51 protein-coding genes (1 of these 51 running past the window's edge) are annotated in these 57,449 nt (G+C 60.4%); 19 read left to right on the top strand and 32 right to left on the bottom strand.

The features are described 5' to 3' along the window. Positions 1-632, bottom strand: partial view of an MFS transporter gene (locus K0H48_RS05555; protein ID WP_219266743.1) — the 5' portion only. 553 nt of this gene lie to the left of the window's left edge; only the first 632 of its 1,185 coding nucleotides appear in the window; the start codon lies at positions 630-632; its stop codon lies off the left edge, out of view. A gap of 111 nt (positions 633-743) precedes the next feature. Here K0H48_RS05555 and K0H48_RS05550 point away from each other — a divergent pair, with 111 nt between their 5' ends. Beyond that, on the top strand, positions 744-1,601 hold the full coding sequence (locus K0H48_RS05550) for a LysR family transcriptional regulator (protein ID WP_219266742.1): 858 nt from the start codon (positions 744-746) through the stop codon (positions 1,599-1,601). On the opposite strand, the gene K0H48_RS05545 is transcribed toward K0H48_RS05550, so the two are convergent. From K0H48_RS05545 to yaaA, 16 genes are all read right to left on the bottom strand, one after another. Next, positions 1,598-2,410: an SDR family oxidoreductase gene (locus tag K0H48_RS05545; RefSeq protein ID WP_219266741.1), complete on the bottom strand. Its 813-nt coding sequence runs from the start codon at positions 2,408-2,410 to the stop codon at positions 1,598-1,600. The two genes, K0H48_RS05550 and K0H48_RS05545, sit on opposite strands and share 4 nt — an antisense overlap. A gap of 14 nt (positions 2,411-2,424) precedes the next feature. Beyond that, on the bottom strand, positions 2,425-2,889 hold the full coding sequence (locus K0H48_RS05540) for a multidrug transporter (protein WP_069786112.1): 465 nt from the start codon (positions 2,887-2,889) through the stop codon (positions 2,425-2,427). A gap of 161 nt (positions 2,890-3,050) precedes the next feature. Continuing rightward, the gene (locus tag K0H48_RS05535; RefSeq protein ID WP_219266740.1) at positions 3,051-3,326 is read right to left on the bottom strand and encodes a DUF3077 domain-containing protein; all 276 of its coding nucleotides are present in this window, start codon (positions 3,324-3,326) and stop codon (positions 3,051-3,053) included. Between the two features lie 320 nt (positions 3,327-3,646). Then, positions 3,647-5,098, bottom strand: a complete 1,452-nt coding sequence (locus K0H48_RS05530) for a mannose-1-phosphate guanylyltransferase/mannose-6-phosphate isomerase (protein WP_219266739.1) — start codon at positions 5,096-5,098, stop codon at positions 3,647-3,649. A gap of 149 nt (positions 5,099-5,247) precedes the next feature. After that, positions 5,248-5,904: an alginate O-acetyltransferase AlgF gene (locus K0H48_RS05525; protein ID WP_219266738.1), complete on the bottom strand. Its 657-nt coding sequence runs from the start codon at positions 5,902-5,904 to the stop codon at positions 5,248-5,250. A 16-nt stretch (positions 5,905-5,920) separates the two neighbouring features. Beyond that, the gene (locus tag K0H48_RS05520) at positions 5,921-7,096 is read right to left on the bottom strand and encodes an alginate O-acetyltransferase (RefSeq protein WP_219266737.1); all 1,176 of its coding nucleotides are present in this window, start codon (positions 7,094-7,096) and stop codon (positions 5,921-5,923) included. Positions 7,097-7,107: 11 nt separating this feature from the next. Further along, positions 7,108-8,640 (bottom strand): MBOAT family protein, encoded by a 1,533-nt coding sequence (locus tag K0H48_RS05515; RefSeq protein WP_219266736.1) that lies wholly within the window; start codon positions 8,638-8,640, stop codon positions 7,108-7,110. Between the two features lie 193 nt (positions 8,641-8,833). Continuing rightward, positions 8,834-9,943 (bottom strand): mannuronate-specific alginate lyase, encoded by a 1,110-nt coding sequence (locus tag K0H48_RS05510; RefSeq protein WP_219266735.1) that lies wholly within the window; start codon positions 9,941-9,943, stop codon positions 8,834-8,836. Between the two features lie 8 nt (positions 9,944-9,951). Next, a complete protein-coding gene (locus K0H48_RS05505) occupies positions 9,952-11,400 on the bottom strand; it encodes an alginate O-acetyltransferase (protein WP_219266734.1) in 1,449 nt (482 codons plus the stop codon). A gap of 11 nt (positions 11,401-11,411) precedes the next feature. After that, on the bottom strand, positions 11,412-12,980 hold the full coding sequence (gene algG / locus K0H48_RS05500) for a mannuronan 5-epimerase AlgG (RefSeq protein WP_219266733.1): 1,569 nt from the start codon (positions 12,978-12,980) through the stop codon (positions 11,412-11,414). Beyond that, the gene (locus K0H48_RS05495; RefSeq protein ID WP_219266732.1) at positions 12,980-14,467 is read right to left on the bottom strand and encodes an alginate export family protein; all 1,488 of its coding nucleotides are present in this window, start codon (positions 14,465-14,467) and stop codon (positions 12,980-12,982) included. The genes algG and K0H48_RS05495 overlap by 1 nt, the downstream gene beginning before the upstream one ends. Continuing rightward, on the bottom strand, positions 14,464-16,002 hold the full coding sequence (gene algK / locus K0H48_RS05490; RefSeq protein ID WP_257626851.1) for an alginate biosynthesis TPR repeat lipoprotein AlgK: 1,539 nt from the start codon (positions 16,000-16,002) through the stop codon (positions 14,464-14,466). The genes K0H48_RS05495 and algK overlap by 4 nt, the downstream gene beginning before the upstream one ends. A 9-nt stretch (positions 16,003-16,011) precedes the next feature. Continuing rightward, the gene (locus K0H48_RS05485; protein WP_065912574.1) at positions 16,012-17,178 is read right to left on the bottom strand and encodes an alginate biosynthesis protein Alg44; all 1,167 of its coding nucleotides are present in this window, start codon (positions 17,176-17,178) and stop codon (positions 16,012-16,014) included. Positions 17,179-17,214: 36 nt separating this feature from the next. Next, positions 17,215-18,696 carry a mannuronan synthase gene (alg8, locus tag K0H48_RS05480; RefSeq protein WP_219266731.1) on the bottom strand — a complete coding sequence of 494 codons (1,482 nt, stop codon included), beginning with the start codon at positions 18,694-18,696 and terminating at the stop codon, positions 17,215-17,217. A gap of 83 nt (positions 18,697-18,779) precedes the next feature. After that, positions 18,780-20,096 (bottom strand): nucleotide sugar dehydrogenase, encoded by a 1,317-nt coding sequence (locus K0H48_RS05475; RefSeq protein WP_219266730.1) that lies wholly within the window; start codon positions 20,094-20,096, stop codon positions 18,780-18,782. 889 nt (positions 20,097-20,985) lie between these two features. After that, positions 20,986-21,765 carry a peroxide stress protein YaaA gene (yaaA, locus tag K0H48_RS05470; protein ID WP_219266729.1) on the bottom strand — a complete coding sequence of 260 codons (780 nt, stop codon included), beginning with the start codon at positions 21,763-21,765 and terminating at the stop codon, positions 20,986-20,988. Between the two features lie 120 nt (positions 21,766-21,885). On the opposite strand from yaaA, the gene K0H48_RS05465 reads away from it, so the two are divergent. From K0H48_RS05465 to moaE, 6 genes are all read left to right on the top strand, one after another. Then, positions 21,886-23,010 carry a polysaccharide deacetylase family protein gene (locus K0H48_RS05465; protein ID WP_219266728.1) on the top strand — a complete coding sequence of 375 codons (1,125 nt, stop codon included), beginning with the start codon at positions 21,886-21,888 and terminating at the stop codon, positions 23,008-23,010. A gap of 339 nt (positions 23,011-23,349) precedes the next feature. Then, positions 23,350-24,744: a PhoH family protein gene (locus K0H48_RS05460; RefSeq protein ID WP_012722339.1), complete on the top strand. Its 1,395-nt coding sequence runs from the start codon at positions 23,350-23,352 to the stop codon at positions 24,742-24,744. 309 nt (positions 24,745-25,053) lie between these two features. Beyond that, positions 25,054-28,788, top strand: a complete 3,735-nt coding sequence (locus K0H48_RS05455) for an autotransporter domain-containing protein (RefSeq protein WP_219266727.1) — start codon at positions 25,054-25,056, stop codon at positions 28,786-28,788. Between the two features lie 115 nt (positions 28,789-28,903). Beyond that, a complete protein-coding gene (gene moaC / locus K0H48_RS05450; RefSeq protein ID WP_219266726.1) occupies positions 28,904-29,377 on the top strand; it encodes a cyclic pyranopterin monophosphate synthase MoaC in 474 nt (157 codons plus the stop codon). Further along, a complete protein-coding gene (moaD, locus tag K0H48_RS05445; RefSeq protein WP_219266725.1) occupies positions 29,374-29,616 on the top strand; it encodes a molybdopterin converting factor subunit 1 in 243 nt (80 codons plus the stop codon). The genes moaC and moaD overlap by 4 nt, the downstream gene beginning before the upstream one ends. A gap of 2 nt (positions 29,617-29,618) precedes the next feature. Further along, positions 29,619-30,068 (top strand): molybdopterin synthase catalytic subunit MoaE, encoded by a 450-nt coding sequence (moaE, locus tag K0H48_RS05440; protein WP_123714677.1) that lies wholly within the window; start codon positions 29,619-29,621, stop codon positions 30,066-30,068. Between the two features lie 170 nt (positions 30,069-30,238). Here the strand turns inward: moaE and rhlB are convergent, their stop codons facing one another. Further along, the gene (gene rhlB / locus K0H48_RS05435) at positions 30,239-31,708 is read right to left on the bottom strand and encodes an ATP-dependent RNA helicase RhlB (protein WP_178076240.1); all 1,470 of its coding nucleotides are present in this window, start codon (positions 31,706-31,708) and stop codon (positions 30,239-30,241) included. A gap of 96 nt (positions 31,709-31,804) precedes the next feature. Continuing rightward, positions 31,805-32,461, bottom strand: a complete 657-nt coding sequence (locus K0H48_RS05430) for an alpha/beta hydrolase (RefSeq protein WP_219266724.1) — start codon at positions 32,459-32,461, stop codon at positions 31,805-31,807. Between the two features lie 345 nt (positions 32,462-32,806). Between K0H48_RS05430 and K0H48_RS05425 the strand changes: the two genes are divergently transcribed. The 4 genes from K0H48_RS05425 to K0H48_RS05410 all read left to right on the top strand — a co-directional run bounded on the left by K0H48_RS05425 (position 32,807) and on the right by K0H48_RS05410 (position 36,976). After that, on the top strand, positions 32,807-33,838 hold the full coding sequence (locus K0H48_RS05425; protein WP_017135202.1) for an amino acid ABC transporter substrate-binding protein: 1,032 nt from the start codon (positions 32,807-32,809) through the stop codon (positions 33,836-33,838). A gap of 72 nt (positions 33,839-33,910) precedes the next feature. Beyond that, the gene (locus K0H48_RS05420) at positions 33,911-35,092 is read left to right on the top strand and encodes an amino acid ABC transporter permease (protein WP_056858937.1); all 1,182 of its coding nucleotides are present in this window, start codon (positions 33,911-33,913) and stop codon (positions 35,090-35,092) included. Positions 35,093-35,102: 10 nt separating this feature from the next. Then, positions 35,103-36,200, top strand: a complete 1,098-nt coding sequence (locus K0H48_RS05415; RefSeq protein WP_138816747.1) for an amino acid ABC transporter permease — start codon at positions 35,103-35,105, stop codon at positions 36,198-36,200. A gap of 11 nt (positions 36,201-36,211) precedes the next feature. Further along, positions 36,212-36,976 carry an amino acid ABC transporter ATP-binding protein gene (locus K0H48_RS05410; protein WP_003171943.1) on the top strand — a complete coding sequence of 255 codons (765 nt, stop codon included), beginning with the start codon at positions 36,212-36,214 and terminating at the stop codon, positions 36,974-36,976. Between the two features lie 44 nt (positions 36,977-37,020). On the opposite strand, the gene K0H48_RS05405 is transcribed toward K0H48_RS05410, so the two are convergent. From K0H48_RS05405 to K0H48_RS05395, 3 genes are all read right to left on the bottom strand, one after another. After that, positions 37,021-38,409 (bottom strand): S8 family serine peptidase, encoded by a 1,389-nt coding sequence (locus tag K0H48_RS05405; protein WP_219266723.1) that lies wholly within the window; start codon positions 38,407-38,409, stop codon positions 37,021-37,023. Between the two features lie 503 nt (positions 38,410-38,912). Then, positions 38,913-39,401 (bottom strand): type II toxin-antitoxin system MqsA family antitoxin, encoded by a 489-nt coding sequence (locus tag K0H48_RS05400; protein WP_219266722.1) that lies wholly within the window; start codon positions 39,399-39,401, stop codon positions 38,913-38,915. Then, positions 39,398-39,709, bottom strand: coding sequence for a type II toxin-antitoxin system MqsR family toxin (locus tag K0H48_RS05395; RefSeq protein WP_058419372.1), 312 nt, complete (start codon positions 39,707-39,709; stop codon positions 39,398-39,400). Before K0H48_RS05395 ends, K0H48_RS05400 begins: the two co-directional genes overlap by 4 nt. Positions 39,710-39,868: 159 nt before the next feature. Between K0H48_RS05395 and K0H48_RS05390 the strand changes: the two genes are divergently transcribed. Next, complete coding sequence (locus K0H48_RS05390; RefSeq protein ID WP_219266721.1) at positions 39,869-40,528, top strand: FadR/GntR family transcriptional regulator; 660 nt, start codon at positions 39,869-39,871, stop codon at positions 40,526-40,528. Further along, positions 40,518-41,783: a CynX/NimT family MFS transporter gene (locus K0H48_RS05385; protein WP_219266720.1), complete on the top strand. Its 1,266-nt coding sequence runs from the start codon at positions 40,518-40,520 to the stop codon at positions 41,781-41,783. Before K0H48_RS05390 ends, K0H48_RS05385 begins: the two co-directional genes overlap by 11 nt. Here the strand turns inward: K0H48_RS05385 and K0H48_RS05380 are convergent. From K0H48_RS05380 to K0H48_RS05335, 10 genes are all read right to left on the bottom strand, one after another. Beyond that, positions 41,780-42,424: a DUF1120 domain-containing protein gene (locus K0H48_RS05380; RefSeq protein ID WP_138816743.1), complete on the bottom strand. Its 645-nt coding sequence runs from the start codon at positions 42,422-42,424 to the stop codon at positions 41,780-41,782. The genes K0H48_RS05385 and K0H48_RS05380 overlap by 4 nt on opposite strands. A gap of 25 nt (positions 42,425-42,449) precedes the next feature. After that, the gene (locus tag K0H48_RS05375; protein WP_257626850.1) at positions 42,450-43,589 is read right to left on the bottom strand and encodes a DUF1120 domain-containing protein; all 1,140 of its coding nucleotides are present in this window, start codon (positions 43,587-43,589) and stop codon (positions 42,450-42,452) included. Between the two features lie 11 nt (positions 43,590-43,600). After that, positions 43,601-46,042, bottom strand: a complete 2,442-nt coding sequence (locus K0H48_RS05370; RefSeq protein ID WP_219266916.1) for a fimbria/pilus outer membrane usher protein — start codon at positions 46,040-46,042, stop codon at positions 43,601-43,603. A gap of 118 nt (positions 46,043-46,160) precedes the next feature. After that, positions 46,161-46,865 (bottom strand): fimbria/pilus chaperone family protein, encoded by a 705-nt coding sequence (locus tag K0H48_RS05365; protein WP_219266719.1) that lies wholly within the window; start codon positions 46,863-46,865, stop codon positions 46,161-46,163. A gap of 33 nt (positions 46,866-46,898) precedes the next feature. Beyond that, the gene (locus tag K0H48_RS05360; protein ID WP_219266718.1) at positions 46,899-47,573 is read right to left on the bottom strand and encodes a DUF1120 domain-containing protein; all 675 of its coding nucleotides are present in this window, start codon (positions 47,571-47,573) and stop codon (positions 46,899-46,901) included. A gap of 3 nt (positions 47,574-47,576) precedes the next feature. Beyond that, complete coding sequence (locus tag K0H48_RS05355) at positions 47,577-48,194, bottom strand: DUF1120 domain-containing protein (protein WP_219266717.1); 618 nt, start codon at positions 48,192-48,194, stop codon at positions 47,577-47,579. 9 nt (positions 48,195-48,203) lie between these two features. Beyond that, positions 48,204-48,824, bottom strand: a complete 621-nt coding sequence (locus K0H48_RS05350) for a DUF1120 domain-containing protein (RefSeq protein WP_219266716.1) — start codon at positions 48,822-48,824, stop codon at positions 48,204-48,206. Between the two features lie 31 nt (positions 48,825-48,855). Continuing rightward, positions 48,856-49,494, bottom strand: coding sequence for a DUF1120 domain-containing protein (locus K0H48_RS05345; protein WP_219266715.1), 639 nt, complete (start codon positions 49,492-49,494; stop codon positions 48,856-48,858). A 27-nt stretch (positions 49,495-49,521) separates the two neighbouring features. Then, positions 49,522-50,151: a DUF1120 domain-containing protein gene (locus K0H48_RS05340; RefSeq protein WP_219266714.1), complete on the bottom strand. Its 630-nt coding sequence runs from the start codon at positions 50,149-50,151 to the stop codon at positions 49,522-49,524. A 15-nt stretch (positions 50,152-50,166) separates the two neighbouring features. Then, a complete protein-coding gene (locus tag K0H48_RS05335; protein WP_219266713.1) occupies positions 50,167-50,790 on the bottom strand; it encodes a DUF1120 domain-containing protein in 624 nt (207 codons plus the stop codon). A gap of 391 nt (positions 50,791-51,181) precedes the next feature. Between K0H48_RS05335 and K0H48_RS05330 the strand changes: the two genes are divergently transcribed. The 6 genes from K0H48_RS05330 (at position 51,182) to K0H48_RS05305 (ending at position 57,243) form a co-directional block, all read left to right on the top strand. After that, positions 51,182-52,000 (top strand): response regulator, encoded by an 819-nt coding sequence (locus K0H48_RS05330; protein WP_219266915.1) that lies wholly within the window; start codon positions 51,182-51,184, stop codon positions 51,998-52,000. A gap of 199 nt (positions 52,001-52,199) precedes the next feature. Then, positions 52,200-52,835: a response regulator transcription factor gene (locus K0H48_RS05325; RefSeq protein ID WP_219266712.1), complete on the top strand. Its 636-nt coding sequence runs from the start codon at positions 52,200-52,202 to the stop codon at positions 52,833-52,835. 90 nt (positions 52,836-52,925) lie between these two features. Continuing rightward, positions 52,926-53,396 (top strand): nuclear transport factor 2 family protein, encoded by a 471-nt coding sequence (locus K0H48_RS05320; RefSeq protein WP_138816733.1) that lies wholly within the window; start codon positions 52,926-52,928, stop codon positions 53,394-53,396. Positions 53,397-53,432: 36 nt separating this feature from the next. Further along, complete coding sequence (locus K0H48_RS05315) at positions 53,433-53,708, top strand: GIY-YIG nuclease family protein (RefSeq protein ID WP_219266711.1); 276 nt, start codon at positions 53,433-53,435, stop codon at positions 53,706-53,708. A 75-nt stretch (positions 53,709-53,783) separates the two neighbouring features. Continuing rightward, the gene (locus K0H48_RS05310; RefSeq protein WP_219266710.1) at positions 53,784-54,719 is read left to right on the top strand and encodes a glutathione S-transferase family protein; all 936 of its coding nucleotides are present in this window, start codon (positions 53,784-53,786) and stop codon (positions 54,717-54,719) included. A gap of 109 nt (positions 54,720-54,828) precedes the next feature. Then, positions 54,829-57,243 (top strand): TonB-dependent receptor, encoded by a 2,415-nt coding sequence (locus K0H48_RS05305; protein WP_219266709.1) that lies wholly within the window; start codon positions 54,829-54,831, stop codon positions 57,241-57,243. Positions 57,244-57,449 lie beyond the last annotated feature (206 nt).

Below are 57,449 nucleotides of genomic sequence, written 5' to 3'. Positions count from 1 at the left end.
ATCGCCACGCGCAGCATCGGGCTGCGGATTTGCTTGAAGATACTCCCCACATCCAGTGCCGGGCGCACCGTTGCGGGCACGTCGGGTTTTATCCACAGCACTGCCAGCAGCAAGGTGATCAACGCCAGCGGCAGGTTGGCGTAGAAGAGCCAGCGCCACGAGACGCTGTCGACAATCACGCCACCCAACGCTGGAGACAACGCCGGCACCAGCAGGGCCACCGACATGACGCGTGCCGTCAGTGAGCTGCGTTCTGCAGGTGGGAAATGTCGATACGCCAATGCCTGCCCCACCGGAATCAGCAAGCCGCCGCCCAAGCCTTGCAGCAAACGCCAACCGATCAGCGCTTCAATCGAGCCGGCCTGGCCAACCATCACCGAGGCCCCAGCGAACAGCAACAGGCTCGTGGCAATCAGGTTGCGTTCGCCCAACAGGGCTGCCAGCCACACACTGAAGGGAATGATCACAGTCAACCCGAGCATGTAGGCGTTGCTGACCCAGGCCAGTTGCGTCACCGAGGCGCGCAGTTCCAGGGCGATATCCGGGTAGGCGATGGTGGCGACAAACATGTTCACCAGGTCCAGGGCAAAACCCAGTAGAAAGATCCAGGCGACTTTCGAGCGGTAGGTCATAAACGCGATCCTGCGAGTGAAGCGGGCAGGGTAGGCGTGATGCAGGGTTTGGGATACGCCGGTTTGGCTGTTAGTTTGTCAAAAATATTTTGACAAAGGAGCGCGAGGCTTATGGTCAGCCTGGACCGATTCGACACCTTCAAAGCCGTGGTCGAGGCCGGCTCGCTCACCGCCGCCGCCAATCGGCTGGGCCAGACCCGCGCCGTGGTCAGCTTCAACCTCAAGCGCCTTGAGGCAGAACTGGGCGTGACCCTGTTAACCCGCAACACCCGCCAGTTGGCGCTGACGGATGCCGGTGAGCGCTTTTACCTGCGTTGCACGCGCATGCTCGAAGAAGCCCGGCTGGCGGTGGAGGAAGCCCGTTCTGAACATGCGCAACTCAAAGGCACCTTACGCATCACCACCACGGTGGAATACGCGTTGGCAGTTGTTGCCCCTGCGGTGGAGGCTTTTCGGCGCCTGCACCCGGACTTGAACATTCACTTATCCACATCCTCCACCCATGCCGACTTGATCTCCGAGCGCTTTGATGTGGCGATTCGGTTGGGGCGACTGCTCGACTCCAATCACCGGGCGGTGCAGCTGTCGACCTATGAGGTGTTTGCCGTAGCCGCACCTGAGTTTGCCAAGGTGCAAACCCTGGATGCGTTGGAGCGCGTGCCCAAATTGGGCCATGGCCGCCTGACGGAGCTGAGCCTGACCGACCCGGCCGGCGGCGAGCATCAATACCGTTCCGGCCCTGCTGCGCTGGTGGCCGACAGCGCCTCCGTTCTCCAGGCCTTCGCCGTGCGTGGGCATGGTGTGGCGGTGCTTCCGCAATGGCTGGTGCAGGGTGATCTGGAGGCAGGGCGGTTGGTGCGGTTATTGGCGGACCATCACTTTGCCCCGCAAGGGATTTACGCTATGTACCCGGATACGCGGCATTTGCCGCTGAAGGTGCGGGCGTTTATTGATTTTATGAAGGGCTAGAGTGAGCCCGAGAGTCCAAAGCGCTTCTTCAGGACTTTCTCCAACAATCCTTTTGGCAACAACGCCGCCATCAACGGCAACGCTCGGCTGCCATTGCCCGCACGCAACATCCTTGGCGGTGTTGGGTGTTGCACAGCCTTAAGTACTTGAGCTGCAAAATGCTCGGCCGAAGTCGGGTTGCCCTGCGAGGCTTGGGAGCGCGCGCGAATACCTTCGCGCAACGGCCACCATGGCGATTTTTCGTTGATCAACAGTTCAGCCTGGGCGCCAGCGTTTTTGGCGAAACTCGTGTCGATGGCTCCCGGCTGCACTTCCAACACGCGAATACCAAAGGGTGCCAGTTCCATGCGCAAGGCATCGCTCAAGGCATGCACCGCCGCCTTCGATGCGCAGTAGGCACCGGCAAACGGCGTGACCAGTACACCCGAAACGCTGCCGATATCCACCACCAGACCTTTACTGCGCCGCAGCGCGGGGAACAGCGCCTGGGTGACGCCGACGATGGAAAACACGTTGGTCTCGAACTGGCGCTGCATGGCTTCGGTGCCTCCATCGAGCAGCGGGCCCATGGCGCCGTAGCCGGCGTTGTTGATCAACACATCCAATTCACCGAGTTGTTCGGCCAGGCGCTGCAAGGCCGCGCTGTCGTTGACGTCCAGTAGCACGGCATTGAAGCCGGCAGCGGCAAGTGCGGCGACGTCTGCTTCGCGGCGGGCGCTGGCCCACACGTCAAAGCCGGCGGATTTGAAGGCGTCAGCGAGGGCGCGGCCAATGCCACTGGAACAACCGGTGATAAGTACGTTGGGCATGGATCAATCCTTTGTCAGTCCGAGAAACTGCCTTGCAGATGCTCGGCGCGAAATTCCAGGGTTTGCGGGCGGTAGCCGGGGCGTAGGGGCGGCGTGGGCAAACAGTCGTCCCAGGTGGCGCCGGCCTGTAACTCGCCAGGGCCACGATAGCGCGGGGCAGCATAAACGTTATCGGCCAGGTTCACCGTGTCGCCCGGCGCATAGGCTGCGAGGCGCCAGCGCAATTCGGTGAGCGGCACGTCGTTGCCGTTGATCAGCACCAGTTTCAATGGGCGGTCGGCCGGGCACTCCTGCGGCGCGTAGCTGATGCGCAGTTCCAGACGCGCCAGTTGCGAGGCTTCGCGGCTGTCCAGCCACACTACCCAGATGGCGACGAAACCCAGGCCGACGGCGGCGGCCAGCGATACCGGCAGAGCCTTGGCGGGATAGCGCAGCAGCAGGATCAGCCAGGTGATGATCAGGAGAACGCCGAAGAACATGGAGACCACCTCGAATAGGGAACGAGCATCCTAACTTAAGCGTAGGTGGGATTGGGTAGCTTGAGATAAGTGTTGATTGGGCGGGCGCCATCGCAGGCAAGCCAGCTCCCACAGTTGGAATGCATTCTCCTGTGGGAGCTGGCTTGCCTGCGAAGACTTACTTACCGAGCAGAAGAGTCTGCCTGCAAGCCCTCGATGGAAGCCTCAACCAAGGCCAAGCCGGTTTCAGCCAATTGCAGGCTGGCCCAGTTCAGGTAGCTCTGGTGTTCGGTGCACAAGTCTTGAGCTGCCAGGGTGAGCACGCGCGCGGTGCCTAAAACATAGCTGGCATGTTCGAGTGCATGTTCGATGGGAATGCCGGATTGTACGCAAAAAAGAGGTTCTTCACTGCGGTCGCTGGGGCCGAAGGGGGTGGGGCGGGTGGTTTGTTTGGACATGATGGATCTCCTGATGAAAATGGGATCCTATGAGTTCGCGAGGCCGTCAAACCTCATCACGAATGAGTCGTGACAGGCGCGAGGATAGGCAGGATGGGGGCAGGGGTCAATGCTGGCGGGGTGCTTTGTCGATCGTTCCCACGCTCTGCGTGGGAATGCATCCCGTGACGCTCTGCGTCACCCATGCACCGGATGTGAATCGGGACGCGGAGCGTCCCAGGCGGCATTCCCACGCGGAGCGTGGGAACGATCAGCTCCCACCCAGCCCACTGCGGATAGGGGACGCAGCGGGCTGGGTGGGGGCTTTTTGTACGACCGTGTTACTGCGCGATAGTTTTCACCGACACGCCACGCTCAACCGGCGTCGAGCGCCCGTAGATGTCTTCGAAGCGTTCGATATCGTCCTCGCCCAGGTAGCTGCCCGATTGCACTTCGATAATCTCCAGCGGGATCTTGCCCGGGTTGCGCAGGCGGTGCACCGAGGCGATCGGGATGTAGGTGGACTGGTTCTCGCAGAGCAGGAACACGTTCTCGTCACAGGTGACTTCCGCCGTGCCGCTCACCACGATCCAGTGTTCGGCGCGGTGGTGGTGCATCTGCAGCGACAGGCACGCGCCCGGCTTGACCGAGATGTGCTTGACCTGGAAGCGCCCGCCCATGTCCACCGAGTCGTAGGAACCCCACGGGCGATAGACTTCACAATGGTTCTGGGTTTCGCTGCGGCCCTGGTCGTTGAGGGTGCTGACCATCTGCTTGACGCCCTGGACCTTGTCCTTGTGGGCAATCATCATCGCGTCCTTGGTTTCCACCACCACGATATTGTCCAGGCCAATCACCGACACCAGCTTACCGTTGCCGTGGATCATGCAGTTGCGGCTGTCCTGGATCACCACGTCGCCTTTGCTCACGTTGCCGTTGACGTCTTTGTCATTGACCGCCCACAACGAGGCCCAGCAACCCACGTCGCTCCAGCCGGCGCTCAGCGGCACCACGCAGGCGCGCTGGGTTTTTTCCATCACGGCGTAGTCGATGGAATTGTCCGGGCAGCAGGCGAAAGTGGCTTCGTCGAAGGTCACGGTGTCGGCATCCTGCTCGCTGCGTTCCAGGGTCAGCACACAGGTGTCGTAGATGTCCGGGTCGTGTTTTTTCAGCTCTTCGAGGAAGCGGCTGGCGCGGAACAGGAACATGCCGCTGTTCCAGAAGTAGCCGCCGCTTTTAACGAACTCGACGGCGCGTTTTTCATCGGGTTTTTCCACGAACTGTTGCACGCGGCTGACGCCTTCGGGCAGCAGCGAATCGTTGCTGGACTTGATGTAGCCGTAACCGGTTTCCGGGCGGGTTGCCGGCACGCCGAACAGCACCATCTCGCCGCGCTCGGCGGCCACGGTGGCTAGGGCGAGGGCGCGTTGCAGGGCTTTCTGATCGTCGATCACGTGGTCGGCGGGCAGCACCAGCATCAGCTCATCGCGACCTTCGTTGACCAGCATCATTGCGGTCAGCGCCACGGCCGGCGCGGTGTTGCGGCCGAACGGTTCCATCAGGATGCGCTGGCACTCCAGGTTACGGGTGTTCAGTTGCTCGTTGACGATAAAACGGTGGTCCTTGTTGCAGACCACGATCGGGGCGTCCATGCCTTCGAACACCAGGCGCTCCAGGGTTTGCTGGAACAGTGTGTGCTCGCCGGTCAGGGCCAGGAATTGCTTGGGGAACTGTTTGCGGGAAAGCGGCCAAAGACGTGAGCCGCTACCACCGGAAAGGATTACTGGGATCATGGGTGTTTCTCCTTGAATCGATTGGGTCAGAGCCTGTGGGAGGGGGCTTGCTCCCGAAAGCGGTGTATCAGTCAGCACACCTGTTACTGAACCACCGCATTCGCGAGCAAGCCCGCTCCCACAGGGGGAGCGTCAAATTGAAAAGCTAATCAGCGGGTCGACACGGGGCGCTTGACCCACACTGGCGAAATGCTCGAACCCGAGCCGGTCACGTACAGCACCGCCGCTTCACCACGTTCCAAAGCCACCGGCTTCACATCGCCGACTTTCTTGTCACCGTCATACAACGCCAGGCTCACTTTCACCGGGTTGATCTCACGCTCGCCACGGCCCTTGGCAGCCACCGACTTGACCACGTCGGTCTTGCCATCGGCGGTTTTCAGGGTCAGGGCCTTGTCGCTGAGGTTCTGCACGCGCACCAGGGATTTCTGCCTGTTCTTGAACGGCGGCTCTTCGATCAGCTGTGGCTGGCCGCTGCCACTGTTCACGAGGGTGTAGTAGTGATCGGCGGCGAGCTTGACCGGTACGGTCTGGCTGCCGACCTTGGCGCTGTAGTCGCCGCCCGGCATGAAGCTGAAGTCACTGCTGGCCAGCGGGGCGACGTCGCTCAGGTTGGTCGCGCCGACAGTGGCGCTGACTTCCTGGTTGGAGGCGTTGTAGACCCGCACGAAGCTGGAGCCTTTTGGCGCCGTCGGGCCGTACAGGGCTGCGTCGCCACCGGCGAAGGCAGACATAGATACGAAGCTCATGCCCGCTGCGATGGCCAGGGTTTTAGCGAGACGACGAGGAGTTGTAGTGAAAGTCATATGAGTTACCTCTCTTTCAGTTTTGCGCCCGGTCGGGCGTCTCGGATTTTTTGAAGGTGTTGATTGCCATGTTCTGTTGGCGCGAACCGGCTTGTTTAAGTTGCGCAACCCACTGCGGGTCGGCATCACCGATTTCGTTGTTAACGGGCAGATAACGTTCAGGAAACTCCCAGATCAGCACCTGTGGCGGGCTGTTCTTGAAGTCATCGCTTTTCAGGTAGCTGAGCATCGGCAGGATCGGGCCGTGGCCGTCTTCGGAGTAGTTGATGACGTCGCTGTGCAAGGCTTGCTTGAGGGCGCCGACGAAGTTCCAGTTGGGGTTGGCGCTGTAGCTGGTGCCCACCAGTGCCACCGGGGTTTCGCTGTCGGCAAACAGCGCGTCGTCGCCTTTGTTTTCCGCCAGGTGCGTGACGCGTTTTTGCAGCGGCTCTTTAGGCGGCATCAGGTTTTCAAACAGCGGGTCCAGCGGCAGGAATAGACGCAGGTCGCCTTTGTGCGGTTCGGTTTTTTCGGCTTCCGTGACAAAACGCTGCGGCTCGCCACTCAGTGGCGTCTTGTCGGCAATGGTCTTGGCCAACTGTTTGGCAGCGATTTCCGCACCGTCCGGGGTCCAGTGGGTGTCGGTGCGCAGGAACACTTGCGTGCCGCCAAGCTTGGCCTGTTGCAGCGGGCCAAGCAGGTCGGGCGCGATGATCTTGTCGGCCGCCACACGGGCGTGGAAGTCCTGGTACAGGTTGGCGTGGATGCTCGCTGGTTTCACTTCACCCACGTGTTCCGGGTACAGGCGCACCTTGGCCGGCACAATCGCCATCACCAGTTGGATGCCCTGGGCCTTGAGTTTTTGGCGCACGCCTTCGACCAGCGCGTAGTTGCCTTGCAGGTTCTGGTCTTCGTTGACGATGGGGTTGAATTCCTCGTCGCTGTACAGCCAGTGGTCGCGGCCCAGCACCACGCCGGGGCGGCCTTCATTGAACAGCTTGTAGTCCAGCGCCGCCCAGAGGTTGGTGCCCAGGCGCTTGATCGGGAACTCCTCGTCGTAGTGCGTCTCGACGGCCTTGGTCCAGCGCCCGTTGAGCACGGTGGCGTCGGCGTTGGTGCTGAAGCCGAAGAAGCTGCGCAGCGACCAGGCGCCCAGGGCCAGCAGCACCAGCAGGAACAGCGTGATATAGAGGACGCGAAATGAACGGGTCATGGTCGGCTCCCTCAAAATTGGAAGTAAAGGAACGGCGAGAAACTCTGCGCCGACAGTTTCAGAATCGAGGCCACGAACAGCAGCAGCACCGTGGCCCGCATGGCGTAGCGTGGCCAGTCAGCGGTCCAGTAGGCCGGCTGCACGGCGGCGTCCTGGCCCACGCTGAAACCGGGCTGGTGAATGCTGCCTGGGTTGTCGCCCGGTACTGCCTTGATCAGGCTCGGGTCGGCGGGTTTGGCTTTTTCGGCAGGGCGATTGGTGTAGAAGTCGCGCAGGCCAAAGAACGCCAATGTTGCGTAGGCCACCACCAGGGTTGCCACTTGCAGGCCGGTGAGGCTGGCGCGGTTGAGTTCCGACAGCGACCACTCGCCAAAGCTGAACATCGCACCGTACATACGCCCGGCGACGTGCAGGTTTTCGGCGCGGAAGATCACCCAGCCCATGACCACCAGCAGGAAGGTGAAGGCCCAGCGCAGCAGATTGAAACTGCGTGGCGCGGTATTCAGGCCGATGGCTTTTTCAATCGCCAGCCACATGCCGTGCCACGCGCCCCACACGATGTAAGTGATGTTCGCACCGTGCCACAGACCGCCGAGCAGCATGGTCAGGAACAGGTTGCGGTAGGTGGTCAGCGTGCCTTTACGGTTGCCGCCCAGGGTGATGTACAGGTAGTCACGCAGCCAGGTCGACAGGCTGATGTGCCAGCGCCGCCAGAACTCGGTAATCGACTGGCTGATGTACGGCTGCTTGAAGTTTTCCATAAAGCGGAAACCCATCATCAAGCCCAGGCCGATGGCCATGTCGCTGTAGCCGGAGAAGTCAAAGTACAGCTGCGCGGTGTAGGCCAGCGCGCCGAGCCAGGCGTCACCCGTGGTCGGGTTTTGCAGGGCGAAGCAGTGGTCGGCGACCACCGCCAGAGTGTCGGCGATGAAGACCTTCTTGATGAAACCCTGCATAAACCGCGTGCAGCCCTCGGAGAATTTGTCGAGGGTGTGAGTGCGGTTGTTGAACTGGTCGGCCAGGTCGCGAAAGCGCAACACGGGACCTGCAATCAGGTGCGGGAAGATCGCCACGAACGCCGCAAAGTCGATGAGGTTGCGGGTCGCCGGGGTGTCGCCACGGTACACGTCGATGATGTAGCTGATGGACTCGAAGATGTAGAACGAGATACCAATCGGCAACAGCACGTGGGTGAGGATAAACGGTTCCAGGCCCGCCGACTTCATCATCACATTGATGCTGTCGACGCCGAAGTTGGCGTACTTGAAGTAGCCGAGAATGCACAGGTCGACAGCCACGCCGAGCAATAGCCAGCGCTGGGCCGGTTTGGTGCGCACGCCCGCCGCACCGACCTTGAGGCCGATCCAGTAGTTCCACAGCGTTACGGCGGCGAACAGTGCCAGGAAGTCCACTCGCCACCAGGCGTAGAATACGTAGCTGGCAATCAGCAGCAGCAGATTGCGATAGCGTTGCCCGCTCAAGTAGTACAAGCCGAGAAAGATCGGCAAGAACAAAAACAGGAACACATTGGACGAGAAAACCATCCCGATCTCTCCATGTTTAACCAACAGTCAAGGGCCAACGGCCCCCCCAAACCCCCCACGATTTCGCGGGAGGTTGTGATCGTTCCCACGCTCTGCGTGGGAATGCCTCACTGGACGCTCTGCGTCCGCTTTTGGGACGCGGAGCGTCCCTGGCTGCATTCCCACGCGGAGCGTGGGAACGATCAGCTGTGTATCAGCTGCCTTTGTTGCCTTTTTCGTGCGTCGGGTCGTAGACCTTGGTCAGGTCACCGCCGAGGCGGAAGGTCTTGAACGGCTGCATTCCGTGCTTGCGCTCGATCACCTCCGGGGCGCAGGTGTAGAGGGTGCAGAAGGGCTCAAGCCAGGCAAATTTCATGTCTTCCTTGAGGTCTTTCATGTCCTGCTCTTTGCCGTTCTTCTGCTCGAAGATGTCCGGGTCTTTCACCCCGGCCAGCACCTTGTCGCCCAGGCGTTTGAGCGCGCCGTTATTTTCCTGGCGCAGGTCCACACCGTTGACCAGGGCAAAGCTGGCGATCATTGACAGCGGCGGCAGTGCGTAGTTGTGGTACGCCAAGGCACGTTGCTGACGCTTCAATTCGTTGGGCAAGAAGCCCTGGGCATCCACCTGATTGGCGCCGACCTTGTATTCCTTCACGGCCCAATCAAACAGGTCGCGGCGGTTGGTGGCGATGGAAGTTGCCATCACCGACCAGGCGGCCCAGTAGGAGTGGTTGTTGGTTTTATCCAGCGGCAGGTTGTCCCAGTCGCTGACGACTTGATCGGCGAGCTTGTTGAACCAGGCTTCGATCAACTGCGATTCCTGCTGGTGGTTGGCCAGCGGGTGCGAGTCGGAGAACTTCAGGCGCACATAGGCCGAGGCCATGCTGCCCAAGGCCCATTTGCGCATCGACTTGCCGGTGTGGTTGAAGTCCTTGGACATCAACGCATTTGCCTTGGCCCAGCTGGTAAGCCAGTTGAGTGTGCATTCCAGCTGCTCCGGGCGGCCGTCGCGCATAAACTGCATCACGCGTTTGCTGGTGTCTTTTTCCAGCTTGGTGATGTCGGCAGTGCTGTCACGAAAGGCTTTTTCCGATTGCACATTCAGGGTAGCGCGGGCCTTGTCCGAGCCTTCGTACTTGCTGCGAAATTGCAGCGAACCGGTGTACGGCGCCGGCATGGCGTCGCAGTCATTCTTGAAGTCGCCGGTCTTGAACGCTTCCACCGGGGCGAAATAGCCCTGGGGCGGACGCAGTGGCGCGGCGGCGTTAACCGAACCGGCGAACATCGCCAGGCCGAGTAACGTGGGAATCAATAACTTCTGCATAGGTAACCTCATTGCCCAGTTGAGGCGGTCTGTTGACCGCCGCTTGGGAACACGTTGCGTGTGCAAATTTTCGCTTCGACTTTCTGCGCGGCAGTGCCCGCTTCGGGGCCTTGCACTTCCACGGCCAGCAAGTTCTGCGAGGCCCAGTCTTCATCGGTGCGCAGTTCAAAGGCGAAACGCCCGTCTGTATCGGATGTTTCGGGTTTGTCGATCTTGATGTCCTCGTGGCGCCCGTTCATGTACCAGAGGGTGGCTTGCAGGGTTTTCACCGACGGGTCGGCGAAGCGGATATCGACCTGATGGTTGGCGTTGCGCAGGTCCTTGTTCGAGCTGTTGACCATCAACTCGTTCTTGCCGGGTTTGAGCGTGGTGCTGGCGCTCATTTGCGCCGGCTTGCCTTCGCAGCCGTTGTCGAGCAGCGCCATCATCTGGCGGTAGATGGTTTCCTGGTCGAGGCGGTACAGCGGCGAGAATTCCCAGATAAGGATTTTCGGCGGGGTTTTCTGGAACTCGTCGCTGCCCAGGTACTGGATCATCGAGCCCTCCAGGCCGCCGCCGGGGAAGGCAACGTTGAGGATGTCGGCACCGATTTCCTGCTCCAGAAAGCCGGCGAAGTTGTAGTTCTTGCCACTGTGGCTGGTGCCCACCAGGGTGATTTGCGGGTTACCCGAATCGCCGAACAGGTCGCCGTCACCGGCTTCGCCTTTAGGCTCGGTGGTGAATTGGTCCATGTACTGGATCGCGTAGCTGGTGCCGCACAGTTGCCCGGCCATGTTGTGCAGGGTGCCGGTCTTGCCCATGCGCCCGGAGCGTTTGGTCTCGAACTCGCGCTTGGGAATATCGGCGAACTCGGGCATGGCACGCACTTTGGCGCCGACGATTTTTGCCGTGCGCTGGGCGCCGTATGGAGTCCAGTGCTGGTCGCCACGGAAGTAGAAGTCGTGGGCCGGCAGTTCATCCGGCAGTTGCTCGTTGGTCAACGGCGACAGGTCCGGCACCACATAACCCATCTTGGCGAAACGGCCGAGCATGGTTTTGTAGTTGCCCAGTGCCTTGTCAAAATTAAACGCGGCTTTTTCCTCGGGGTTGAGCTTGTTGCGGTTCACCAGGCCACGGGTCGGCTGGTACACCACCACCAGCTCCACGCCCTTGGCCTTGAACGCATCGTGCAATTGCTGCATGCGTTTGTAGCCGGCGGGGCTGGTGTCGAATTCGGTGCGCAGGTCTTCCTGGGTACGGAACAGCCAGTCGCCCTGGGCTTGCACCAGGGTGGTGAAGTTCTGCTGGTAGCGCGTGGTGTAGTTCTTTGCGTCATGGGCGGCCGGGCACAGGCTGCAGCACGGCTCGGCGGTAAAGGTCGGTGCCTTGCTTTCGTCGGCGCGCACGCCTTGGCTGGCCGCCAGCAGGCCGAGGGTCAGACCCGAGAGGCTCAGCAGTTTGATCATGTGTGGGTGCATAAGGGTCATCCTCAGTCCAGCATTTGGGTCTGGCGTTCGACAGGGTCGATCAGCACGGCTTTCTGCTGGCGCACCAGCAGGTCGAGAATTTCTTCCTGGCGATCGCCCAGTACACCGGCAAAGCTGATGCCGCTGGATTTGGTCGGCGCCAGCATCGACACGCGGTACAGCTCAATGCTCAACGGCGAATCAATCGACAGCGGCCCGCTGCCGTTGCCGGCCAGCTCACCGCCGACCACGATCAGCGAGACTTTCGCGTCAAACGGGTCGAGGGCGATGTCGCGGTCGGTGTCGGTCAAGTCCTTGATGTGCCCGTACACGCCGGTCAGCCCGTTGGCCATGGCGGTGTTTTCGTACAGGCGAATATTCACGCTGTTGCGCACGCGGATGCCGTGGCGACGGTTGGCGATGACCTTGTTGCCCCACAACAGGTTGTCGCCGCTCTCATAGAGGGTGATGCCATCGGTGTGGTTGCGGTAGATCTCGTTGTCGGCGATCAGGTTGTTGACGCTGTTACGGTCGATCACCAAGCCCGAGAGCTTGTTGTCGTAGCTGCGGTTGTTGAAGATGAAGCTGTCGTTGACCTCACGGGAAATAATGATCCCGTGCTTCTTCTTGGTGCCGTAGACGGTGTTGTCGGCAATGATCAGGCCGTGGGAACGGTCGTGCGGGTCGATGCCGTAGACGATGTTGTCTTTGTAGGTGTTGCCCTTGATCACAAAGCCGGTGGTCTCGTAGCAGTAGAAGCCGTACCACATGTCCGAGAACTCGGAGTCGATGATCCAGCCGGTCGGTTCCGCACGCTTGAGTACCTTGGCCATGTTCGGCGTGTACTGGGAAATACTCACCCCGTAAGACTTACTGTTGGCGTAGCCGAAGCTGGCCATCTTGGTCTTGGAGATGTAGGTCTCGGTGCCGCCCCAGGCCAGCAGGAACGGGCGGAATTCCTTGGGCGATTTGAACAGTGCCGGGCCGTTGGCCTTTTCGTCCCAGCCGGTGATTTTGGTGTCACGCACAAACAGCTGGCCGTCGTTGATCAGGAACGAACCCGCCTGTTGGGACAGGCGCAGCTCCTGGGTCTTCTTGTCGATGTCGAGGATGCCCTTGCGCCCGACCACAATCGGCAGCTTGGCCAAAAACACACCCGGCGAGGTTTCGCTGAGGTACTGCTTGGGCACTTTGCCGAGCAGGTCCTTGAGGTTCATGTAGCCGTCGTCGACAAAGATCGCCTGGGGAATGCCGTGCTGGCGCACCACCCATTCGGCCATCTTGTTGTCACCGCCGATAAAGTCCTTGAGCGCGTCTTCCTGCATCATGCGGCGAACGCTGACTTTGCCCGGTTTGCTGCGCACGATCTTCTTTTCCATCGCCGCAGCGGTGTAGCCAGTCAGGTCGGGCAACGCAGGCTTGGGCAGTTCCAGCGGCGCGGTGGGCGGGCTGGAAATGGTGTAAGTCTTGGCCTGTTGCAGTTCCTTGGCGATGGTCGGCGCCTTGGCCGCCGTATCGGCAAAGGCTGTGGCGCTGGCCATCAGCATTGCCGCGACGAGTAGGCTTTGAGCATTCATTGCGCAGGCTCCCATCAGAATTTCCAGATCACGTCGACAAACGCGCGGTGCATGTACGAGTCGACCTGGCTGCCATAGGCATCGCCCGGCTTGAACACGCCTGCACGAAAGCGCACCAGCGCCGACGGCTCGTCGATCGACTGGCTGAGCGCGGCCGGCAGCAGGCCTTTCTTGAAGTACTTGGTGACCACCAGGTCCATCTCCTGCCCCAGGTCTTTCTTGCCGTCTTCCAGCGGTAACGAGGTACTGGACAGGATCGCGCCGGTCACGTCGTCGGTGTTGTTCTGCACCGCATCGATGCCGTTGCTGCCCACCGGCTTGTTGCCGTCGACGCGCCAGAACTTGTGATAGACCAGGCTGGCGTCGTAGTCCTCGCGCAACTGCCAGGAACCGAACAGGCTCATGGACTGCATGTTGTTCATCTCACCGCGAAACGCCTCGCCAAAGCGATGCACACGGGACTGGGTGCCGGTCCAGTTCGAACGGTTGCTTTGCAGGCCGTTCTGCTCGTATTCGGCGCTGGCACGGGAATAAGCCGCACCGACTTGCCACTGCGGGTCGAGGCGCAGGCGCACGCCAATGTCGGTGGCCCAGCCATTCACGTCGTCGCTGCGCTTGGCCTGGGTTGGGCGGGTGCCGTCGGCGTTGAGGGCATTGACCGTGTCGCGGTTGCCTTTCATACCGGTGACGCTGGCCCAGTAGTTGACGGTATTGGTGTTGCGCCAGTTGTAGGCATCGCTGTTGGCTTCGATGCCGAGCCAGGTCAGGTCGCCGTTTTCGCGTTTGTCCAGTGGGTCGCTGGCCACGCCCGGTTCTGTGTAGTCGAGCTTGCCGTCGTCATGAGTGTGGTGACCGCGCAGGCCGATCCACTGGCCCGGCGTCCACTGGTAGGCGGCGTCGGCATAGAAATGCTGACGGTCCTTGTCCTTGGGCGACAGTTCCTTGAGGTCGGTGCGGTATTCGCTGAAGCGTTCGGCGGCGCCGACATTGGCCTTGAGCAAGGTGGTGTCGAAGGTCCAGTTCAGCGCTTCGATATTGGTGTCGCGCCATTGGCCGTCGTCATTGCGCAGGCGCTGGCGACCGAATTTGAGAATCTCGCCGGGGTAGGGCGTAAAACCGCTGTAGCCGACCCAGAACTCGCGCAGGGCCAGGTAGTTTTTCTTGGCCTTGCGGTCGTCGTTGCTCGATTGTTCGGTGGTGTCGTCGGCCGACTGTTGCAGGGTGTCGGTCTCGATGATGTCGCTGGAGGTCACGGCCTGGCCCATGGCGTAGGCGCTCCACGCGCCGCTTTCGCCGTAGACCCACGGGCGCAGGTCGAGGCCGATGCCGTTCACATCGCCACCTTTTTGCGTGCCAAGGTCGCGGTCATCTTCGGACTGTGCGGTGGCTTTGACTTCCAGGCCGAAGTTCTTGGCTTCGGTGAGCGCGGCCAGGGTCGGGCACGACCACAGCAGGGCAAAGGTCAGGCCGATACCGGCCTTGACGAATGGGTTGAGCTTCATAGGGATTCCTCGCCGTCTTCTTCTTGCAGGGCGTGCAGTTGCAGCGTGCTCTGGGCCAGGGTGCCGCGTGCAGCCAGCTCCTGTTGCACCAGGCGTTGGCCTTCGGCGCGTTGCTCAGGCGTCAACGGGGCTTCGAGCTGCGTGGCCAGATCATTGGCCTCTGGCGTGTCCTGGGCTTTGGCCAGTTGGCTGAAGACATAGGCGTTCAATGGGTCGGGCTTGGTGCCCTTGCCTTGGGAAAACAATTGCGCGATGGCGAAGTCGGCGCTGTTCTGGCCGTTGCGTGCAGCGGTCAGCAAGTGGTCGAGGGCTTTTTGCGAGTAGACCTTGCCCAGGTAGCCACGGCGATAGATCTGGCCGAGGTAGTAATCGGCGGCGACTTCACGGCCCACGGCTTTTTCGAAATGTGCCTCGGCGGCCTTGGCATCGGCCGGCACCCACTTGCCTTCGTAGTAGAGCTTGCCCAGCAACAGCTCGGCGCGCGGCTGGTCGGCGGCGCGGCCGTTGTCCAGGTACTTCATCATCTGGTCGACGTCGCCCAGTTCGGGGAAGTCGTACAGCAGTTGCGCCAGGCTGACCCAGGAGGCCGGGTAGCCGGGAGCGATTTTTTCCAGCAGCGCCTGGGCGGTTTTTTCGTCCGGCTGGCCGAGGGTCGCATCACCCAATACGCGGGCTACGCTGTCGACCCGTTGGGCGGTGACGGTGCCACGGGCGTAGCCGGCTTCCATCTGCTTGAGCAGCTCGGCCTGTTTCTCCGGCGCGGCTTTTTTCTGGTAGACCGTGGCCAGTTCGACGTAGCAGATATCGGTGGTGTTCAGCGCCGCCTTGCAGATGCGCTCCACATCATCCAGATGCTGGTCGTAGGTGTCCTGGGTGCGATACAGCAGCACCTGGGCCAAACCCGCTTCCGGGTAACCGGCTGCCTGCCATTTGCTGATCTGTTGCTGGGCATTCACGTTGGGGAAGCTGTGCGGGTATTGCAGGTACAGCATCGCCAGCGGGATCAGGGTGTTGCCTTCGCCATTGGCAAAGGCTTTTTTCAACAGGCCTTCGGCTTCGTGTTGTTCGGCTTCGGTGGCGCCGGGTTTGGCTACCAGCAGGCGACCGAGGCGTGCCTGGGCACGCGGCGAGGTGTCGGCCGCCGCGCGATAAGTAGCCTCGGCCTGGCGGATTTGCTCGGGGTCACGGGTGGTCACCTGGATGTCAGCCAGGCCGACTTGGGCTTCGCTGTAACCCAGGTCTGCCAACTGCTGGTAGTTCTGTTGGGCGGTGACGGTGTCGCCACGCTTCAACGCTTCGTTGGCCAGGCGTTGGTCGGGCAGGCCGGCGCAACCGGCCAGAGAGACCGCCAATGCCAGTGCGCAGAATGCAGAGGCTGAGTGAAATCTGCTCTGTGTGGGAGCTGGCTTGTCGGGACGCCGCACCGCTGCGATGGCAGTGGTGGATTCGCCGCCGCCATCGCGGGCAAGCCCGGCTCCCACAGAAGAGCATTCCCACAGGGGCAGCGGTGTATTTGAGAGAGTCATCACAGGCATGTCCTCCGCTTACAGACCGTGGGCCATGGCTTTATCGATCAGCCAGTTCAGCGAAGGGCCACGGTCGCTGGTGACTTCCACCGGGCGCCCGGCATAGGTGCTGTCCAGCGGCGCGTCCGGCTTGATCTGCACGCGAATGTCGGAGGACAAGTCGGCGCTGTTCAGGCTGGTGCTGCTGACGATGGTGCCGGTGCGCAGCTGTTCTTCGTCGGCTACCTGGAAGCTCACCTGTGTACCTGGGCGTACGTCACCGAACTGGCGATAGGTAAAGCGCGCTTCCACATTGGCCTGGCTGCCGCGTGGCACCAGCTGGAAGATCACATCGCCCTTGCTGGCGTACTGGCCGTCGGCGACCAATTGCTGGGCGACCACGCAATCGCACGGCGAGGTGAGGGTGCCGGTCATTTGCTTGCCGAACAGCTCTTCGACCTTGGCTGGTTGCAGTTGGTCTTCGTCCAGATGGCCCTTGAGCACATCGAGCATGCTGGTGCTGAACGTCGCCAGTGGCGCGCCTTTGGCCGCTACCGCGTCGCCTTTGAGCAGGCTTTGCACGGTGCCGTCGCGCGGCATGGTCACGTTCATGCCGGGCACGCTGACGAGGCCGGCCTGGGCGTGGCTGACGAAGTACATGCCGTACACCGACTTGAACACAAAACCGAACGCGGCGAGGCCGACGATAAAGATCCCGGCGCTGAACACCACGGCGCGCAGGCGACCGAAAGCGCTCATGCCGCTGCCGCCGTCCTTGACCTTGCGCGCCTTGGTGAAGTTGTCGCGTTGCAGCGTGGCCAGCACGTCGCCCATGGTCACTATATCGCCGGACAGGTGCGAGGTGATCAAGTGACGCAAGGTGGAAATATCCTGGGCGTCGAGGTTCTGGAACTGGCAACCGGTGCGGCCGCTCTGGCGGTCGTAGGAGCGGATTTGCAGCTCCACGTCCATCGCCAGACCGAGGTTATCGATTACAAACTGCAGGCGGCCCTTATGCACTTCACCGACGGTCAGCGGCTGGGTAGCGGTGAACGCCAGGCCACCGGCGGACAGGTCGATCACCCGTGCTTCGGTCTGGGTGCGGTCGGTGTTGAAAAAACGCAGTTTGGCCGGGATTTTGACCCGGGCATGTTGGCGCTGGGCTTCGGATTCGTGGACAACGTTGGCGTTTACTGGGCTGTTCATATGTTCGATTTCCTAGTTAATTCAGGCTTGGCAGGGTCAGACCATCATCAGCAGCACGGCGACGAAAATGCTGCCGGCGGAGAAGGTCATGGTCCGAGACGACCAGGTGTTGAACCAACGTTGAAAGCTGGCCAAATCGCGGGTCAGTTTGGTGTCCTGGCGGGTCCAGGACTGTTGATCAAGGCGGAAGAACACGTAGATCTTCACCAGCGCGCCCATGATCTGGTTGTAATAGAGAATCACCGGGTACGCCGGGCCGATCTTGTGGCCGGAGCACGACAGCAGCAGGGTCAGGATCAGGCGAGTGATGCCGATCCACAGCAGGTACGCGAGGATGAATGCGCCGCCGTATTTGAAGGTGGCGATGATCGCCACGGTCAGGCCGAGCAAGGAAGTCCACATCGACACACGTTGGTCGAACAGCACCACGCTGGTGAACAGGCCCAGGCGACCAACACCCAGGCCGAGGGCGCGGGAGTTCTGGCGCAGGTTGTTGCCGTACCAGCGGAACATCAGCTTGCGGCTGGCCTTGATAAAGCTCTTTTCCGGCGGGTGTTCCACCGTATTGATCGCGGCGTCCGGCACGTAGAAGGTGTCATAGCCCAGGCGCATCAGGCTGAACCAGCTGGACTTGTCATCGCCGGTCAAAAACTTGAAGCGGCCCAGGCGCCAGTGTTGCAGCGAGTCGCTTTCCACGTCGGCGATAAAGCCCGGGTCGGTGACCACGCTGGCACGGAATACGGACATGCGCCCGGTCATGGTCAGCACGCGTTTGGACAGGGCCATGGAGCACATGTTGATGTGACGCTGGGCGAAGCGCAGCTTGTGCCACTCGCTCATGATGTAGCCGCCGCGCACTTCACAGAATTCGTTGGTGGTCAGGCCACCGACATTGCCGAACAGCTGGAACCACGGCACGGTCTTGCGCACTACACCTTCGGCGAGCACGGTGTCGCCATCGATCACGGCCACCACGGCGCGGTCATCCGGAAGGTGGCGCGAGATGGCGCGGAAGCCAAAGGCCAGGCCGTCGCGTTTGCCGGTGCCGGCGATGCGCACGAAGTCGAGCTTTACGCGTTCCGGTGGGTTCATGCGCTCCCACAAGCTTTTCACCAGCAGCTCATCGGACATCTCCACCAGCGAGCACACCACGGTGGTGGGGAAACCACAGTCGATGGCTTCGCGAATCACCGAGCTGTAGACCTGCGCGGTGGTCAGCGCGTCGATACGAAAACTGGTGACCATCAGGAACACATGGGACGGGTCGGCGGCCTTGCCCAGCTTGCGCACCTTGCGGCGCAAGTGCGGGTAGACCACGTACAGGAACAGCATGCCGCGAAAGAAATGCGTAGCACCCATCGAGTAGCGCCAGATACCGACGGCGCCAATCAGGAAAATAAAATTCTTCGACTGCGAGTCGAACGTGCTCGCCGGCAACAGCAGGGCGAGACCCATCAGCAGGCTGAGGAAGAACAGCCAGCCGGCCGATTGCAGTAATACATGTTTTAACTTGGACATAAGCGTCATCCGGAAGGGAAGGAGGCTTCAGGCTGCACGCGCTGGGGATGAAGACACGTGCAACCCGAAACTTGCCGTCGCTGTTACCAGCAAATGCCTTCGGTACGGCCACTGACACTGGTGGCCTGGGACATGAAGCCCACCAAGTCGATCACCTGTTTGCCGTGGGGAGCGTTGTGCGCCAGGGCACGGAATTTCTCGTCACGGTTGCCGAGGATGATCACGTCGGAGTTGTTGATCACGTCGTCGAAGTCGGAGTTGAGCAGCGACGACACATGCGGGATCTTGCCTTCGATGTAGTCCTTGTTCGCGCCGTGGACACGGGCGTATTCGACGTTGCTGTCGTAGATGCTGAGGTCAAAGCCCTTGCCGATCAGCATTTCCGCGAGTTCCACCAGCGGGCTTTCGCGCAGGTCGTCGGTGCCGGCCTTGAAGCTCAGGCCCAGCAGGGCGACTTTGCGTTTGTCGTGGCCGGCGACGATATCGAAGGCATTCTGCACCTGGGATTCGTTGCTGCGCATCAGCGAGTTGAGCAGCGGCGCTTCCACGTCCAGCGAGCTGGCGCGGTAGGTGAGGGCGCGCACGTCTTTGGGCAGGCACGAACCGCCAAAGGCGAAACCTGGGCGCATGTAGTACTGGGACAGGTTGAGGGTCTTGTCCTGGCACACCACTTCCATCACTTCACGACCATCGACGCCGACGGCCTTGGCAATGTTGCCGATCTCGTTAGCGAAGGTGACCTTGGTGGCGTGCCACACGTTGCAGGTGTACTTGATCATCTCGGCGACGGCGATGTCCTTGCGGATGATCGGCGCGTCGAGCTCTTCGTACAGCGATTGCAGGACATCGCCGGAGGCTTTGTCGAATTCGCCGATGACGGTCATCGGTGGCAAGTCGTAGTCGGCGATGGCGGTGGATTCACGCAGGAACTCAGGGTTCACTGCTACGCCGAAGTCGATACCGGCTTTTTTGCCGGAGCAATCTTCCAGAATCGGGATCACCACATTGGCCACGGTGCCTGGCAGTACGGTGCTGCGCACCACGATGGTGTGACGGGTGGTTTTGTCACGCAGGACAAAACCGATCTCGCGGCATACCGCTTCGATGTAGTTGAGCTCCAGGTCGCCGTTTTTCTTGCTCGGCGTGCCCACGCAAATCATCGACAGGTCGGTGTCACGAATGGCATCGGCGAAGTTGGTGGTACCACGCAGTCGACCGTTTGCGATGCCTTGGCTCAACAGTTCGCCCAGACCCGGTTCAACGATCGGCGATTTACCCGCGTTGATCAGGTCGATCTTATCCTTGGAGATGTCTACGCCGACCACTTCGTGGCCACGGGCAGACAGGCAACCGGCACAGACTGCGCCAACGTAACCCAAACCAAATATGCTGATGCGCATCGCAATTACCTCGTTATTTAATACAGGCCATTAGATGGCTGGAGTTCATGTTTGCAAGCGTCACTGATGCCGCGAAAGTTAGGCGAATAGACGCCGACTTACCGCGTGCAGGCATGTTTAATGACGAGTGACTAATAAGTGCACCCAAGGTGTGCGCAACGTGGCCTTGTTATTGGAGCTTGCCCTGAAATGCAGCCGGCCTTCCTGGGAGAAGGGCCTGGCGTCAGTGCCGCAGGGCCTTGATAGAGGCTGATAGCCTTTAAATATCAATGCCTTGGGTTGTCTCACTGACCCATTAGGGGAAGCTTGGCCTTTGCCTTATAGTGTGTGGCAATTCATCCTTGTCGCCGCTATCAACTAATCAATTGGCAATATGACTCCTGAGTCAAAGTTGAAATATGACAACTTTGCTACTTCCGTGGGTTGGTCATGTAAGTCATCTCTTACAGCAACAGAGAATTTCGTTACCGGTGGTATGAGCGGTGCTTCAGGGTGAAGTTCCTGGCCGCTCATCCTGTTTTCGGAAATTTCTTGAAATATTAGAAAAGATGGCACTGGTACTATATTGATAGCACTTGCTATTTGGGCGAGTGGTTATGGGGAGTTGAAGAGAGGGGATAGTTTTGTGCCACTAGTGTTTGAAAAAAGTGGTGCCACTACGAAAAAAAATGACGAATGTCGAGTGAAAGATTCGTTAGGAATTTGCTTGATGATTTATTGGCGCCAAATAAATGACGATTCGGGGCGTGAAATGCAGACAAAAATGTGGGAGCGGGCTTGCTCGCGAATGCGGTGTATCAGTCAGAGTATCTGTTACTGACAGACCGCATTCGCGAGCAAGCCCGCTCCCACATTGGATCTTTAGTGTCGGTGAAGACGTATCAGGGCCCTATTCCGGTGCGTGATCGCGCAGGAACACCAAATTATCCGGCTTGGACTGCTCCGCATTAAAGCGATAACCCTGCACATCAAACGCTTTGAGCTTGGCAGGATCATTGATGCGCTCTTCAATCACAAAACGGCTCATCATGCCCCGCGCCTTTTTGGCGTAGAAGCTGATGATCTTGTACTGGCCGTTCTTCAGGTCCTTGAACTCGGTGTTGATGATGCGTGCGTTCAGGGCCGTGCGCTTGACCGCCGAGAAGTACTCGTTGGAGGCCAGGTTGAGCAGCACGTCGTCGCCTTGTTCGGCCAGCGTTTCATTCAACCATTCGCTGATGCGCGTGCCCCAGAAGGCATAGAGGTCCTTGCCGCGAGCGTTGGGCAGTTTGGTGCCCATCTCCAGGCGGTACGGCATCATCAGGTCCAGCGGACGCAGCAGGCCGTAGAGGCCCGAGAGCATGCGCAGGTGGTCCTGGGCGTAGCTGAAATCGGCATCGCTGAAGGTTTCGGCATTCAGGCCGGTGTAGACGTCGCCCTTGAACGCCAGCAGCGCCTGCTTGGCATTGGCCGGCGTGAAGGCCGGGGTCCAACTGCCGAAACGGGCGGCATTGAGGCCACCGATTTTGTCGGAGACGTGCATCAACTCGCTGATTTGCGCCGGGCTCAGTTCGCGCAATTGTTCGATCAGCTCCTGGGAGTGGTCGAGGTATTGCGGCTGGGTGAAGCGCGGGGTTGCCGGCTTTGACTCGAAGTCGAGGGTTTTGGCGGGGGAAATCACCATCAGCATGAAGTTGGCTCCTGTAATCGTGGCAGGGATTCTAGGGGGTTGAGTGGTTTGACTCCACCTATGATGGCGATAGGCACGATCCGCTATGATGGGCGGTAACTCTGGAGAGGGAGACCCTAGGTGCGAATTGCGCTTTTATTATCAGCTTGCCTGTTGTGTCTGAACGCCAATGCCGCGCCGGTGGATGTCGCCAGCCTGGACCGCACCATCTGGCCCGAGAAGCTCAGCAGCCCGGCACTGTTCGATGTCGCCTCACGCGCCGAGATCCTGATGTTCGCCCATGGCTTGCTGGCCAGCGAAGCCCAGGACGAAATTGCCCTGAAGCAGCGCCTGGGCTTGAAGATCATCAACCTGGCCGCCATCGACGACCTGCGCCGCCAGCTCTGGCAGCGCTTGCTGGAAAACTACACGGCCGCCCAGCAAAGCTGCGAAGAGGACGCCTCGTTCTGCTACCTGGTGGAAAACATGGACGACTTGCGCGAGCAGGCCGGCAAGTTTCAGGTCAGCGATAACTCCTTCTATATAGGCTGGGCCGGGCCCAGCCATAATTTCCATGAGCGCTACCTGGACGAGTTGCTGCGCAAAGCCGCGCTGTTCCCGCAGATCAGCAGTGAGGTGCTGCGCTTTGGTGACCACGAACGCAATGGCGATGAGTTCAACGACCGCCTGTTCCTGCTGACCTTCGACGGCGGCCCGGCGCCGGTCAGCGGCAACACCGACTGGCTCACCGACTACCTGCGCAAGCAAAAAATGAACGCCACATTCTTCGCCCTTGGCAGCAGCCTGCAAACCCGTGTGGAGCGCAGTTCTGCCAATGACGTGCAGGCGTTGTACCAAGGCCAGTGTGTGGGCAACCAGGGTTGGCAATACCGCTCCCACAGCCATTGGGTCGACTGGCAAAGCTCAATTACCCGCAGCGCTGCGTTGGTGCAGAACCTGATGCCGGAAAACTATGTGCCGCTGTTTCGCCCGCCCTATGGCCAGCGCCGTGCCGACAGCCAGGGCTTTTTTCAATCCCAGGGTTTGCAGGTGGCGTTGTGGGACATCGACTCCCAGGACGAACCGGGCAAACTCAAGGCCGATGAGTCGGCGCAACGGGTGCTGACGCTGATGCTGCTGTGGCGCAAAGGCGTGATTGTATTTCACGACACCCAGGACAAGGCGCGGGTGGCATTGCCACTGTTATTGCAGGCAACGGCGCAAAGTGGCTTGGGTTGGCAGGACTGCCGGGAGGCGTTTCGCTGAAGTGCCTGGCCCTGTTGGGGATGGGGGATTTCAGGGGTGATTTTGTGCGACATTTCGATGCAGGCGGACTTCCGACTTTAACGGGGTCACTGGCACTCGGCTAGTGCTATTCGTCATCCTGAAAAATAAACTTCAAAAAAGCGTCAAAGTGCTTTTTCCTGTCATGGGTTTTGCGGTATTACGAAGTCAGATCGCCGAACCCTGCAACACAGGTGGCGTCTTCCAAGACTCCGCATGTGGGCACTGCACTTGACGTCACTCAGGTGCAGTCGGTGGTCGAATCGAGGCGCAGCACCGCCCAGGTATTGCGTCGAATGGCTCCCACAAAGGTGACCGAGTATGGATGATCATGGACGTAACCCTTCTTCCGACCAGCCAATCCTTTATGTGCTTGATACCAACGTATTGATCCACGATCCAAACGCACTGCTTAACTTCGAAGAACACCACGTCGCCATCCCGATGATCGTGCTTGAGGAGCTCGACAAACTCAAAAGCGGGCACCACAGCGTGGCCGCCGAATGCCGCCAGGCGATTCGCCTGATCGACAAGACCCTGGGTGAAGCCTCGCCCGAGGACGTTGAAGTCGGCGTGCCGATCCAGCGTGGCAAAAGCGGGCCGAAGGGCTTGCTGTCGATTCTGATGAGCAAGCGCAGCGAGCCCAACAGCCTGCTGCCGGAAAACCTCAACGACAACAAAATCATCAACCAATTGATCGACCTGCACGCGCGCGACAAGGACCTGCGCCTGGTGCTGGTGACCAAAGACATCAATATGCGCCTCAAGGCACGAGCGTGTGGGATCGCTGCCGAGGACTACAGTACCGACCAGCTCGTCGACGACGTGTCGATGCTGTCGCGCGGTTATCACACCGTGACCGGCTCGTTCTGGGACCTGGTCAGCAAGGTCGAAACCCGCCAGGACCATGGCCGCACCTGGCATCAGGTACAGCTGATCGACAACCTGCCGGCCGTTCACATCAACGAATTCATTATCGACGAACAGGGGTTTGTGGGCTGGATCAAAGAGATCCAGGTCGACAAGCTGCTGATTCTAGACCTGCATCAGGAACCCCTGTTGCACCAGGAAGCCTGGGGCCTGAAACCGCGTGATATCTACCAGAGCCTGGCGCTGTATGCGCTGCTCGACCCGGACATTCACCTGGTCAACCTGACCGGCGCCGCAGGCTCGGGGAAAACCATCCTCGCCCTGGCAGCCGCCATCGAGCAGACCATGGTGACCAAGCGTTATCGCCGCATCATTGCCACCCGCAGCGTGCAGGGCCTGGACCAGGAGATCGGCTTTCTGCCCGGCACCGAAGCGGAAAAAATGGAGCCGTGGCTGGGGGCGATCACCGACAACCTCGAAGCCTTGCACATGGATGACGAAAACACCCATGGCAGCGTCGATTACATCCTCAGCAAAGTGCCGTTGCAGTTCAAATCCCTCAACTACATCCGAGGTCGCAGCTTCCAGCAAAGCCTGATTCTGATCGATGAATGCCAGAACCTCACACCGCACCAGATGAAAACCATCATCACCCGTGCCGGCGCCGGTTCCAAAGTGGTGTGCCTGGGCAACCTGGCACAGATCGACACCCCTTACCTGTCCGCGACCAGCTCCGGGCTGACCTACCTGACGGAACGCTTCAAAGACTTCCCCAACGGCGTGCATATCGCGCTGCAAGGGGTGCCACGTTCGATTCTGGCCGAGTACGCCGAATCCCATCTGTAATCGCCCATGCTGTAATTAGTGGCTAAATGCCACAAAACACCCCGAATTTCTCGCGAAATTCGGGGTTTTTGCTGTGGGCGACATTTGTCTTCGTTAATGCGTCCTGGGTGCTTGTCGCCTTTGTAATTATTTTGTTACATTTTTTATCGCCGAAAACTATAAGAAAACTGCAAAACCCCGTCGGAAAAACACCGCTTTGATTCGACGACTTATTGAAGACCCGGCGTTGGTCTTCTGCGTGATCCTGCCTATTACAAAAAGCCCGATACATCGCTCATTGACGAAGCACATCTCCAAAGGGAAAGGAAAATGGACGCAGCAGGTAATGGCTTCACTTTGTCGCAAATACGCAAGCGCGCTACACACTCCAAATCGATACCCCTTACACCCATCGCACTCGGCTTGGCCCTGTGGCTGGGCCAGGGCTCCATGGCCTGGGCGGATGACGCCAACCCCTACACCTCGCCAGTGCTGGAGTCGGCCTTCCGCAAAGCCGTCGCCTCGTTTGGCCCCAATACCGACGTGTATAAAAACCTGCGGTTTGCCTATGCCGATATCGTCGACCTGGCCGCCAAGGACTTTGCCGCACAGTCCGGCAAATTCGATTCGGCTCTCAAGCAAAACTACGAGCTGCAACCGGAAAACCTCACCATCGGCGCCATGCTCGGCGATACCAAACGCCCGCTGGACTACGCCTCGCGCCTGGATTACTACCGCAGCCGGCTGTTCAGTAACAGCGGGCGCTATACCACCAATATTCTCGACTTTTCCAAGGCCATTATCGCCAACCTGCCGGCGGCCAAGCCCTACACCTATGTAGAGCCGGGTGTGAGCAGCAACCTCAACGCGCAACTGAATGCCGGCCAATCCTGGGCTGGCGCCACCCGTGACTGGAGCGCCAACGCGCAAACCTGGAAAACCCCTGAAGCCCAGGTCAACTCCGGCCTGGATCGCACCAACGCGTATTACGCCTATGCCTTGGGCATGACCGGCAAGGGCGTGAACGTCGGCGTGCTCGACTCGGGCATCCTCACTGAACATTTCGAGTTCCAGGGCAAGAATGCCCAGGGCCAGGACCGTGTGCAGGCCGTGACCTCCACCGGCGAGTACTACGCCACTCACCCGCGTTACATTCATGACACGCCGGATGGCGAGTTCCAAAAAGGCGAGCACTTCAGTATTTCCGGCGAGTACGACCCGAAGATCAATGACGGCCACGGCACCGAGATGTCCGGTGTACTGGGCGCCAGCCGCAACGGCACCGGCATGCATGGCATTGCGTTTGACGCGAATATTTTTGTCGCCAATACCGGCGGCACCGATGACAACCGTTTCCAGGGTTCCAACGACCTGGATTACAACGCGTTCATGGCCAGCTACAACGCGCTGGCGGCGAAGAACGTCTCGATCGTCAACCAGAGCTGGGGCCAGAATTCGCGCAATGACGTGGAGAACCACTTCGGCAGCGTTGGCGACAGTGCAGCCGATAACTTGCGCGACATGACCGCTGCCTATCGCCCGTTCTGGGACAAGGCCCACGCCGGGCAGAAGACCTGGATGGACGCCATGGCTGACGCCGCGCGGCAAAACACCTTTATCCAGATTATCTCCGCAGGCAACGACAGCCACGGCGCCAACCCGGACACCAACGCCAACCTGCCGTTTTTCAAGCCCGACATCGAGGGCAAATTCCTCTCGATCACCGGTTACGACGAGACCAGCGCCCAGGTCTACAACCGCTGCGGCACGTCGAAGTGGTGGTGTGTGATGGGCGTTTCGGGCATTCCGTCCACCGGGCCTGAAGGGGAAATCATCCCCAACGCCAACGGCACCTCTGCCGCTGCGCCGAGCGTCTCCGGTGCCTTGGCCCTGGTGATTCAACGCTTCCCTTACATGACTGCCAGCCAGGCGCGGGATGTGTTGTTGACCACCTCCAGCCTGCAGGCGCCGGACGGTCCCGATACGCCGGTGGGCGATCTCACTGGTGGCCGCACCTACGACAACCTGCAGCCGGTGCACGACGCCGCGCCGGGCACGCCGCAAGTGCCGGGGGTGGTCAGCGGTTGGGGTTTGCCCAATCTGCAAAAAGCCATGCAAGGGCCGGGGCAGTTCCTCGGTTCGGTGGCGGTGGCATTGCCCACTGGTACGCGTGATAGCTGGGCCAACCCGATTTCCGATGAGGCGATCCGCGCCCGCCGTGTGGAAGACACCGCCGAACAAGCCACTTGGGCCGCCACCAAGCAACAGAAAGGCTGGGTCAACGGCTTGCCCGCCAATGCCTCTGACGATGACCAGTTTGCATACGAAATTGGCCATGCCCGGGAACAGGCGACGCTGGCACGCGGCAAGGATTTGCTCACCGGCACGACCTACGTCGGCAGCCTGGCCAAGTCCGGCGACGGCGAACTGGTGCTCGAAGGCCAGAACACCTATTCGGGCAGCACCTGGGTACGCGGCGGCAAGCTGTCGGTAGACGGCTCGTTGACCTCCGCCGTGACCGTGGATGGCAGCGCGGTGGGCACCCGCAATGCGGATAACGGCGTACCAACCACGTTGGGCGGCACACTGGCCGGTAACGGCACAGTGGGCGCCTTGACCGTAAACACCGGCGGGCGCGTGGCACCGGGCCATTCGATTGGCACGCTGCACACCGGCGACGTAACCTTCAACCCCGGCTCGGTGTATGCCGTGGAAGTCGGCCCGAACGGGCAAAGCGATCAGATCCAGAGCAGCGGCGTCGCCACCCTCAACGGTGGCGTGGTGACCGTCTCCCTGGAAAACAGCTCGAACCTGCTGTCTGCCACTGAGGCCCGCAGCCTGGTGGGCCAGCAGTTCAATATCCTGACGGCCAGCCAGGGTATCAATGGCCAGTTTGCCGCGATTACGCCTAATTACCTGTTTATCGGCACGCAGTTGAGCTATCAGCCGAACCAACTGAGCCTGGCGGTGGTGCGTAACCAGACGACCTTTGCCAGCATTGCGCAAACCCGCAACGAACGCGCCGTGGCGACGGCGGCCGAAGCCTTGGGCGCGGGCAGCCCGGTGTATGAAAGCCTGCTGGCCTCAGACTCAGCGGCCCAGGCGCAGGCTGCATTCAAGCAACTCTCGGGGCAACTGCACTCGGATGTGGCTGCAGCGCAAATGGCCGACAGCCGCTACATTCGTGAAGCGGTCAACGGCCGTCTGCAACAGGCTCAGGCGCTGGATTCCAGCGCGCAGATCGACACCCATGACAACGGCGGCTGGGTACAGCTGCTGGGCGGGCGCAATAACGTCAGCGGTGACAACAACGCCAGTGGCTACTCGTCGTCCACCAGTGGCGTGCTGCTGGGCCTGGACACCGAGGTCGGCGACGGCTGGAGGGTGGGTGCTGCCACCGGCTACACCCAGAGCCATCTCAATGGCGAGTCGGCATCGGCAGACAGCGACAACTATCACCTGTCGGTCTACGGCGGCAAACGCTTCGACACCATCGCCCTGCGCATGGGCGGCGCCACCACCTGGCACCGTATCGACAGCTCGCGTCGCGTGGCGTACGCCAACCAGTCGGACTACGACAAGGCTGACTACAACGCGCGCACCGACCAAGTGTTTGCCGAGATCGGTTACACCCAGTGGAACCAGTTCGAACCCTTCGCCAACCTGACCTACCTGAACTACCAGAGCGATTCGTTCAAGGAAAAAGGCGGTGCCGCAGCCTTGCATGCCAGCAAGCAAAGCCAGGACGCCACGCTGTCCACCCTGGGCCTGCGCGCGCATACCCAACTGCCGGTCAGCTCGACCTCGGCGGTGACGTTGCGCGGTGAGTTGGGCTGGGAGCATCAGTTTGGCGACACCGATCGCGACGCCTCGCTGAAGTTTGCCGGCAGCGACAACGCGTTTGCGGTCAACAGCGTGCCTGTGGCCCGCGATGGCGCGGTGATCAAGGCCAGTGCGGAAATGGCCCTGACCAAGGACACGCTGGTGTCGTTGAACTACAGCGGTTTGCTCTCCAATCGGGGTAACAACAACGGGATCAACGCCGGGTTTACTTTCCGGTTCTAACGCACGCGTTGGTTTTTGAAGGGGCGCATTGCGCCCCTTTTTTCATGGGATAAACAGCCCTGCGCAAAATTGACTCACAGGTTTACAATTGCCGCTCCTGATCAGGAGTATCCCTGTGCTGACTCATCTCGATTCCCAAGGTCGCGCCCACATGGTCGACGTCACTGACAAAACCGTGACGTTCCGTGAAGCCGTGGCCGAAGCGCGGGTGCGCATGTTGCCCGACACCCTGAAAATGATTGTCGACGGCGCCCATCCCAAGGGCGACGTGTTTGCCGTGGCCCGCATCGCCGGGATCCAGGCGGCGAAAAAAACCAGTGACCTGATCCCGCTGTGCCATCCGCTGATGCTGACCGGCGTCAAGGTTGAACTGCGCGCCGACGGTGTGGACGCTGTGCATATCCTCGCGCGCTGCAAACTCAGCGGCCAGACCGGCGTGGAGATGGAAGCGCTGACCGCCGCCAGCGTCGCCGCGCTGACGATCTACGACATGTGCAAGGCCGTGGACCGTGGCATGACTATCGAAAGTATTCGCCTGCTGGAAAAGCTTGGCGGCAAAAGCGGGCATTTCAAGGCGGACCAGGTATGAGCATCAACGTACTGTTTTTTGCGCGCTACGCCGAAGCGGTGGGTTTTGACTCGCTGGAGATGGAAGGCGATTTCGCTACCGTCGATGCGGTGCGCCTGGCGTTGGCGGCTGACCCTGAGTTTGCAGTGCTCAACGAGAGCAGCCTGATGTGCGCGCGTAACGAGGAACTGTGCGACCTCGACGAGCCGGTGCAGGCCGGTGATGAAGTGGCGTTTTTCCCGCCCGTGACCGGAGGCTGAGCATGGCCATTCGCGTACAGGCCGAGGCATTTGACCCCGGCGCAGAGGTCAACGCCATGCACGCCGCCAATGTCGGCGTGGGCGCGGTGGTGAGTTTTGTCGGCTATGTACGCGACTTCAATGACGGCCGCGATGTGTCCGGGATGTTCCTTGAGCACTACCCCGGCATGACCGAAAAAGCCCTGGCCAAGATCACCGTGGAAGCCGAGCAGCGCTGGCCGTTGCTCAAGCTGGAGGTGCTGCACCGCATCGGCGCGCTGGAGCCGGGCGAGCCTATCGTGTTTGTCGCGGCAGCCAGCGCGCATCGCCAGGCGGCATTTGATGCCTGTGCGTTTGTGATGGATTACTTGAAGACGCGGGCACCGTTCTGGAAGAAAGAGAACACGCCCGAGGGGCCACGTTGGGTGGAAGGGCGCGGCAGTGATCACGCGGCGGCGGATCGCTGGAAGTGAGCATCTGACTAAAGGTGTATGGAGACCCAAATGTGGGAGCAGGGCTTGTGTGGGAGCTGGCTTGCCTGCGATAGCATCACCTCGGTGCAACTGAAAAACCGAGGTGCCTGTATCGCAGGCAAGCCAGCTCCCACACAAGCCAGCTCCCACATTTCCTACTGTATTCCAGCTTAAGGGCGCTTGCGCTCTACAGCTCGCAGCAAATGCGTCGGCGGCGTTTCGCAGCTGATCTTGCGACCCAGCAGCGTCTCGATCGACGGCAACTGATACGAATCATCCTCGCCCGCAAAACTGATCGACACACCTGCAGCCCCGGCACGGCCAGTACGGCCAATGCGGTGCACGTAGTCGTCCGGCACTTCCGGTAGCGTGAAGTTGATCACGTGGCTAATGCCGTCGATGTGAATCCCGCGCCCGGCCACGTCGGTGGCCACCAGCACGCGGATCTTGCCCTCGCGGAAACCTTCCAGGGTCTTGATGCGCTTGTGCTGCGGCACATCGCCAGACAGTTGCGCGGCGTTGACGCCATCACGCACCAGGCGTTCTTCGATACGGCGCACTTCGTCCTTGCGGTTGGCGAACACCATCACCCGCTCCCAACCGTTGTCGTTGACCAGGTTGTAAAGCAGCTTGTACTTGTCGGCGCCGGCCACGGCATAGATGTGTTGCTCAACGTTTTCGCTGGCAACGTTCAGCGCTTCGATCTCGACGATGGACGGGTCGGTGGTCCACTGCTTGGCGAGGTTCATCACGTCTTCGGTGAAGGTCGCGGAGAACAGCAGGGTCTGGCGCTCGTTTTTCGGCGGGGTCTGGCGAATGATCTGACGCACTTGCGGGATAAAGCCCATGTCGAGCATGCGGTCGGCTTCGTCCAGCACCATCACTTCAACCATGTCCAAATGCACGTCGCCGCGCTGGTTGAAGTCGAGCAAGCGGCCCGGCGTGGCCACCAGGATGTCGCAGTGACGCGCTTCGAGGTGCTTGAGCTGCTTGTCGAAGTCCATGCCACCCACGAACGTCATGACGTTGAGGCCGGTGTACTTGGTCAGGTCGGCGGCGTCCTTGGCGATCTGCACCACCAGCTCGCGGGTCGGGGCGATGATCAGTGCGCGCGGCTCACCCATGTAGCGTTCTTTGGGCGGCGGCGTTTGCAGCAGCTGGGTGATGATCGAGATCAGGAACGCGGCGGTCTTGCCGGTACCGGTCTGCGCGCGGCCAATGGCATCTTTGCCGGCGAGGGTGAAGCCCAGCACTTGCGCCTGGATCGGCGTGCAGTACGGGAAGCCCAGGTCCTGGATGGCGTGCATCAGTTCCGGGGCCAGTTTGAAGTCATGGAAGCGGGTCTTGCCTTCCTGGGGCTCGACCACGAAGTCTTCGAGTTTCCACGGGGTCACGGGCGGCTTCGGTGCTCGTTCACGACGCGGCGCTTTCGGCGCCGGCGCGGGGGCTGCCTCGACAGGTTGGGCCTGTTCGGGCGCGGTCACCTTTGGCTTCTGCGGCTGTGCGGCAGGTGCGGTCCGGGCCGGCTGTTGGCCGTCATTGCGGCTGCCGGAGGAGGGCACAGGAGCACTGGGAACTGGCGCGAGCGGCTCAGCCTCGCTTTTGCCGAACATCTTCTTAAGTGCTTTGAGCACGGTGATCTCATTAATTGGTTAAGGAATGTACGCCGGCCAGTGTAATGCAAGAAACGGGCGCGGCGTAGTGCGTCTGTCATACAGCTACATAAACGCTGGTGTTCAGCCCAGGCGGGCGGCCAACCAGGCACCGATATCGCGTATCTCTTCGGGTAACACTTCGTGGCCCATTGGGTATTCCTGCCATGTCACGGTGACACCACGGCTCTTTAAGTGCTCGTAGGCGCTGCGGCCCATGGCGTTCTGCACCACGTCGTCGTATTGGCCGTGCAGGCACAGCGTTGGAATGCGTTGCTGGCTGGCGGACAGCTCCAGTTCGTCGCCAAAGGTTGGCGCATAAGTCGAGAGGGCTATCACGCCGCCCAGAGGTCCCTGCCATTTCATAAACGCAGTGTGGAATACCACCGCGCCGCCTTGAGAAAACCCTGCAAGGAAAATTCGCGAAGCGTCTATTCCGGTTCTCTTCTGATCTTCGATCAAGTCGGTGAGCATTTTTGAAGATTCTTCCAACTCTTCCAGGCTGATCGATCGGGCCGGGCTCATCGCCTTGATGTCGTACCAACTCGGCATCTCGTAACCGCCATTAATGGTTACCGGGCGTGTCGGTGCCTGGGGCAAAACGAAGCGCGTGCTCAGCAGGCTTTCCTGCAGCGCTTCGGCCACCGGCAAAAAGTCGTAGCGATCGGCACCCAGGCCATGCAACCAGATAACGCAGGCGTCTGCGGGCTTGGCGGGCTGAATAATCAAGGGTTCGGTCATGTCTGCTCCATATATGTGCGTGCGCTCCGATTGGGTGCGTCGGAACGGTGCGCGACGGGTTGATCTGTTAAGAGAATGTCGCAACGTTGAATGTTTTGCTATTGACCATGGGCTGAAACGACTCAGCCACCACTCTGGTACGCGCCTTGCTATGTGTAGGTCGATGTCAGAACTATCTTAGGACGGTAACACTATCAGTGACTGCCGCTTGTGGGATAGCAACTGGAATTACCGCGAAAACCTCATGCCGCTTGACCCCAAAAAAAGCCAACACGGGTCGATATCGCCTCATAAGGGTGCGCTGAGGTTCGAGCTCCGACACAACAAGAGCAACTGGAGGTTTGAATGAAGGTATTGAAATCCACCCTGGCCATCGTTTCCGCGGCCGCTGTACTGGGTGTCAGTGGTTTTGCCCAAGCTGGCGCCACCCTGGACGCCGTGCAGAAGAAAGGCTTTGTGCAATGTGGCGTGAGTGATGGCTTGCCGGGTTTCTCGGTGCCGGATGCCAGCGGCAAGATCCTCGGGATCGACGCTGACGTGTGCCGCGCTGTGGCCGCTGCCGTATTCGGTGACGCAACCAAGGTCAAATTCAGCCAGTTGAACGCCAAGGAGCGTTTCACCGCGCTGCAGTCCGGCGAAGTCGACGTACTGTCGCGCAACACCACCATGACCAGTTCGCGCGATGCGGGCATGGGCCTGAAATTCCCAGGCTTCATCACCTATTACGACGGTGTTGGCTTCCTGGTAAACAACAAGCTGGGCGTTAAAAGCGCCAAGGAACTGGACGGTGCAACCATCTGCATCCAGGCCGGTACCACCACTGAGCTGAACGTTTCCGACTACTTCCGCGCCAACAACCTCAAATACACCCCGATTACCTTTGACACCTCCGATGAAAGCGCCAAGTCGCTGGAATCCGGTCGTTGCGACGTGCTGACCTCGGACAAGTCCCAGCTCTACGCACAGCGCAGCAAACTGGCTTCGCCGAAGGACTACGTGGTTCTGCCGGAAACCATCTCCAAAGAACCACTGGGCCCGGTCGTGCGTAACGGCGACGACGAGTGGCTGGCCATCGTGCGCTGGGTTGGCTACGCCATGCTCAACGCTGAAGAAGCCGGCATCACCTCTAAAAACGTTGAAGCTGAAGCCAAGTCCACCAAGAACCCGGACGTTGCTCGTCTGCTCGGTTCCGACGGCGAATACGGCAAAGACCTGAAAGTGAAAAAAGATTGGGTTGTACAGATCGTCAAGCAAGTCGGTAACTACGGTGAAGTGTTCGAGCGCAACCTGGGCAAGAGCACCCCGCTGGAAATCGACCGTGGCCTGAACGCACTGTGGACCAACGGTGGCATTCAATACGCACCACCTGTGCGCTGATCGCTGATGGTTCTATCACCCGGTGGGCCAACCACCGGGTGATGTTCTGTTCCATTCTTTCCGGGGCACTTCATGCAAAATCAAATCGGCGCACCCAAGCAGAAGCTCAGCTTCAGCGACCCTAAAGTGCGTGCGTGGCTCTTCCAGATCATCACAATTGTGGCGGTCGTCGCGCTGGGCTGGTACCTCTTCAACAATACGCAGACCAACCTGCAACACCGGGGTATCACCTCGGGTTTCGACTTTCTTGAGCGCAGTGCCGGCTTCGGCATCGCTCAGCATCTGATCGACTACACCGAATCGGACAGCTATGCCCGCGTCTTTGTGATCGGGCTGCTTAACACCTTGCTGGTGACTGTGATCGGTGTGGTCCTGGCGACTATCCTGGGCTTCATCATCGGCGTGGCGCGCTTGTCGCCCAACTGGATGATCAACAAGCTGGCGACGGTGTATGTGGAAGTGTTCCGCAACATTCCGCCGCTGCTGCAAATCCTGTTCTGGTACTTCGCGGTATTCCTGACCATGCCGGGGCCGCGCAACAGCCATAATTTCGGTGACACTTTCTTCGTCAGCAGCCGTGGCCTGAACATGCCGGCGGCGCTGGCTGCCGATGGGTTCTGGCCATTTGTGGCCAGTGTGGTGGTTGCCATTGTGGCAATCGTGCTGATGGCGCGCTGGGCCAACAAGCGCTTTGAGGCCACCGGCGTACCGTTCCATAAGTTCTGGGCGGGCCTGGCGCTGCTCATTGTGATCCCGGCATTGTGTGCCTTGGTCTTCGGCGCGCCGCTGCACTGGGAAATGCCCAAGTTGCAAGGCTTCAACTTTGTCGGCGGCTGGGTACTGATCCCTGAACTGCTGGCGCTGACCCTGGCGCTGACCGTGTACACGGCGGCGTTTATCGCCGAGATCGTGCGCTCGGGCATCAAGTCCGTCAGCCACGGCCAGACCGAGGCCGCACGCTCCCTGGGCCTGCGCCCTGGGCCGACGCTGCGCAAGGTCATCATCCCGCAAGCCCTGCGGGTGATCATTCCGCCGCTGACCAGCCAATACCTGAACCTGGCGAAAAACTCCTCGCTGGCCGCCGGTATCGGTTACCCGGAAATGGTTTCGCTGTTTGCCGGCACGGTGCTCAACCAGACCGGCCAGGCCATCGAAGTCATTGCCATCACCATGAGCGTGTACCTGGCGATCAGCATCAGCATTTCCCTGCTGATGAACTGGTACAACAAGCGCATTGCGCTGATCGAGCGGTGAGGAAACGCACATGAGTTCGCATACTTTCAAACCCGATATGCCGCCGCCGAACAAAGTCTTCGGACCGATGGCCTGGATGCGCGCCAACCTGTTTTCCAGTTGGCTCAACACCTTGCTGACACTGTTGGCGTTCTACCTGATTTACCTGATCGTGCCGCCCATCCTGCACTGGGCCATCCTGGATGCCAACTGGGTCGGGACTACGCGCGCCGATTGCACCAAAGAGGGCGCCTGCTGGGTGTTTATCCAACAGCGCTTCGGGCAGTTCATGTATGGCTACTACCCCGGCGACCTGCGCTGGCGCGTAGACCTGACCGTGTGGCTGGCCATCGTCGGTGTGGCGCCGTTGTTTATCTCGCGGTTTCAACGCAAGGCGGTCTATGGCCTGGGCTTCCTGGTGCTGTACCCGATCATCGCCTACTGCCTGCTGCACGGTGGTGTTCTGGGCCTGACCAACGTGGCCACCAGCCAATGGGGCGGCTTGATGCTGACCCTGGTGATCGCCACTGTCGGGATTGCTGGCGCCTTGCCGCTGGGCATTGTGCTGGCGCTGGGGCGACGCTCGAACATGCCCGCGATTCGGGTGGTCTGCGTGACCTTCATCGAGTTCTGGCGCGGCGTGCCGTTGATCACCGTGCTGTTCATGTCCTCGGTGATGCTGCCGCTGTTCCTGCCCGAAGGCATGGGCATCGACAAGCTGCTACGTGCCTTGATCGGCGTGATTCTGTTCCAGTCGGCCTACGTGGCCGAAGTGGTGCGCGGTGGCTTGCAGGCGATTCCCAAAGGTCAGTACGAAGCGGCTGCAGCGATGGGCCTGGGTTACTGGCGCAGCATGGGGCTGGTGATTCTGCCCCAGGCGCTGAAGATGGTGATCCCGGGCATCGTCAATACGTTTATCGCGCTGTTCAAGGACACCAGCCTTGTGATCATCATCGGCCTGTTCGACCTGCTCAACAGCGTCAAGCAAGCCGCCGCCGACCCTAAATGGTTGGGCATGGCCACTGAAGGCTACGTGTTCGCCGCCCTGGTGTTCTGGATTTTTTGTTTTGGTATGTCGCGCTATTCCATTCATTTGGAACACAAGCTCGACACTGGCCACAAGCGTTAGGAGTTGTTGTTATGAGCGAAGCAATCAAACAGCCTGTGAGCCCTGAAGGCATTATCCAGATGCAGGGCGTCAACAAGTGGTACGGCCAGTTCCACGTGTTGAAAGACATCAACCTCAACGTCAAGCAGGGCGAGCGTATCGTGCTGTGCGGCCCGTCGGGTTCGGGCAAATCCACCACCATCCGCTGCCTCAACCGTCTGGAAGAGCACCAGCAGGGCCGCATCGTGGTCGATGGCGTAGAGCTGACCAACGACCTCAAGCAGATCGAAGCGATCCGCCGTGAAGTCGGCATGGTGTTCCAGCACTTCAACCTGTTCCCGCACCTGACCATCCTGCAGAACTGTACACTGGCGCCGATGTGGGTACGCAAGATGCCCAAGCGCAAGGCCGAAGAAATTGCCATGCACTACCTGGAGCGCGTGCGCATTCCGGAGCAGGCGCACAAGTTTCCGGGGCAACTGTCCGGCGGCCAGCAACAGCGTGTGGCCATCGCTCGTGCCCTGTGCATGAAACCGAAAATCATGCTGTTCGACGAGCCGACCTCGGCACTTGACCCGGAAATGGTCAAAGAGGTTCTGGACACCATGATCGGCTTGGCCGAAGACGGCATGACCATGTTGTGCGTTACCCACGAAATGGGCTTTGCGCGCACCGTGGCCAATCGCGTGATCTTCATGGACAAGGGCGAGATCGTGGAACAGGCAGCGCCGAATGACTTCTTCGACAACCCGCAGAATGATCGGACCAAGTTGTTCTTGAGCCAGATTCTGCATTGATCGAAGTGGCAGTCCACGGCGCGGCGGTGACCTGACCGTTCTGTTTACGGCGTGCGCTTGGCGAGTGCCAGGCGTACGGCGTTAAACGCATTCAGCCGGCCATATCCGTAGTAGCGGCTATGGCCGGTCAGGTCATATTCACCGGCTTCGCCATCGTCAGGGTGGCCGATCTTGTCGCAGCAATCTGCGAGTATCTGGCGCACCTCACTCCCCGATAACTGCGGGTGGATTGCCAGCACCAACGCCGCGACGCCGGCTGCACCCGGGCAAGCGCTGGAAGTGCCGCTGAAGTTCTCGATGTAGCAATCGGCAAGTGCTTTACTCGGGGCCTCTTTCTTGGCCGGATCCCTGCTCAGGTCTGCGGTGCGGATGCCAAGCGTCACCGGCAGCGAAGTCGCCGGCTTGAAACGAGGGTCGGGGTTTGCCTCGTCCCCGCTGGGGAAAGCGCACCAGATCGCTCGGCCAAAATCGCTGTAGGCACAGCGCCGGCTTTGATCATTGCAAGCGGCGACCGCAATGACATCCGGATTGCTGGCGTAACCATCGTCATCCATGCATTCATTGCCGTTTCCGGCTGCGAAAAATACCAGGCACCCCTTACCGTTACGGCCTTTGGTCGTTGCGTACTTGATGGCCAGGCGTGTATGCGCGGGCATTGCATAGTTACGCTTGTGCTTGGGGTCGGAGGGGTCGGCCCAATGACCTTCCGGCGGGCCCCAGCTGCAGGAAATAATGTCTGCTCCGGCATTTGCGGCATGCAGGAATGCGTCAGCCTCAGCCTTTGCCCCTATAGGTTTGGTCAGCTTGATGGGCATCAATCGAGCTTTGGGCGCGACGCCGCTGGCACCCTGGGCACCGTCGGCACAGGCGACGCCTGCGGTTGCCGTTCCGTGAACCTCATGCTTGTTTGATGGCTGCGGGTCGTCGCTGGGTTTTCGGCGATCAAAGTTTTTTGGCGCGACTATTTTTCCAGGGCTGACGAACTCCGGATGACTGAGGTCGAAGCCATCGTCAATGACTGCGATGACGATATTTTCGCCTTGGCTCAACGCATGGGCTGCTTCGACGTTGGCACTTGCGTCGACCATCATTTGGTAGGTCACGAGCGTTTTTTTCAAATGCCACTGGTTGGGGTGGATGGTTCTATTGCTGCGCTGACGCAGGATTTCCGGATAGCAGTATTCAACATCCGGGCGCTGCAACAGGCGCATGGAAAAATCGCAGACCTGGCTGCCCAGCGGCTTAATCTGGCAGACGAAGTAGGCATTGGTCGCATAAGTAACCGCTTGCTTGATGGACAGGCCCAGCGCTTCAATCAAGGCTTCGCACGCTGCTTGAGTCAGTGTGTCGATGAACTTTATAAAGAGGTTTTCTGTGTAAACGAGCGGGGCCCCGGTGTGTACATCAACCAGGGCGCTTCCGGCAAAACGCACTTCGGGTCGTTCACGCAGCAGTTTTTTTGCTCACTCGGCAGGCCGCTGTCCAAGGGCGTTTTGAATACCTGCACCTGCGCCTCAGGAATCGATAGAATCCGCTCGGCGCCCGGTGCTATGTCCGTGGGCAATGTGAGTCTGTGTTGCTGATGGTTCCTAACGACGATCAATTCAGGGCTCTTGCGTAGAAACAGCGAAGGAGCATCCTTGGTCCAGAGTTTTACTTCGTACACGTGTTTGTCCTGTTGTCAGCGCTGTACAAGAATCGCAGCGGTGGATCAGTAAGAGACCTCCAGTGTGTAATTTCTATTGGCGCTGACGAAGTCGGTCTCTACCTGTTCTGTGTGTCATCTATTTCTGATTTTGCTGATCCCAAGCGCGCTTGTGAGACTTCTTCGACAACTCGCAGAATGATCGGACCAAGTTGTTCTTGAGCCAGATTCTGCATTGATCGAAGCTTGAAACAATAAACCCGGCCTGGTGCCGGGTTTATTTTTGCCTGTTCAGGAGGCCTTGAGTGCTTGTTGTTTTTCGTGGTTGACGGTGCAGGTGAAGGCGTTGCGCAGGTCTGCACCTTCGGCCAGTTCTTTGGCGTCGGTGAGCAAATGCGGGTAACGGTCCAGCAGGCGTATTAACACCATCAACGGTTTGGGCGGCGTTATTTCGCCGCGTTCATAGCGTGAGAATGCGTTGTGCCCGCCACCGGACAGCCGTTCCACGGTTTCTTTTTGCGTGAGCTGCAGTTTGCGGCGGATACGCTTGAGTTCGGCGCCGACCATCCGCCGAGCGGCGTGAAGCAACTCATCACCTGCTTTGGCATGGCGTTCGGCGCATTCAGGGTCATACATGCCGTCCTCGCACAGTTGGCACTCCCAGCCCGATAGATCCTCAATGCGCTGTTCCAGGCCTTTGATGCGCAGGGTTTCACTGCGGCCCTCAAAACGCACCATGGCGTCGGGCGCGCCGCAGATAAAGCAATGTTGGGTTTTCATAGGTTCATCCCTTTGAAGGAGATCACCGGTGGGTTGCTGCCGGAGCAGTAAGTGACCTTGATGTAAATCTCCAGACCGTGTGAATGGATGTGGTAAACGTCCTGCCAAACGCGGTGATCGGCGTAGGTGGTCATCGACTTGTACAACATCCTGTTCTGTAGTTTGAAAACGACCGCCTGCATCTCGCTGATGTCGAGGTCGAGTTGCTTTCCCGCCTCCTTGGCTGCACGGGTGAATGCTTTTGCACCCAGTCGCCTGACATCCGCCTTGATCACGGCCAGATCGTAGTGAGGTGTGTACTTTTCCATAAGACACCTGAGTTCAATAATTACCCTATATGGGTAATATTACCAATCGAAAATACTGCTCCGTTTGCTGCATAAGAACCCTAGTGCGTTGCCTTTGTAGGCAAGTACGAATAGGCTGTAGGAAAATTCATCCTATGATTGGACGAAAGTGAAAAACCCATGACAGACATTGCCCCGTTGATCAAACGCTCCCTGGTCGATCAAGCGTTGGAGCAACTGCGCTGGCGCATTACCGAAGGCAAATGGGCCATCGGTGAGCGCCTGCCCACCGAGCCGGAGCTGTCCGCCGAACTGGGCATCAGCCGCAATACCGTGCGTGAGGCCATGCGCGTGTTGGCGTTCTCGGGTTTGATCGAAATTCGCCAGGGCGACGGCAGTTATCTGCGCTCCATGACTGACCCGCTGGGCACGATGCGTGCGCTGTCCCATTGCACGCTGGCGCAGGCGCAGGAGACGCGGCAGATTCTCGAAGTGGAGGCCATCGGCCTGGCGGCATTGCGCCGTACCGAGGACGATCTCAACGGGCTGCGTGAAGCCCTCGAGCGCAGCGGTGAGCTGTACCACGGTGATCTGGAGGCTTACATCAGCGCCGACCTGGTGTTCCACAAGCGCCTGGTGGACGCCGCGCACAACCCGGCGTTGAGCGAGCTGTACCAGTATTTCTCCAGCATCGTCGGCGCCCAGTTGCGCCAGACCCTGAATATTTCACCCCGTCGCCAGGCGGTATTCGACCTGCATATCACTTTGCTCGACGCGGTAGAAAACCAAGACCCCGAACGCGCCATATCCCTCTGCCGGCAGTTGATCAATGAACCTTGAAACCAAACGCACGACTGAACTCGAAGAACTGTTGATCGACGCCGAAGCCGACGACGAAACCGTCCAGCAAGCCCATCCGCTGGTGGCCCGCCCGTGGCTCTTGCTGCTGGGCCTGGTGCTGGTGGCGTTGAACCTGCGGCCGGCACTGTCGAGCATGTCGCCACTGCTGGCTGAAGTGTCCGGCAGCCTGGGGTTATCTGCGGCCAAGGCCGGGTTGCTGACCACCTTGCCGGTGTTGTGCCTGGGTCTGTTCGCGCCGACTGCGCCGATCCTGGCCCGGCGTTTTGGTGCTGAGCGCGTGGTGCTGGGGATTCTGCTGACCCTGGCCGGCGGCATCATCCTGCGCAGTGCGTTCGGTGAAGTGGGGTTATTCGCGGGCAGCCTGATCGCTGGCGCCAGCATCGGCATCATCGGTGTATTGCTGCCGGGCATCGTCAAGCGTGATTTCGCCAGGCAGGCGGGCGCCATGACTGGCGTCTACACCATGGCGCTGTGTCTGGGCGCCGCGTTGGCTGCCGGAGCCACGGTGCCTCTGAGCCAGTATTTCGCAGACAGCTGGGCCATCGGCCTGGGGTTCTGGGTTATCCCGGCGTTGCTGGCGGCTCTGTTCTGGTTGCCACAAGTGGGGCAAAAGCACGGCGCCCATCAGGTGGCTTACCGGGTCAAAGGCTTGCTGCGCGACCCGCTGGCCTGGCAGGTCACCTTGTACATGGGCCTGCAGTCGTCCCTGGCCTACATTGTGTTTGGCTGGTTGCCATCGATCCTCATCGGGCGGGGCTTGAGTGCCACAGAAGCCGGGTTGGCGCTCTCGGGCTCGATCATCGTGCAACTGCTCAGCTCCCTGGCCGCACCGTGGTTGGCTACCCGGGGCAAGGACCAGCGCCTGGCGATTGTGGTGGTGATGCTGTTGACCCTCGGCGGCCTGTTCGGTTGCCTGTATGCGCCGCTGGACGGTTTGTGGGGCTGGGCGATTCTGCTGGGCCTGGGGCAGGGCGGCACCTTCAGCCTGGCGCTGACCTTGATCGTGCTGCGCTCGCGCGATTCCCATGTGGCCGCCAACCTGTCGAGCATGGCCCAGGGCATTGGTTACACCCTGGCGTCGATGGGGCCGTTTGCGGTCGGCCTGGTGCATGACTGGACCGGCGGCTGGTCGGCCATCGGCTGGATCTTCGGCGTGATCGGCCTGGGCGCGATTGTCGCGGGTCTTGGCGCCGGGCGTGCGCGCTACGTTCAAGTGACCAGCGAGAAACTCTAGAGGTACACCACCTCCAGGGTGGCCGAGCCATCGAGTGGGGTTTCCACACTCAAGTCGAGGTTCTGCCGGGCGTTGATCACGGTTTGCACCGTCACGGCGCCCACCAGGGTGCCGATGGCCGTGGGCCCGCTGACGCTGCCCTCGACCTCGGTAAAACCCAGGTAGCTTCGCGAACCGATGTCGATAGGGTTGAGGTTGGACGTGCGCCACGCCAGGCCGCCGGTGGTGGACTCGGTGCCGAAGATCTGCGCGGTGTTGCTGGCTTGGGTCTGGCGCGGGTCGAAGGTCATGGAGTAAACCCCCAAGCGGTTGCCGCTGATATCAAACCCCAGCCCGTAGTAAATCTCACTGTTGACCATGGCCGAGCCGTCGCGGTTGTCGCGCATGCGCAGGGCATAGCGGGTAGGGCCGTTGCAGGCGATGCCGATGCGCAGGGTCTGCACGGGCAGGCGCGTGGCGGTCGCCAGGTTCAAGTCTTGCTGGGCGATCTTGCCGTAGTCGATCAAGGCGCCGCCGGGGAATTGCGGCAAACAGGCGGCGGGCGTGATCAGGCCTTTGACGCTCAAGTCCACTGCCGAGGCAGCCAGTACCGAGGGGGCGCAGGCCAGTAACAGCAAGCTGTAAAGGACGTGGGTTTTCATGGGGCGGACTCCTTGCAGTGACGGGTTAGGGGTAGATGATTTCAAGGGTTCCGGAACCGTTGATATGCACCACATCGCGCAGATCCAGGCTTTGCATGGGCGCCAGGTAAGTCTTGATGCGCAGGGTGCCGGTCAGGGTCTGGATGGCGACCGGGCCGGAGGTGACACCGGTCTTGTCGGTAAACCCGAGGATGCTGTTGGCGGCCATCGGGATCTGGCGTGCGGTGGAGCTGCTCCACGCCACGCCATTGCTGGTGGAGTCGGTGCGGTACAGCGTGGGGAAGGTATCGGCGCTGAACTCCGCCGGGTCGATGGTCAGGTAAAAACGCCCGATCTTGTTGCGGCTGGCGTCCAGGTCCAGGCCGTAAGCGGTTTCATCGGTGCCGCCGGTGGCCGAACCGTCGCGGTTGTCTTTCATGCGCAGGGCGAAGGGGATCGGCGCGTCGCAGGTCACGCTCAGGCGCAGGGTGCGGGTGGGCAGCGGCGATTCGTTGGTGGCACTCAAATCCTTGGCGTACAAGGTGCCGTAGTCCACCACGCCGTGGTCCGACAGCGAGGGCAGGCAGGCGATTGGCGCAAAGTGCGCGCGCAGCGTCAGTTCCCGGTAACGCCCGTGCTTTGCACCGTACAACGTTCCGGTGGTTTCCCAGGTGGTGGCATCGCGCACTTGTGTGGCGGCGATGTCGGCCCAGGCGCGCAACGTCAGTTGCAGCGACAGGGTTTTACCCGTAGCCACCGTACCCTGTTCGACCGGTGCTATGCCGTGGCCGGGGCGCCATTCCAGCACGCTGCCATTGGCAACGGGCGCCTGGCCTGCGGCGGGCAGCAAACCCAGTTCTACGCTGCGGCCATCGAGCACCGCGTTGCCGACTTCGATGGCATAGCTGCCGTGCTCAGTAAATTGCAGACGCTGCGGGTTGGCGGCCAGGGCGCGGTAGAACAGGCTGAGGTCTTCGGCTTGCGGGCAGTTGAAGATCACGCTCAGGCGCCGCTCGCCCAGCAGACGTTGCGGCGCACTGTCGGCTTGCGCCAGGCGGCTCATCAGGCCGAAATCCACCAGCGGTTCGCTGACATTGAGTTGGCATTCTTCCAAGGCCTGGGCAGTGCCGGCGACGCCGATCAGCAGCCACAGGCACAGTTGACGCATATAAGGTGTGACGGGCATGGCGATCATCCTCAAGGCATGTTGCAACGTGCGGGAGCCGTTTCGAAGTACACCGACGGATCAGCCTTTGCCGGCAGTTCGTAGCGCAACTCGCAACGGCTACCCTGCGATGTGGTTATCCACAACGTCGGCTGTTCCAGCACATTGGGCAGGAACACCTGGCTGCCGTCCTGCACCAAGGTGACGAACTCACCATTGGCAGTGCTGACGGAGGCGCCTGCAGGCAGCGGCGCGCCCTGGTCGTTGCTGACGGTAAGCAGCATTCGGCGGGTGAGACCGACGCCGAACTCAACCCGGTCCACGGCGCCGCGCCCGGCCGCGATCATCGCCAGGCCGTTGTTGATATCGGCGTTGCGCGGCAGCGAACGGGTCTGCACTTCCACCGGGCTGCGGCCATAAGCGGCGACTTGCGGCACCACGGCCTGGCCTTGCCAGTCGGTCCATACCGGGCCGCTGGGCGTGCTGAGCTTGATGCCGCTCATGTCGCCGACCGACACCAGGGCGAAGGTGTCGCGCACCGGATAAGGTGAAAAAGTCACACCGTCGCCGTGCAACACCACACCGCCGCGAGCGCCGCCTTGGTAGCTGGATCGCTCGGCATCAGAGCGGCTGTAGCTGAAATCGAGCTGGCTGTAGCGCGGCAGGGCCGACACGCCCACGGTGGTTTCCACTTGATGGTCGCTGCTGTCGTGTTCGGCGCTGACGCGGTAGCTGAGTTGGTCGTCGATTTGCTCGGTAACGCCCAGGCCGGTGCGGTTTTCACCGCCTGAGTTACGGACCCAACTGCGTAGTCGGCGACTCTCGCCCAGCGGCACGCTGACGTTGAAATACACCGCGTTGTCCTGTTGCTGGCGGCCGCCCATTTGCCACTCGGCACTGGCCGACAACGACACTGCGCCGATGCTCGTGCCCCAGGACGCCAGCGCACGGCTGCTGCTGTCGCCGGCGAAGTTGGCCGAGCGTGAAACCCCGGCGCTGAATGCGCCCAGCAGCGGGTGCGACCAGCCGAGGTTGAGGCTTTGCTGGTCGCGATAACGTGAGTTACGACGGTCGTAGCTGCGCTCATTGCCGTCGTCGCGCTCGTAGGTGCTTTCTTCGAGTTCGCGATAGCCGATGCTGCGCCAGGAATTGGCAGCGCTGACCGACCACTGCTCACCCAGGCGCTGGGACCAGGACAGGTCAGTCTGCACCCCCGAGACCTTTTCCCAGGACTGGGTGTTGGACAGTTGGGTAGACAGCTGGATCTGGCTGTCCAGCCACGGTAACCAGCCCAGGCTGGCGCCCATCGAGCGATATTCGCTGGCCGCCAGCACGCCTGTACCGAGGGTCAATTGCGGGTGCAGGGCGCCGGTCCAGCCGGCGCTGACAACCCACGGATCATCGCCTTTGGCATCGCCCACATTGCGCACCCGGCCGGCGGCTACGGAGTAACCCGGTGCGGGTAGCCCAAGGCCGAGCATGGCCGCGGGCACCGTGAAGCGCCGTTCACCACCGACACTTTCCTTGACCGTCACTTCGACGTCCGAGCGGGTGTTCAAACGGCGTACATCGTTCAGGGTAAAGGGCCCGGCGGGCACCACGGTGGAGTGAATCAGCGCGCCGTTCTGGCGTACTTCCACTTGTGCCGGGCTGTTGGCGATGCCTTGGATCTGCGCGCCCTGGCCCTGTTCTTGAAGTGCATGTTCGGTGAGCACCTGCACGCCAGTAATTTGCGCGCCGGACAGCACCGGGTTGTACAGATTGATCTGCCCGGCCTGCAGTACTGCCTGGTGGCTGGCAAAGGTGCGCTGTGCGTAGGCTTCCAGGTGAGTGCTGCGCGACAGGCCATCCTGCCAGGTCTGTACCTGGCGACTGCGCACGATCCAGTCACCGGCGTTGAAGCCAACCTCGGTATTGGCTGAGCCAAAGCGGCTGGCGTCATCGCCGAAGCGATTGTAAAAACCGCTGAGGTCATAGTTGACCAGCCCGGCAAAACCGCCGGTTTCGTACCCCGAGATATCCTGCTGCACAGGGCGCAGGGCTTCGGTGGGCACCACCAGCGACACCGTCAGTGTGGCCGGGTCCGGCTCCACCAGGGTTTGTGGATACTGCGCGAGAAAATCCTGACAGCCCGGCGTGTCGCTGGGCGTCACCAGGTCAGCGGCGTCCAGCAAGGCGCGGTCCAGGCACAGGTTGCCCTGTTGATCGAAAGTCAGATCCTGTCGGCCACGTCGCTGGCCGTTGACCCGCAGGTTGACGGTGTGCCGCCCGGCAGCGAAGCGCGGCGCCGCCAGCAACAGGCTGGCCAGCTGTGGGTCAATGCCGCGTTGATGCAGGGTCTGGGCATCGAAGCTCGAAGGGCTCGAATCGTCGGCCCAGGATTTGGCGGGCAACAACGCACACAGCAATACCACCAGTGGCAGGGTCTGGCTGGTGTGGCTTTCGGACACGGCTTCGCCGTCACGGTAACTCAATACTGTTTTCACGCAAGGTACTCGAATAGTGAACGCACAGGCCCGGTGCTCCCAGGCGTTCTGGTGACGGTCAATGAGCCGTCACTTCGTTATCAGGCGCACGACACCTGTAGTTCAGTCAGAGGGTGAGCGGTGCGTCGTAGGCCTTGACCGCAAACCCGTACACCGTGGCCGGCTGCAACCTGACCTTGGTGGCCTGGCTGCTGTTGGTCGGCACACTCAAGGCTTCGCCCGGCAGCACATAGGTGCGCGGCAGCATCGCCCTGCCGTCGCCGGGCAACAGCAACAGCTCCTGGGCCAGGCGCACCACATACGGCGTGTCGTTACGCACCTGTAACTGGCCGTCGCGCAAGGTCCAGGTCAGGTCAGTCCAGGGTGTGCGGTTGCGCGCAAGGCCTTTGGGATGAATGATCACCGGCAGGTTCTGGCGCACGGTTACGCCCACGCGGGCGTGCCCGGCGGCAGTGGCGGCACGGCCTTGGGGCATGCCTTCAAACACCGCGCGTTTAAGCCGCTGGGTGAGTAGCGGCTTCTGGTTTTGCAGGATGAAACGCACCAGCTGGGATTTGGACGCTTCGACCCGCGACAGCGGTGGCGTCACCACCAGCAGCGGCTCGGTGTCTTCAGGAATATCCTGCAAGGTGACATGCAGCAGCGCGAGCTGGCTGTCCGTGTTGGTCACCGACACCGCCGCTTCGCCTTCGGCTTCATGCACGATCACCACGGAGGTGTCCGGGACCATGCCATCGGCTTTTACCTGGTTGCCGAGCATCAGCAGCAGGGCAATCAGGCCGACAGCGGTGTTTGAGAATATCGTCGTCATGACGGGGTTTCCATTAGGCCAAAAAAGTGTCGGTCACAGGTAGCGCAAGTCCAGGACGATGGAGCCGTCGAGGGGCACTTCCTGGTCCAGGGTCAGGTATTGCGAGAAGTTGATGGCGGTGTCCACATGAAGCTCGGCGGTCAGTTGGCTGATGAAGTCGGGTTGACGGTCACCTGCCGGGGCAAAGGCCATGTAGAAGCGAGGGTAGGCATCCGCCTGCTGTGTCCAGGTTTCGCCGCTGTCGGCAGAGGCCAATACCTGCATGGGCTGTGCGTCGCCCATCGCGTTGCGATAGGACAAGGCCACGTAGCCCAGGCGTTCGCCGGGGACATGGATATTCCGGCCCAACCCGTAGAAAAACTTGGGTTCCAATGACGACTCCGCGCGATTGTCGACCCCCACCAATGCAAACAACATTGGCCTGGCGCAGAGCACGTTCAGCGCAAGCACTCGACTGGGCAGCAGCGTGAACTCGTTGGGCTTGAGGATGTGGGACGGGATCTTGCCGTGGTCGATGCTGCCTTCATCCGTCAACTCGATATGGCAGGCATCCGGGGTTACCCGGCCGGTCACCGTGAGGTCGACAGTCGAAGCCGCGCGGGCATCGGCCAGGCAAAGTACTGCAGCAAAGCAACAGGCGAACCTGTTCAGTACCGGCACAGGTAGGCGCAGCCCATGCCCGGCTGTGTTCAAGGGATGGGCGGCCATGGCTTAGAGGTACTTCACTTCAAGGGTGGCGGAGCCGTCGATGGTCACCTCATTGCTGAGGTCCAGGCCGTCGGTGGGGTTGATGATGGTGAGCACTTCCAGGTCTACGCTCAGGTCCTTGACCGACAGCGGTTGGGTGTCGTCGTCCATCGAGGCCGCCGCCATGTACATGCTCGGCTCCCAGAATTTTTCGGCGTACCAGGTATTGCCCTGGTCCACCGATGCGATGGGTTGAACGGTCACGCCGTCGGCAACCATGCCGCGCCAACTGAGGGTGAAGTGGCCGAGCTTCTGGGTCTCGTTGATAAAGCCCAGGCCGAAGTCCGTGGCGATACCTGAGGCGGCGCGGTTATCGATAGGGTGCAGAGCAAACTGAATCGGCGCGTCACAGTTGACGTTCATCGACAGGGTATGCTGGCCAATCGCCGTGTGCCTGTCCGGGCTCAAGTCCTTGGCAGATATCTTGCCGTGGTCGATCACGCCACCAGCGGACAGGCTGGGCGTGCAGGCACTGGGAACGATAAGGCCTTTGACTGTCAGGTCTACACTGGAGGCGGCGAAGGCAGTGGCCGAGCCGAGCAGCAGTACGCTGGCGGCCAGGGTGGTCAATTGAGTTTTCATTGGGGCTCCTTAAAGGTAATTGACTTGCACGGTGGCGTGACCGTCGATAGGCACATCGTCGGTCAGCGTCAGGCCGCTGGCGGGCGCAATGTGGGTGATCAGGCGTATTTCGGCGTCCAGTTCCCGGATCGCAATCGGCACCACGCCGTCGTTGTCGGCGACGGCTGTCAACACGGTATGACTGAGCATCACGGACGGCATCCAGGTCACGCCGCCATCCCTTGAGGTGATGGTGCGCACCGCTACGCCATCGGCCACCGGCATGTACAGACCAAGCCCGGCATCGCCGAGTTTTTCGTTGTCGGGCGTCGTGCCCAGGCCGTGCCAGCTGAAGTGGTTGGCGGTGGTGCCGGCGCGGTTATCGATGGTGTTCAGGGTGAAAAATGTCGGCCCTTCGCAGCGCACACTCAACAGCATGGTTTCTCTGGGCAGGTCGGTGTAAGTGTCGGCATTGAGGTCCTTGACCGATACCTTGCCGAAGTCGACATTGCCGCCGCCGGAGACCACGGGCGCACAGGCGCTGGGCGTGATGATGCCCTTGACGGTGAGGTCCTGGCTGCTGGCGGCCAGTGCGAGAGACGAGGTGCCCAACAACAGGGCGGCCAGGGGCGCCGCTCTTAAGTAAGTCATCGTTTGAACCTTCCTTAGTACGGGGATGGGGTTACAGGTACAGCACTTCCAACGTGGCGGAGCCGTCGATCGGTTGTTCCTGGGTCAAGGTCAGTCCACTGGAAGCAGCGATACTGGGGTGAACCTCCAGGTTGCTCGTCAGTGCCTTGATCGCGATGGGTGCCCAGGTGCCACTTGCGTTGTTGCCGAAGGCGGCGAGCCTGCCGCGCATCCAGATGGCATTCTCACTGTTCTCGCCCCAGGTGGCGCCGTTGTCGCTGGAAGCCAGCTTGCTGACCGGCAGGTTGTCGGCGAGGTAGCTGGTGAGAATGATCACGAAGTCGCCGACCCGCTCGGTTTCGTTGATAAGCCCCAGGCCATACGAATAATCGTTGGGGCTGCTGGCCGAACCGGCGCGGTTATCCACGCCGTTGAGTGCAAACAGCGTGGCGGCCTCGCAGTTCAGGCTGAATGGCAGGGTGGTGGCCGGCAACGGGGTAGCCTGGTTTTCCTGCAGGTCCTTGGCGGCGATCTTTCCGTAGTCGGCAACGCCGCCTTGGGCCAGTGTCGGGGTGCAGGCGCTGGGGGTGATCAGACCTTTAACGGTAAGGTCCACGCTGCTGGCGGCGAATGCTGGTCCGGCGCAGATCAGCACCAGTGTTGCGGCGAGTGTGGTTAGGCGGCTGGCCATGGGTCACATCCTGTGAGTTAGAGGGGGTTACAGGTATTTCACTTCAATCGTGGCGGAGCCGTAGATGGGGACCTCACTGGTCAGGTCCATCCCGGCAGTTGGAGCGATAACGGTTTGCACCCTGAGATCGGCCGTCACCAGCCGGACTTGGGTGGGCGCCCAACTGCCGGTAGAGCGATCGCCAAACGAAGCGAGGTAGGCGGCTGGCCAAGTGTCACCTGGAATATTTTCCTGCCAGGTGAGGCCGTTGTCGGAGGACTCAATCACGGAGATCGCCGCGTCGTCGGCTATAGGATTGCCGAAGGTCAGGGAGTACCCGCCCAGTTTTTGGCCGCTGACCAAGCCCAGGCCATACCTAGTCATCGGGTCATGGGAGTCGCCTACATTATCGATGCCCTTGAGGGCCAACAGAGTTGGCGCCTCGCAGGCTATCGCCAGTTGCAGCGTGTGATTGCCGATGACCGTCCAATTGTCCGGCTTCAAATCCTTGGACGCGATTTTGCCGTGGTCGATGACCCCGCCGCTTGAAAGGCTGGGGGCACAAGCGCTGGGTGTGATCAGGCCCGTGACGGTCAGGTCGACGCTGCTGGCGGCGAACACGGTTGAACTCATGGCGAGCAACAGAGCGCTGCTCAACAGGGACAGGCGGGTTTTCATTTGGAAAGTGTCCATTTACAGGTACTTCACTTCAAAGGTCGCGGAGCCGTCGATTACCACTTCGCTGGTCAATGTCAGGTTTTTTGCAGGTGCAATCGAGGTGTGCAGCGTCATGTCCATACTCGCGTCCTTGATTGGATGCGGTGCCCAACCGTTATCCCCACGGCTGCCCAGCGCCACCAGATCGTTGGGGGCTATGCCGTCATCTGTAAGGAGGTCTATCCATTGGCCCTCGGAGTTGTACATCGCGATCAGGGTGGAGGGCGTTTCGGCGGCGGGGTTGCTGAACGTCAGCTGATATACGCCGAGCTTCTGGTTCTCGTTGATCAAGCCCAGGCCAAATGAGGCGCCGTAAGCGGCGGAACCGGCTCGATTGTCGAGGGGGTGGATTGCAAACAGCGTCGCTGCGTCGCAATTGACGCTCAGTTGCAGGCTCTTTTTCTCAAGCGGCGTATAGCTGTCCTGATTCAGATCTTTTGCCGCGATTTTTCCAAAATCGACATTACCCGGCAGGCTGGGGGTGCAGGCGCTGGGCGTGATCAAGCCTTTGACGGTCAAGTCGACGCTGCTGGCGGCAAATACCGACGAGTTCATGGCGAGCAGCAGGGCACTGCTCAGTAGAGATACAGAGGTCTTCATTTCAATTGTTCCATTACAAGCTGGCAGATTGAGGCGCGGCAGAGCAACGCCCGACCTTGCGTGGCGGGTGATTGCTAAGCGGCGTTCTCGATGGTTATTGGCGCTTGCCGGGGAGTGGCAAGCCGACCCTCTTTGGGGTGAACACAATTTAGCGAGGGGGGCAAGCAGGGGAAATACAACTAATACGACATTGGCAGGGCGGTGTGAAGGCCATGATTCAGGGGGGATTTTCGTAGTTGTTGTATGGGCTTTAATTAACTCGAAAGGTTATTTGTTTTTGGCCGATAGCATTCAAAAGAATGCGTCGACCATTGCTGCATGATAAGCCTCAAGGGCTATTGCATCAGTGCTGCGGATGGCTGCCGGATCAATAGTTGCGATAGAGGTACTGATGGGTTCGCTGGTAGGTTCAACCGCAGGAGCGAGCCGCAAACTGAAGCCGCCAAGCCTTCCCCCGTTTCATTGGCGGCAATTGAGTGTGCTGGTTGTGGATGACCATTCTGCCTACCGCCTGTTGTTGGGTGGTCTGTTGCAGAAACTGGGGTTGGGGCACGAGTTGGCCGCCGACGGGTATCTCGGATTGGTAGCCTTTGTCAGCCGGCCCTTCGACATGGTTATCAGCGATTGCCAGATGCCCTTTATGGATGGTTACAGCATGGCCCGCGCCATTCGCCAGCATGAGCGCGACAACGGGCTGAGGCGAGTGCCGATCATTGCCCTTACCGCCAACCTGCAAAACGACAGCCCACAGCGTTGCCGCGATGCCGGCATGGATGCCTGGCTGCTCAAACCTTTGACCCTTGAACAATTGCACGCTGTGTTGGTGCGCTGGTTGCCAGGCGTGGATGACCTGTACGTCGACCAGGCGGCCGTTGTCCCGCTCGCTGGCTGGCCAACGCGTGCCACGCTGATCGAGACGTTTGGCAGCGAGCCTGTCGTCGATCAATTGTTGGAAACCCTGCTGTTCGAGGCGTGGGAAGACCATCGTGTATTACGCCATGCCTGTGCGACGTTGAACGCATCACTGACAGCGGAGCGCCTCCACCGCTTGGTGGGCAGCCTGGTGTTTTTGGGCGGCACCGGCCTTGAACCCATTGCGGTGAGGCTGATCGAACAGGTTCAGTCCCAGGGCGTGGCGGCGCACAAGGTGCAATTGGAATTGCTCCTGGCTCGGCTGTATGTCTATCTCGAGTACCTGTCCGATGTCTGAGGAGCAGTGTTTTCATGGAGCGTTTGCAATCCTCCGATCTTGTTTTTGCTGTAGGTATTTTCCTATTGTTTTGTAGGCAAAAAAATGTGAACTAGTGAACATTGGGGTCGGCTGCAAGGGGCTGTTTGTTAGCGGTTGTTGATGAGCGCCGGCGGAGGTATTTTGCGCGGATTCAAGTTGCCATCATTCGTGGGAATTTATGCTTCGAGTAATTATTGCTGACGATCATCCTATTGTTCGTATCGGGCAAAAAGTTGTGATTGAGGCGCATGGCAGGTGCAAAGTGGTCGCGGAGGCGGATGGCCCCGATCAGTTACTCAGCTTATTGAGTACGACGCCGTGCGACTTACTCATCACCGACTTCGCCATGCCGGGTGGCCAGCAGGCCGATGGCTACGGTTTGTTGAGCCTGTTGAACCGCCAGTATCCGCAGTTGCCGGTGATTCTGGTGACCATGTTCGCCAGCGTCGCCACCTTGCGCGCTTCCTTCGCCCATGGTGCCAAGGCAGTGGTGGCTAAAAGTGCGTCGGCCAAGGAGTTGCCCCTGGCGATCAAGGCCGTGTGCGCCGGCCAGACGTTCGCCAGTGAATCCCTGCGGGTGCAAATGGTCGAGGCGGGCACGGGCGATCAGTCCCAGGAACCGCAATTGTCCGGCAAGGAGCGTGAGGTGGTGCGCATGTTGGCCAGTGGCATGACCGTCAGCCAGATTGCGGCGCAGGTCAACCGCAGTATTTCCACGATCAGCAAACAGAAAAGCACGGCGATGCAACGGCTGAGTATTTCCACCGATGTTGACCTGTTCGCCTATGCTCGCAGTGTCGGGATGGTGCCGTAGGCTCATCATTTGCGTGGCGAATGTCAGTAGCCAGCGCAGTGTGGGCAGCTTATCGTGCGCCTACTCTTTCGACGTCTGCGGAGCCTGCCCATGAGTGATGCCCATAACGCCCTGATCACTGAGTTCTACAGCGCCTTTCAGCGTCTGGACGCCGAAGCCATGGCCGCCTGCTACACCGACGACGTGGTGTTCAGCGACCCGGCCTTTGGCGAGTTGCGCGGGCGTGACGCCGGGGACATGTGGCGCATGCTCACCACGCGGGCCAAGGATTTCTCCCTGACCTTTGACCATGTGCGCAGTGATGACCGCACCGGCAGCGCGCACTGGGTGGCGACCTACCTGTTCAGCGCCACCGGCAACACGGTGGTCAACGACATCGGTGCGCGGTTTGTGTTTCGCGATGGCAAGATCTGCGAGCACCACGATCACTTTGACCTGTGGCGTTGGTCGCGTCAGGCCCTGGGCTTGAAGGGATTGCTGCTGGGTTGGTCGCCGGCGCTGAAAAACGCCGTGCGCGCTCAGGCACTCAAAGGCTTGAAGGCATTTCAGGCCGGTCGTTGATAAGCTGGGCGCTCTTCTGGTTTGCCGGCATTACCCGTGACTGATCTTCCTCAACCCAAACCCTGGTTTGTGTACCTGGTGCGTGCCGCCAATGGCTCGCTGTATTGCGGCATCAGCAATGACCCGGTGCGCCGTTTTGCCTCGCACCAGAGCGGCAAGGGCGCGCGGTTCTTTCTGTCCAGCCCGGCCGTGGCGCTGGTGTACACCGAACAATGCGCCTCCAAGGGCGAGGCACTGCGCCAGGAGCGGCTGATCAAGAAATTGAAGAAAAGCGCCAAGGAATGCCTGGTGGCGAGCGCCACATTGATTTGATTGATAGCTTCCCATCGTCCCCACGCAGGGCTTTGCAGGCTAAGCTAGCCGTTCATCTATCGAGCGGAGACCGGCATGTCTGAGTTGATCCTGCACCACTACCCAACCTCACCCTTTGCAGAAAAAGCTCGGCTGCTGCTGGGTTTCAAAGGGTTGTCCTGGCACTCCGTACACATTTCACCGGTCATGCCTAAACCCGACTTGACGGCCTTGACCGGCGGCTACCGGAAAACCCCGGTGCTGCAAGTTGGCGCGGATATCTATTGCGACACTGCCCTGATCGCCCGTCGCCTTGAGCAGGAAACGTCCACGCCGGCGCTGTTCCCACTGGGCCAGGAAATGATCACGCAGACGTTCGCCACCTGGGCCGACAGCGTTGTGTTCGCCCATGCCGTCAGCCTGGTATTCCAGCCGGAGTCAGTGGCGGTGCGCTTTGGCAAATTGCCACCGGACGCGATCAAGGCATTTATCGCTGACCGTGCCGCGCTGTTCAGTGGCGGCACGGCCAGCAAACTCCCGGCCGAACTGGCCAAGCACCAATGGCCGGCGATCATGGCGCGTCTGGAGTACCAGCTGCAGCACGCGCCGGGAGACTTTCTGTTTGGTGAGCCGTCGATTGCCGACTTTGCCTTGGCCCACCCGATGTGGTTCCTCAAAGCCACTCCTGTGACCGCTCCATTGGTGGATGCTTATCCGGCCGTCTTGGCTTGGCTTGCGCGCGTTTTGGGTTTTGGTCACGGCAGTGCGAGTCAAATGACGGCGGAGCAGGCATTGGCGATCGCCCGTAATGCCACGCCTGCGGCATTGCCGGATGACGAGTTCGAGGACTTGAATGGTTTCAAGGCAGGTCAGTCGGTAACGATTGCGGCCATTGATTACGGGGTTGACCCTGTCGCCGGTGAGCTGCTGTTTGCCGGGCGTGAAGAGCTGATCCTGCGCCGTACCGACGAACGCGCCGGCACCGTGCATGTGCACTTCCCGCGCATGGGGTTTCGCATTCAGGCGCAATAAATAAAAATATTTGCAAACAAAGGTGAGGTAAATCGCCCGCCCATCCGTGTAGTGCTTGAAACTGCGATCTATTCGCATTAACAGCGTTTTCTACACGGGTTCTCACAGCATGAAGTCGACGGCGGGCGGTTGGGTAAAACAGTGGCTGGGAGCCTCGGTCTTGGCGGTGTCAGGGCTGGCGCTACTGCCCTTGGCGATTGCGCAGGCGCAGGAGCAACAAAGCGCCCAGTTCAATTTTGCCCTGGCGGCCAAACCGCTGCCCCAGGCGCTGAGCGATTTCAGCCGGGTCACCGGCATCAGTGTGATCTACACCGATGAGGCGCCCTATGGCCTCAGTGCCCCGGCAGTCAGCGGGCAGATGAGTGCAACCCAGGCCCTGCAACGCCTGCTCGGCAACTCAGGTTTTACCTTCCGCCAGATCGACGCACGCACCCTGGCCCTGGAGCCTGTGCCCACCGACGGCGCAGTCAACCTGGGCGCCACCACTATCAGCGGCGCAAGCCAAGCCCAGGACACCACCAGCTACCAACCACCGCCCACCAGTTCGGTGATGCGCTCCCATGGTTTGTTGCTGGAAACCCCGCAGACCGTCAACGTCGTGCCCGCCCAACTGCTGCGTGACCAACAGCCGCGCAACCTGGACGATGCCCTGGGCAATATCAGCGGCATCACCCAGGCCAATACCCTCGGCAGCACCCAGGACGCGGTGATGCTGCGCGGTTTTGGTGACAACCGAAACGGCTCGATCATGCGAGACGGCATGCCGATGGTGCAGGGCCGTGCACTGAATTCCACCGCCGAGCGCGTCGAAGTGCTCAAAGGCCCGTCGTCGCTGCTGTACGGCATTCAAGACCCGGGTGGCGTGGTCAATATCGTCAGCAAAAAGCCCGAGCTGGTGCAGTCCACTTCCCTGACTGCACGCGGCTCGACCTTCGGTGACGGCAAGAATGGCAGCGGCGGCAACCTCGACACCACCGGCCCGATTGGCGACAGCGGCCTGGCCTATCGGCTGATCGTCGACCATGAAGACGAAGATTACTGGCGCAATTACGGCACCCACCGCGAGACGTTGGTGGCGCCGTCCCTGGCCTGGTACGGCGACACCACCAAAGTGGTGTTCGCCTATGAACACCGCGAATTTCTTTCGCCGTTCGACCGTGGCACCGCCATCGACCCCAAGACCAACCACCCGTTGAACATCCCCGCGACCCGTCGCCTGGATGAGCCGTTCAACAATATGCAAGGCCGCTCCGACCTGTATCGCCTGGAAGTCGACCACGACTTGAACGACGACTGGAAGGCGCACTTCGGTTACAGCTGGAACCGCGAGACCTACGACGCCAGCCAAGTGCGCGTGGTCAAGGTCAACACCAACGGCACCCTGACCCGCAGCATGGACGGCACCCAGGGCGCGCTGACCACTGACCGCTTTGCCACCACCAGCCTGGAAGGCAAGGTTAATGTCGGCGGCATGCAGCACGACCTGGTGTTCGGGCTTGATGACGAGTACCGCAAGATCTACCGTGCCGACCTGATTCGCCAGGCGCCGCGTGGTGTCTTCAACTACAACGATCCGGTGTACGGCAACGAAGTCGCGGGCACCAAAGTCAGCGCGCCGGACAGTAACCAGACCGACCTGCTGCGCAGCGATTCGCTGTTCTTCCAAGACGCCATCCACCTCAATGACCAGTGGATTCTGGTCGGCGGTGCGCGCTACCAGATGTACGACCAATACGCCGGCAAAGGCGTGCCGTTTACCGCCAACACCGATGGCAATGGCCAGAAGTGGGTGCCGCGTGCCGGCCTGGTGTATCGCTACACCGATCAACTGTCGTTCTACGGCAGCTACACCGAGTCGTTCAAACCCAACTCCACCATCGCGCCGTTGGCCAACAAAAGCGTGCTGGACGGCAGCCTGGAACCGGAGCAGTCCAAGGCCTGGGAGCTGGGTACCAAACTCGACATACCGGGGCGCATCACCGCGAGCGCGGCGCTGTTCAATATCGAAAAACGCAACGTACTGGTGCAGGTCGGCGACGGTTTGGCGGCGGTCTACAGCGTGGCGGGCAAGGTGCGTTCCCGTGGCCTGGAGCTGGACGCCAGCGGCCAGCTCACCGACAACTGGAGCCTGATCGGCAGCTACGCCTACACCGATGCCGAGGTGACTGAAGACCCGACGCTCAAAGGCAATCGCCTGCAAAACGTGGCAAAAAACACCGCTTCGTTGTCGGCCGTGTATGACTTCGGCAGCATTCTCGGCGGTGACCAACTGCGTGTGGGCGCCGGCGCACGTTACGTGGGCGAGCGGGCCGGGGACGCGGCCAACAGCTTCGAGCTGCCGAGCTACACCGTGGCCGATGCGTTTGCCAGCTACGACACCAAAATCGACGGGCAGAAGGTCAAGTTCCAGCTCAACGTGAAGAACCTGTTCGATCGCACCTACTACACCTCGTCGGTGAATACGCAGTTTGTGTCCATCGGCGATGCGCGGCAGGTGTCGGTCTCCAGCACCCTGCAGTTCTAAGTCAAGCGACCTCCTGTGGCGAGGGAGCTTGCTCCCTCACTACAACCGGCCCGATCCTACAGCATCGGCGATGCGCGGCAGGTGTCGGTCTCCAGCACCCTACAGTTCTAAGGCAGGCGATATCCTGTGGCGAGGGAGCTTGTTGTGGCGAGCGGGCTTGCCCCGCGTTGGGCTGCGTAGCGGCCCCAAAACCTGGCACTGCGGTT

Origin of the sequence: Pseudomonas sp. Xaverov 259 (genome assembly GCF_019352915.1) — a bacterium.
Classification (GTDB): domain Bacteria; phylum Pseudomonadota; class Gammaproteobacteria; order Pseudomonadales; family Pseudomonadaceae; genus Aquipseudomonas.
The sequence above is the reverse complement of the archived record's forward strand: the minus strand, read 5'-3'. Positions and strand labels throughout refer to the sequence as shown.

Excerpts from the sequence above, each read along its gene's own strand:
- K0H48_RS05550 (WP_219266742.1), top strand. The coding sequence starts at position 744 with ATGGTCAGCCTGGACCGATTCGACACCTTCAAAGCCGTGGTCGAGGCC.
- K0H48_RS05545 (WP_219266741.1), bottom strand. The coding sequence starts at position 2,410 with ATGCCCAACGTACTTATCACCGGTTGTTCCAGTGGCATTGGCCGCGCC.
- K0H48_RS05540 (WP_069786112.1), bottom strand. The coding sequence starts at position 2,889 with ATGTTCTTCGGCGTTCTCCTGATCATCACCTGGCTGATCCTGCTGCTG.
- K0H48_RS05535 (WP_219266740.1), bottom strand. The coding sequence starts at position 3,326 with ATGTCCAAACAAACCACCCGCCCCACCCCCTTCGGCCCCAGCGACCGC.
- K0H48_RS05530 (WP_219266739.1), bottom strand. The coding sequence starts at position 5,098 with ATGATCCCAGTAATCCTTTCCGGTGGTAGCGGCTCACGTCTTTGGCCG.
- K0H48_RS05525 (WP_219266738.1), bottom strand. The coding sequence starts at position 5,904 with ATGACTTTCACTACAACTCCTCGTCGTCTCGCTAAAACCCTGGCCATC.
- K0H48_RS05520 (WP_219266737.1), bottom strand. The coding sequence starts at position 7,096 with ATGACCCGTTCATTTCGCGTCCTCTATATCACGCTGTTCCTGCTGGTG.
- K0H48_RS05515 (WP_219266736.1), bottom strand. The coding sequence starts at position 8,640 with ATGGTTTTCTCGTCCAATGTGTTCCTGTTTTTGTTCTTGCCGATCTTT.
- K0H48_RS05510 (WP_219266735.1), bottom strand. The coding sequence starts at position 9,943 with ATGCAGAAGTTATTGATTCCCACGTTACTCGGCCTGGCGATGTTCGCC.
- K0H48_RS05505 (WP_219266734.1), bottom strand. The coding sequence starts at position 11,400 with ATGCACCCACACATGATCAAACTGCTGAGCCTCTCGGGTCTGACCCTC.
- algG (WP_219266733.1), bottom strand. The coding sequence starts at position 12,980 with ATGGGAGCCTGCGCAATGAATGCTCAAAGCCTACTCGTCGCGGCAATG.
- K0H48_RS05495 (WP_219266732.1), bottom strand. The coding sequence starts at position 14,467 with ATGAAGCTCAACCCATTCGTCAAGGCCGGTATCGGCCTGACCTTTGCC.
- algK (WP_257626851.1), bottom strand. The coding sequence starts at position 16,002 with ATGCCTGTGATGACTCTCTCAAATACACCGCTGCCCCTGTGGGAATGC.
- K0H48_RS05485 (WP_065912574.1), bottom strand. The coding sequence starts at position 17,178 with ATGAACAGCCCAGTAAACGCCAACGTTGTCCACGAATCCGAAGCCCAG.
- alg8 (WP_219266731.1), bottom strand. The coding sequence starts at position 18,696 with ATGTCCAAGTTAAAACATGTATTACTGCAATCGGCCGGCTGGCTGTTC.
- K0H48_RS05475 (WP_219266730.1), bottom strand. The coding sequence starts at position 20,096 with ATGCGCATCAGCATATTTGGTTTGGGTTACGTTGGCGCAGTCTGTGCC.
- yaaA (WP_219266729.1), bottom strand. The coding sequence starts at position 21,765 with ATGCTGATGGTGATTTCCCCCGCCAAAACCCTCGACTTCGAGTCAAAG.
- K0H48_RS05460 (WP_012722339.1), top strand. The coding sequence starts at position 23,350 with ATGGATGATCATGGACGTAACCCTTCTTCCGACCAGCCAATCCTTTAT.
- K0H48_RS05455 (WP_219266727.1), top strand. The coding sequence starts at position 25,054 with ATGGACGCAGCAGGTAATGGCTTCACTTTGTCGCAAATACGCAAGCGC.
- moaD (WP_219266725.1), top strand. The coding sequence starts at position 29,374 with ATGAGCATCAACGTACTGTTTTTTGCGCGCTACGCCGAAGCGGTGGGT.
- moaE (WP_123714677.1), top strand. The coding sequence starts at position 29,619 with ATGGCCATTCGCGTACAGGCCGAGGCATTTGACCCCGGCGCAGAGGTC.
- K0H48_RS05430 (WP_219266724.1), bottom strand. The coding sequence starts at position 32,461 with ATGACCGAACCCTTGATTATTCAGCCCGCCAAGCCCGCAGACGCCTGC.
- K0H48_RS05425 (WP_017135202.1), top strand. The coding sequence starts at position 32,807 with ATGAAGGTATTGAAATCCACCCTGGCCATCGTTTCCGCGGCCGCTGTA.
- K0H48_RS05420 (WP_056858937.1), top strand. The coding sequence starts at position 33,911 with ATGCAAAATCAAATCGGCGCACCCAAGCAGAAGCTCAGCTTCAGCGAC.
- K0H48_RS05415 (WP_138816747.1), top strand. The coding sequence starts at position 35,103 with ATGAGTTCGCATACTTTCAAACCCGATATGCCGCCGCCGAACAAAGTC.
- K0H48_RS05410 (WP_003171943.1), top strand. The coding sequence starts at position 36,212 with ATGAGCGAAGCAATCAAACAGCCTGTGAGCCCTGAAGGCATTATCCAG.
- K0H48_RS05400 (WP_219266722.1), bottom strand. The coding sequence starts at position 39,401 with ATGAAAACCCAACATTGCTTTATCTGCGGCGCGCCCGACGCCATGGTG.
- K0H48_RS05395 (WP_058419372.1), bottom strand. The coding sequence starts at position 39,709 with ATGGAAAAGTACACACCTCACTACGATCTGGCCGTGATCAAGGCGGAT.
- K0H48_RS05390 (WP_219266721.1), top strand. The coding sequence starts at position 39,869 with ATGACAGACATTGCCCCGTTGATCAAACGCTCCCTGGTCGATCAAGCG.
- K0H48_RS05385 (WP_219266720.1), top strand. The coding sequence starts at position 40,518 with ATGAACCTTGAAACCAAACGCACGACTGAACTCGAAGAACTGTTGATC.
- K0H48_RS05380 (WP_138816743.1), bottom strand. The coding sequence starts at position 42,424 with ATGAAAACCCACGTCCTTTACAGCTTGCTGTTACTGGCCTGCGCCCCC.
- K0H48_RS05375 (WP_257626850.1), bottom strand. The coding sequence starts at position 43,589 with ATGCCCGTCACACCTTATATGCGTCAACTGTGCCTGTGGCTGCTGATC.
- K0H48_RS05365 (WP_219266719.1), bottom strand. The coding sequence starts at position 46,865 with ATGACGACGATATTCTCAAACACCGCTGTCGGCCTGATTGCCCTGCTG.
- K0H48_RS05360 (WP_219266718.1), bottom strand. The coding sequence starts at position 47,573 with ATGGCCGCCCATCCCTTGAACACAGCCGGGCATGGGCTGCGCCTACCT.
- K0H48_RS05355 (WP_219266717.1), bottom strand. The coding sequence starts at position 48,194 with ATGAAAACTCAATTGACCACCCTGGCCGCCAGCGTACTGCTGCTCGGC.
- K0H48_RS05350 (WP_219266716.1), bottom strand. The coding sequence starts at position 48,824 with ATGACTTACTTAAGAGCGGCGCCCCTGGCCGCCCTGTTGTTGGGCACC.
- K0H48_RS05345 (WP_219266715.1), bottom strand. The coding sequence starts at position 49,494 with ATGGCCAGCCGCCTAACCACACTCGCCGCAACACTGGTGCTGATCTGC.
- K0H48_RS05340 (WP_219266714.1), bottom strand. The coding sequence starts at position 50,151 with ATGAAAACCCGCCTGTCCCTGTTGAGCAGCGCTCTGTTGCTCGCCATG.
- K0H48_RS05335 (WP_219266713.1), bottom strand. The coding sequence starts at position 50,790 with ATGAAGACCTCTGTATCTCTACTGAGCAGTGCCCTGCTGCTCGCCATG.
- K0H48_RS05330 (WP_219266915.1), top strand. The coding sequence starts at position 51,182 with ATGGGTTCGCTGGTAGGTTCAACCGCAGGAGCGAGCCGCAAACTGAAG.
- K0H48_RS05325 (WP_219266712.1), top strand. The coding sequence starts at position 52,200 with ATGCTTCGAGTAATTATTGCTGACGATCATCCTATTGTTCGTATCGGG.
- K0H48_RS05320 (WP_138816733.1), top strand. The coding sequence starts at position 52,926 with ATGAGTGATGCCCATAACGCCCTGATCACTGAGTTCTACAGCGCCTTT.
- K0H48_RS05310 (WP_219266710.1), top strand. The coding sequence starts at position 53,784 with ATGTCTGAGTTGATCCTGCACCACTACCCAACCTCACCCTTTGCAGAA.
- K0H48_RS05305 (WP_219266709.1), top strand. The coding sequence starts at position 54,829 with ATGAAGTCGACGGCGGGCGGTTGGGTAAAACAGTGGCTGGGAGCCTCG.